This window comes from Paenibacillus sp. FSL L8-0708, from assembly GCF_038009325.1.
In the GTDB taxonomy this organism is placed as follows: Bacteria; Bacillota; Bacilli; order Paenibacillales; family Paenibacillaceae; genus Paenibacillus_AQ; species Paenibacillus_AQ odorifer.
On the sequence record NZ_JBBPBC010000001.1, the window covers coordinates 1,728,155 to 1,785,825 of the forward strand.

Genomic DNA, 57,671 nt, shown 5'->3' on the forward strand with positions numbered 1-57,671 from the left:
TACGATTTGGCGTGAATTTGTTCCATCATGCCCATGAAGCCCAGTACGGCTTTACGTTGAAGGCCTTCGACATGCTCCATAATCTGCGGCATTCCGACTCCGCCTTGAATCGTATCCAGCAGTGTCAGGCCGCCCAGCACCTTCATATAGGAGTCCTTTTCTTGCTCACTGAGCGTGAGCCAGGACATTTTATCATCGGATAATGGAATTTCATCGTCCGTCCAGAATTGCATAATGTTCTGATTCCAGAACATCAATGAGAAATCGTCGTCGGGACGGTTCCAGTTAACGGCTTGGATAGCGGTCATAATATTGCAATCTCCTTTTCTGCGGCTATAGCCTTCCTTTTAGATTGAGCAGGTGAGGCATTCCTCGACAGACAGCTTTTTGGTCCGGGTGTAATACAGCGACTTCAAGCCTTTATGCGCCGCATACAGGTAGGAGCGGGCCAGTTCTCTGGTGGAAACATCACTGTTAACATGCAGAACGGTCGAGATACCTTGGTCGATATGGGGCTGAATTTCCGCGATCAGATCGATTACCTTGAACTGGTCCATCTGGTAAGCCGATTTATAGAAAAACACATTGTCCGGCCGCAGGTACGGCATCGGATAATAAGTAGTTGAATTAGCATAAGTCCGAGTCTCAATCTGCTCAACAATCGGCATAACGCTTGAAGTGGCGTTTTGGATATAGGAAATGCTGGCCGTTGGCGCAATCGCCAAACGGTAAGCATGGTATAGGCCATTTGCTTTTACCGCATCCCGCAATTGTTCCCAGTCAGCTGGGGATGGGATATAAATATCTCCGAATAACTCTTGTACCCTTGGGGTAACCGGACGGTAATCGGTAGTCAGGTAACGCTCAAAATAAGCTCCCGTAGCATAATCAGAAGCCTCAAATCCATGGAAAGATCGGCCCGTCGCGGCAGCGATTTCCATGCTTTTCTCCAGCGAGTGGAAATTCATGGTCATAAAGAAGGTCCGGGCAAAATCGCGGGCCTGCTCGCTTTCATAAGCAATGTTGTTCTTAGCCAGATAGCCGTGCAGATTCATGACGCCAAGACCGACAGAGTGCATCTCCTTGTTTGCTTTGGCTACGCCTGGGGCATTGGAAATACTGGTCATATCGCTAACAGCGGTCAGGGCGATCATGCCCTCATGTACGGATTCACGGATTTTGCCATGTTCCATCACGTTAACAATGTTCAAGGAAGCCAGATTGCAGCTTACATCGCGGCGGATTGTACTCTCCTGTCCGTAGTCGGCAATCTCTGAGGTCTCCTGCAGCTGGAAGATTTCAGTACAAAGGTTGGACATTTTGATCTGTCCGACGTTTTTCAGAGCATGGGCCGCATTGGCATTGCTCTTGTTCATGATATATGGATAGCCAGATTCCAGCTGGATCATGGCAATTTTGGTCAGCATATCCCGTGCGCTCATAGCTTTCTTCTTTTTGACACGTGGATCGGCCAGCAGCTTATCATACATGTCATCCAGATCCATATCGTCGAGATGCGTTCCGTAGGCTTTGTACACACTGTAAGGAGCAAATACATGCAGTGCTTCATTGTCCTTCGCCAGCTTATAGAAGCGGTTCGGAATAATCAGGCCGATGGACAGGGTTTTGAGTCTTGTTTTTTCGTCGGCATTGATCTTCTTGCTGTCGAGGAATTCCAGAACGTCCCAGCCAAAAATGTTGTAATAGGCTGCTCCTGATCCTTTACGCTGACCCATCTGATCTGCATAGGAGAAGCCGTCTTCCATCAGCTTAAGTACAGGTATAATTCCCTTCGCAGCATCCTCAACACCCTTGATAGTTTCACCACGGGAGCGTAGCTTGGATAGGTTGACGGCCACACCGCCACCGATCTTCGACAACTGCATGCAGGTATTCAGCACATAGTTGATGGAATTGAGCGAGTCGTCCATTTCGATTAGGAAGCAGGAGACGAGCTCACCACGCCGGCTCTTACCGGCATTTAAGAAGGTTGGGGTCGCAGGTTGCAGGCGCTGTTCCATCATCGAACGGGCAAGTACCCCGGCAGTATCGGCGTTGCCGCGTCCCAGGTGAAGGGCGACTGCCGCCACACGGTCCGGGTAATGCTCCAGATATTGTTTGCGGTCATTGGTTTTTACAGCGTAATCCGTGTAGAATTTCGAAGCTGCCATATAAGATGGAAAACTGAAGTTGTAGGCGTGGGTAATCTGGTAGACTTCTTCAATCTCCGCCGTGCTGTACTGTTCGTAAAAATTCTCGTAGAAATCCTGTTCAATCATATAATCAACCTTGGCTTTTGTATTCGCAAAAACCAGACTCCGGCGCTCTACATCCCGCATAAATTCGGCTACTGCCTCAAGATCTTTGTCTAACTGAAAGAAGCCACTTTCGTCTCTCTTCATCAACATGTTGTTTAATTCAATATGCCGCAACCCGGCTCACCTCCTGTTTAATCCGTTCTACATCGCCAAATGTACCCGATAACTCAAATTTACCGATAACGGGCACGTTATACCGATCTGCAATCAAGTCCGCGCTGTGCGCGAACAGCTCGCCCCAGTTCTTATTGCCGCTGGCGGCGATGCCTTTCAGATTGGCATTATTGTTCTTCAAGAAAGTAGACACCTTTTCTGGAATCTGTCCAAAGCCGGTGGTATATGTAATAAGCACATAGGGCTCGTCAATCGTCATATGCTCCTCAATCTGCACAGCCGGCAACTTAAGTTTGCTGATGAAGCGTCTGACATTTCCTGTTTTTGAATCATACGCGACTAGCATGGTGTCTGTCCCCCTGTAAATATTAAAAACTATTGAAAATAGTATGAAAACTGAATGGATAAGCTTTAAATACTGAAAAATCGTATCTATACTATATTTAGTGTGCGTTGTTTATTTTAATTACTATATGTTGAAAAGTCAATATGGGAACAGCCGTCTTAATAGCTGGGAAAGTGTCTCGTAAGCGGTTTTTTGGTAGACTTTTAGGGCAGAAAGACCGGAGTATTAGCATTTTGCTAGTTTAAAAATAAAAATAAAAAAATTGCAGGAGAAAGGGTGATACTTAGGGTTGCTGTCTGAGGGTGATGGCAAGCCAATAAATCTGCAAGGAACAGAGCCTGCTCCTTGCAGATTTATTGGCTTTATTTTTGCGAAGTGGGGTTATTCTTAATAATCTCTTGATCTCAAGAACGGTTGTTTACTCCGAGGCTTCGGTCAGGCGGTGAATCTGCTTTAAGTTGCTGCATGTATTCTCTGGGGGAAATTCCGGTTACCTTTTTGAAGACCTTGCTGAAATAGAAGGCACTCTCATATCCCAGCTTCTGTGAGATTTCGTAGATGCGACCTTCCCCGCGTGCCATCATTTCTTTGGCTGTCGTGATTTTGATCTCCGTGATATATTCCACATAGTTGACCTTGGCAACCTTGGAGAAAAGGTGGCTCAGATAGTTGGGACTGAAATTGAAGACATCCGCCACTTGATTGAGCGAGAGCTTAGTTCCGAGATTTCGTTTAATATACTCTTGGACATTTTTGACGAGCTGCTCCTTGTAGCTTTGTCTGCGGGTAGAGAGGATGTCCGAGCAACCGTCCCTGAACTGGATCAGCCAGCCGGCGATCTCTTCAATCGTATGCATCTGGTAGATAGCCCGGTAGCCCTCCGGTTCATTTTCGAAAATTTGCTCCACAATATTCTCACCGTCTGCAAGTAGTGAAGTGGCCATATACAGAATGTTGCAGGCGGCATCAGTGGCGGGAACCAGCAGGTCGGCCCGGCCGTCGAAGATTTCGATCATTTTGGAGATAATGGCGTATAAAGCTTGGGTATCCATTTCTTCAAAAGCACGGCGGATCTCTGTACGCAATTCGGAGAAATCAAACAACAGATGATCCTGCTCCAGCGACTCTCCTTCGGCAAAAAACACAAACGACTGTGCTTTAACCGCAGCAGGAAGCGCTTTTCGCGCAGCGAGGTAGCTTTCCCGCAGCAAATAAGGATCCTCGACCGCAAAGCCGATCGCGCCGATGATCCTTACATTGAAGTAGTTATGGAGTATGGAGGCCATATGGGTCAATAGCATTTCAATCTCAGGCATCCATTGCCGTGAATCCGTCCCGTTGACGGGCAGGGTTACAGCAAAATTGCGCAAGTCCAGACTGGTCACATAACAAGGTCTTATGGAAGTAAGCGTATCTTTGGCCATTTGGACGGTACTTGAGCACAGAGCAACCATTTTATCGCCGCGGGGCGGGACACTGTCTGGTCCCAAAATACGGCAAGTGCAGACTAGATAAGCAGGTTCCTTGAGCTCAAGGTTTAAATCATCTCTCTGCAGAAGGTACTGGTTTTTATTTGCGAATAAGTTATTGAACAGGCGGATGAAAAATTTATCGCGTTGGGCTTGTAGATTGCCTCTATGAGCAAGCATGGGATAGCTGTCTAGGGTTTGAAAAGCCTCCAATTGGGAAATTGCTTTCCGAATGGAGGCATCAAGTGCCTCTGGTGTCAGTTCCAGCTTCACTAGATAATCTGTGGCTTGCACTTCAATCGCTCCACGTGCGTATTCGAATTCCTCGTAGCTTGTTAAGATGATAAACAGCGGAAGCCGGCCGTGTTTTTTGCGTACCGCATTGGCAACTTCTAAGCCGCTTTTAATTGGCATTTTTATATCGCTGATTACAATGTCAGGACGGAGGGTGTCAATCATTTCTTCCTCTTGAGCCCCGTTGTGTGCAATGCCGACAATTTCTATATTATATTGCTCCCACTTCAGCATGGACTGCAAGCCGATACAGACCAGCGCCTCGTCATCAGCGATTAACAACTTGATCAATTCCATCACATCCTTGCTTGGTATGCTACTCTATTCCTTTTGCAGGAACGGCAGAAGAATCTTCATCCGGGTATATTGGCCCGACTCACTCTCAATCGAAAGACCGTAATTATCCCCAAATGCCAGGCGCAAACGTTCATTTACGCTGCGGAGTCCAATATTCTCGGGCATTTCTTTGCTTCCGTCACCTGGATTCGACAGAATCGTGGAGATTTCTTCTTCCTTCATCCCTACACCGTTGTCTTCAATCGTAACTAGAATATCGGCGAATCCACTTTTGGCCACCTTAATGAGAATTTCTCCTCTGCCTTTGGGCTCAATGCCATGGAAGATGGCGTTCTCGACCAGGGGCTGGAGCGTGAATCGTGGAATTAGGCCGGTTAGCAGTTCCTCGTTGTCAATCTCCTTTACCATAGAGACCGTACTGCCATAGCGGTATTTCTGAATCAAAAAATAATCATCCAGCAGGCTCAGCTCATCCTTCAGCGGCATCAGTCTACGGTTGTCTTTGGCGATGCTGCGCAGCAGTCTAGATAGTGAAGTGGTCATTTCTGCGATGCCGGTAGCATTCTGAATTGTAGCCATCCATTTGATCGAATTCAGTGTGTTGTACAGGAAATGGGGATTGATCTGACTCTGCAGCATCCGGTATTCCAGCTCCTGTTTCTGTTTCTCGTCAGCGAGCCGGCTGTCCATAAGCGCTACGATATCTTGGGACAGGCGGTTAATACCCCGTCCGACATCGCCAAGCTCGCTGTTCCATTCGATATTGCGGTCCAGCAGGAAATTGCCCTGGGCGATCTTATCAATCCGCTTCTTCAGTTTTTCCACCGGAAGACTGATGGTACGGGTCAGATACAGCGTAATGATAGCGCTTAAGACAATAACCAGGAGACAGACGCCGAGCATAACCAGAATCCATATATTTGTCTTGGGAGCGAACAGGTCATTGGATAAAGTCTGTGACAGAATGACTCCGCTGCGTACGGGATAAGATACCACGATATGGCTCTCTTTCTCGTCCGCCAGCTTGACCATGGACAGCTCGGTTTGCGGACCGACAGGTTTATCATTGGTATAGGCCACCGGTTCATACGGCTCTGCAATGGCGATGACCTGATCGCCGATGAGCTGATAATGATGATTGCCGAGCGTCAGCAGCAGCCGGGAATTCTTCGGCAGGGAGTACCCTTTCAGCTTGTCGGTAATAACAGTTGTATTCGCTAACAGGTACACCGTTCCAACCCGGGAAGCTCCTTTGCCGTAAATAGGAAAAACAAAAGGAATTCCGTTCGTGTTGGAGAGCGGGTCCTTGATCACCCGGTCCCATTTCTCCTCGGCATCATTGCTAAGGCCGGTAATTTGACCGATATTGTGTATGGTAAGCGGAACAGAGGTGCCGGTTTTATCCACCTGCAGAAACTTGCCGTTGCTATCCGTAACAATCAGACGGCGGGCATAGCTGTTGGAGCGGTTGTTCAGGAAGTCCTGCTGCATCGAGTTGAATACATTAACTGCTTCCTTAGAGCTAGCCTTAGGTGAGCTGAAGTAGTCTGTGATCAGGGTATTAGTAGAAGAGTTAGTGCTGCAGGTCATCGCCAGGGATGACAGATCAATCAAATCCTGTTCAATAATATGAGATACCAGCTGCAGATTGAACTCGGTCGCCTGGATGGTTGTTTTACGCTGATAATAAGTAATTAATTCATAGCTGAAAAAAGAAAGCAGCGACGCTATCAGCAGTGCGAATACGGCCATGAGCAGAATAATGCGACTTTTAATGGTGGATTTTCTTACCGTATTTAACACTCCTCTACAAAATGTGAAAACATATAAAGCGTTTTCATATACCATAGCATATTCCTGCGTTCCGATACAGGGGGAGGTACATAAGCTGAATATTTTACATGTTTTAGATAGAAAATTACAGGTTTGAACCCGAGCAGGGAAGAAGAGCACAGAAAAGTGAATGAACTTTGTTTGATAATGCATGCCATTCTTGCGGAAAAAGCTATAAACTTTGAACTAAGCTCAGAAGAGCCGATCGTAGTTACACAATCAGAAGAAAAGGGGATATTTAAATGAAACTGAAAAGATTCTATGGCATAACCCTCGCCACAGTATTCTCCATGAGTCTGCTGGCTGGATGTTCTGGTAATAACAACAACGAAGGTGCTGCTGCAACGACAGCTCCAGCAACGGGGAATTCTGCAAACGCTTCCGCTGAACCGAGCCAGGAGCCTGTGACTTTGAAATGGGCCTTGTGGGATTGGGAAGCTACCGCTTACTACAAGCCACTGATCGATGCCTACAAAGCTGAGCATCCGAATGTAACGATCGAATATGTCGATCTGGGGTCGACGGACTATATGACCATGTTAAGCACACAACTGTCCGGTGGCGCAGATCTGGACGTACTTACAATTAAAGATATTCCGGGCTACTCGAACCTTGTGAAACAGAATCACCTGGAGCCGCTTAAAAGCTTTATGAGTGGCAACGCTATTGATCCTTCGGTATATGGAGGTACTGTAGAACAAATCGAAGTGAACGATGAGGTGTATGCGCTTCCTTTTCGCAGCGATTTCTGGATTCTCTACTACAATAAAGATTTGTTCGACAAAGCAGGAGTGGAATATCCAAGCAATGATATGACATTCGAGCAATATGATGAGTTGGCCAGAAAAATGACTTCTGGCAGCGGTTCTGAAAAAGTGTACGGAGCTCACTACCATACTTGGCGTAGTGCGGTTCAACTGTTCGGTATTCTGGACGGCAAGAACACTGTTGTTGACGGAAACTACGATTTCTTGAAGCCAACCTATGAGCGGATCCTGAAAGAACAGGAAGACGGCATCGTAATGGATTACGCCACACTGAAGACTTCAAGCACGCACTATTCTGGCGTATTCTACAATAATTCCGTTGCTACTATGAACATGGGCAGCTGGTTTATCGCTACACAGATTGAGAAAGTGAAGAGCGGCGAGTCCCAATCGGCTAACTGGGGCATTGCGAAATACCCTCATCCGGATGGTGTGGAAGCCGGTACAACCCTGGGCACAATTACTTCTCTGGCTGTAAATCAGAAATCCAAACATAAAGAAGCAGCACTTGATTTCATGAAATTCGTGACTGGTGAAGAAGGCGCTAAAGTTATTGCTTCCACCGGAACCATTCCAGCGATTAAGAATGATGAAGTTATCAATTCCATTACTTCCATCGAGGGCTTCCCTGCGGATGAGAACAGCAAAGCGGCACTGACTACTGTTAAGACTTATCTGGAAATGCCTATGCATGAAAAGAGCGCGGACATCGAAGTTATTTTGAATGAAGCGCATGACAATATTATGACTAAAAATGCTTCGATTGACGAAGGTTTGGATGATATGAATGCTCGCGTACAGCAGCTCTTGAATAATTAACCTTAAGAGAGCCGGTTCTAAGGGCGGGTGAAAGCCCGCCTTTTATATTAAAGCGTATAGATTTGTGGGGAAGTTTTAGAAGGTTTGGAGGAGAAAGAATGCAGAACGAAACCATATTGGGTACAAAAAAGATCCCTAAACGTCATTTGTCAAAAGGTGTCCGGGAAAACCTGGTAGCTTACAGCTTCATTGCGCCGAACTTTATCGGATTTGCCCTGTTTACACTGGTACCTATGTTCTTTGCCTTTATCCTTGCTTTTGTGAAATGGGACGGGGCCAATCCAATGAAGTTTATCGGGCTGGACAATTTCACCCGGTTGATCAGAGATACAACATTTCACAAAGCATTATGGAATACCATTGTTTACACTATTGGCGTAGTACCGTTTACCATGATTGTCGCGCTGGCGCTGGCGATCCTGCTTAATCAGAAGATAATGGCCCGCAATTTCATGAGAACCGTATTCTTTTTCCCTTATGTAGCATCCCTGGTAGCCGTTGCTGCCGTATGGAACTTTATCTTCAGTCCTACGATGGGTCCGATCAACAATATCCTGCATACCCTTACCGGTATCCCGCTGGAGGATCTTCCCCGCTGGGCGGCGGATAAACACTGGGCGATGTTCACAGTAATACTGTTCACAGTGTGGAAAAACATGGGTTATTACATGGTTATTTACTTGGCAGGTCTTCAGGGCATCAACCCTGAATTGTATGAGGCTGCTGAACTTGATGGTGCGGGCGCGTGGAGAAGATTCCGCAATGTGACGGTCCCTCAACTGGCGCCTACCTCTTTCTTTGTTCTGATGATTCTAGTCATCAATTCGTTCAAAGTCTACGATATCTTTATCAACCTATTTGCCGGCGCCGATAACCAGTTGAATGATTCTACAAGGGTTATGGTGTATCAAATCTACAATACGGCGTTCCGCTCGCTTGATTACGGATATGCCAGCGCCATGGCCATTGTATTGTTTCTGCTGGTACTTGGCATCACCATCGTCCAGTTCCGCGGCGAGAAGAAATACGGACAATAGGAGGATTCAAAAGATATGGTTGGTAAAAGTAAAGGACTTAGAATCAGCCTTATGGTTCTTGTGTATATTTTGTTGTTTGCGACAGTACTGGCGATGCTGGTTCCGTATATATGGATGTTGTCTTCTTCACTCAAGATGAACAAAGATGTGTTTTCCTTCCCAATGCAGTGGATTCCACAGAATCCGCGCTGGGAGAATTTCGCGGATATCTGGACACGCATTCCGCTGGGCCGTTTTATTTACAATACGGCGAAATTATCGATTATCGTAACGATTCTACAACTACTGACTTCCAGCTTTGCTGCGTATGCGTTTTCCAAACTGCATTTCCGGGGAAAAAACATTCTATTCCTTGGATATATTGCAACAATTGCGATCCCTTGGCAGGCTTACATGGTGCCGCAATTTATCCTGATGCGTTACATGGGGCTTAACAACACGCATTTGGCAATCATACTGCTGCAGGCATTCTCGGCATTTGGAGTATTTCTGATGCGCCAGTTCTATCAAGGTGTTCCGGATGAATTATGCGAGGCTGCCCGTATTGACGGCTTGAGCGAATATGGAATTTGGGCGCGAATCATGCTGCCGTTGTCCAAGCCAGCATTGTCTACATTGACGATCTTCACCTTTGTCGCTACCTGGAATGACTTCCTGGGGCCAATGATTTATCTGACAGATACGAAACTCAAGACCATCCAAATCGGACTAAGAATGTTCATCTCGCAATATTCCGCCGAGTATGGCCTGATTATGGCTGCAAGTGTGGTGTCCATTATTCCGGTTGTGATTGTTTTTCTGGCTCTGCAAAAGTACTTTGTACAAGGTGTTGCAGCATCGGGCATTAAGGGCTAGAACCGTATTTCACCTGGCAGTTGCATTTTTCATAGGCTGCCAGGTTTTTTTATAAGTCAAAGGGGTCTGTAAAAATCTAGTGATTATTCGTTTAACAACGAAATGAATACGCTTTCTTTTATTGATTTACAATCAAAGGAGGAGAAGAGAATGAACAGAATGCACTTTCGTAAAAGGTTTTTCTCAATAACGATGACTACTGCGCTCGTAGTTGGGATGTTTCCGGCATTCACTCTGTCTGCAGCCTCTGCTGCTACCGTAAATTCTATCTACGCTGCCGCCCATATGGGGGCGACAACAATTGCAGATACTACTCTGCCATCCAGCATTGATATCGGAGGCCAGAGCACAGCAGTGAACTGGAATATTGGTGCAGATACCTTTGCCGTGCCATACGATGCCGTGACCGTCAGCGGTACAGCGAACGGGGGGCCGGTCGTTGCCAGTGTGGAAGTTATTCCGCCCGCAAGTAATCCGTTGGTTTACTTTGTGGATAGCGGCAGAGGGGGCGATTCCGTAGGCAACGGGCCTACTTCCTCGCCGCTGTACGAAGCGGTTCGCACGCTGAGCGGCAGCGATTTGCTCAACCAGTCCCCCGACCAGAAGTATATCAGCGGTACGGCGGACTGGGGATTTGATGATTCCGTAAACAAGGTTAAGAATTCCAAAGACGGGGGACTTACCGATCCAGCTACTGATCCGTCCCTATGGACTGTCGGACTTCGTGCCGACCCTGCCAGCAATCATATCGTGTATAAATTAAAAGCGCTTGAAGCTGGAACCTATACGCTCAGCAGCGGTTTCCATGATTGGTATGGCAGCCGCTCCCGTGTAATACGTCCTCAGATCGAGTATAAGGATGCTAGCGGGGCAACCAAGACGATCTTGTTTGACCAGTTCAACACTAATGTGACTAAGCTAATTTCAGGCGAATTCACCATTCCTGGAGACATTGACGTTAGTAGTCCAATGACGTTGACTTACGCCTATGTTGCTGACGAAAAACCTATTTTGAGCTGGTTCGCCGTTGCCAAGGGCGGAATCAAGAAACAGATCGAAGAAGCTACACAGAGCGCAGCTTCTATGGTCAAGGTTCTGCTTGACGGCAACGATATCCAAGCTGACAATGTCAACGGCCTCACATTTAAGGGATTTGGCGTACTAAGCGCTAACAGCACCAGTGCGCTTTTGCTGGACTATAAGTCAGAGCATCCAGAGGCTTATGCAGAAATGCTACAGATCTTGTTCGGTGGAGAACATCCGCTCATGACGCATGTGAAAATCGAGATGGGCAATGACCGCAATAACTCCACGGGACCTGACCCGGCGACTATGCGTACGGCCGATGAAGAGGCAAATGTTACCCGGCATCCCGGCTTCCAGCTTGCCGCAGATGCCAAGGCAGTGAACCCTGATCTTAAAGTGAGCATCCTGCGATGGAGTGCTCCGGCCTGGGCAAATAACAACGACAAAATCTATACCTGGTACAAAAAAACCATTCTGGCCGCTTATCGTGAATACGGTTATATGGCCGATTACGTTAATCCTTATATCAACGAGCACGCTCCAGATTTGGCGTGGACCAAACAGTACGCTGAGAGAGTCAAGACTGACAGCGAAGGCTTCAACAGCGCCGAAGAGCGGGAACTGTACAACCGGATCAAGTCTGTGATTTCCGATGAAGTCGGGATTGGCAGCTTCGGTGCCAGTATGGTGAGTGATCCTTCTCTGCGGGAAGCTGTGCCGATTGCTGGATACCACTACAACACGGACGACGACAGCGCAGGCAATTTCAAAAAACTCGCAGAACAATATGATATTGAGGTCTGGAACAGTGAGGCGCAGTCTACCTTCAGTAATTCCTCTTTCCGTCCTAACAACAATATGAAAGATCCTACAGTGGCAGGAACCGGCATTGGTGGTGTCGGCAGTCCGCTGGAGATGAGTAACACGATTATTAAAGGATTCGTTAACTCCCGCCGGACGCACTTTATTTACCAGCCAGCCATTGGCTCCTTCTATGAAGGCGGACAATATTCCTTCAAGGAATTGGTCAGCATGCGCGATCCGTGGTCAGGCTGGATTCATTATGATGCGGGTCTTGTTACTCTGCAGCATTACAGCTGGTTTGCGAATGTAGGCTGGGAGAACGAGGATAATACTGCTGGGATCTGGCGAGCGGTTCCTCAAGCCAGCTCCACAGGTGCGGCAGGCACCAATCCGGTCAGCGGCCGCAACGGTTCCCCTAGCTATATAACCCTTGCAGCACCTGATAAAAAAGATTTCTCGACGGTTATCGTGAACGACAGCGAGTATTCCAAAATCTACAAGCTGCAGACAGTCAATATGGCTTATACGGGTAATCCATCCATGGAAGTATGGGAAACCCGTGCTGCTGATGCAGGAGAAGCGTTCAACAGCAATTATATGCAGTATCTCGGTGATATCAGTGCTGATGGCAGCGGGGTGTATACCGTTAAAGTTAAACCGTATTCGACCGTGACCGTGTCTACTTTGAAGAACAAGGACAAAGAAGAATATAAAACACCGCTGCCTGTAGAAGGCGAGCGTACCGTACTGGATACCGATACTACAGGAGCGGGACACAGTACTGGGGACAACATTCTGTACGCTGATGATTTTGACTATTCTAAGCAAACTGTCGTGAAGATTGGTGCAGGCGGCCAATATGAGGGTACCCAGAGCTATATTGAATCCCGCGGCGGTTCCCAAAGCGTTATCCCGCGTTATACCCATGACCGCAATGGGGCATTTGAGGCCTATCTTCCGGACGGGTCTGACAATTATGTCCTGCGGCAGCAGCTGGACACGGGAACCATGGGGCTTGGCGGCACATGGAACAGCGGAGATCCAGTAACGGCCATCGGCGACAACCGGTGGATGAACTACAAGGCCAGTGTTGATGTTTCGTTCGAAACAAACAATACTCAGGGCGGAGCCAATTATGCTGCGATAGGTGCCCGTTATCAAGGAGGTGGCAGTTCCCACTCCATAACCGGTACACCGTATGTGCTGAAATTCTGGTTCGACGGCGGCTGGCAGCTGCTGGTCAACAATAGCGCAGTTGCGACCGGAAATGCCGCGAACGGTTCCGGCGGCGTGAAGATCGACGGATTCGATACCGCATATGACGCATGGCATAATATTGCCGTTCAGGTTGCGGGCGATAAAGTGACCGCCTATCTGGATGGGGTGAAGCTGGCTTCCTATACCGATCCTACTCCTGAATTGTCCGGCCGGGTAGATCTGGCCAGCGGCTACTATCACGTCCGCTTCGATAATTTGAAGGTGGAGAAGGTTGAGGGCTACACGCCGTATTATTCAGAGCTTCTAGACAATCTTGAAATGTATGACCTGGCTGCTGCTCCGAACCCTAAATTGATATATACCGGGTCGTGGAGCCATATAAACGGAGCGGGCATGTACATTTACCAGCGTTCTCTTTCTACCAGCCAGGCTGTAGACGCTGCAATGGAATACACGTTTGAAGGTACCGGACTGGATATTCTAGGAGCGAATAACGGATCGGCGAAGCTTGAGGTAACGGTGGACGGAAAAGTTATTAATCTATCGGCTGATACATTAGCTTCCAAGGAGCTGTACCAGACGTACACACTCCGCGGGCTTAAATATGGCCAGCACCATGTGCAAATAAAGGTGGTAAGCGGCACCTTGGTTGTCGATGCGGTGGCGGTTGTTTCCGGGGAAGTAACCGGTACTGTAGATACTGCTGCTCTTCAGGCGGCGGTAAAAGCCGCGAAAGAAATGAACAAACAGGATGAATATTCGGACAGAGACTGGCAGCTCTTCGTAGATGCACAGAGCGCTGCACAGGAAGCGCTGGATAATCCTATTTTATACAAATTGGATCAGGAAGGAGTTACTCAGCTTGAAGCACGCCTGATCTCCGCCCAGAACCAGTTGACTACGGGAGATATACGGGAGCTTGTCGCTCCTCAGGATTTGGCTACTTATGCCGGAAAACTGCCGAATCTTCCAGACAAGGTGGAAGCCACTCGGGCAGACGGATCCAAATTGCTGGTATCAGTAAAGTGGAATGTAAATGCGGCCAGCTTCAATAATCCGTATGAACGGGTAGCTGTAACCGGCACTTATGGAAATCTGAAAACAACTTGTTATGTGGAAGTGGTGCCGGAGGGGCTCTTATACTTCCTCGATGCTGGTGTATCGGTGGACGGTATCACGCCGCCGTATACATTAATCAAGGATTTTGTAGGTGACAGCTTGCTTAATAACAAGGCGGATCAGCCTTCGACAGGCAATAGCGTATGGGGGCATACCAGTACTAAGTACCTCCTCAAGGGGCTTGGTGGCGCTGTAGTTCCTTCTGATAAAAGTCAGACAGGTGTTTATGGTTCGGATACAAAAAATAATCCACTTGTATACCTGCTCCCTTTGAACGCAGGCAAATATACGATTACGTCATTCCATCGGGACTGGTGGAACAACACCAACCGCACGATGGATATTACGCTCAGCTATATTGACGCTGAAGGGAAAGAAGTGACCAAACCGGTCCGAACCGGCCTCGTCGCAGGTCCTAATGGCGCTATGATTAACTATGACTTCACGCTTCCGTTGAGCGGTACTGTGAAATACTCAATAAACAATACGTATTCAGGCAATCAGGCTGCATTGATCAGCTATGTGGCTGTAGCTAGAGATAAAGCCAGTGTTGCTAATGAGCAGGCTGTAAATGAGGCTAAGAGTATCATAGAAGGTGCGGTATACAGCGTGCAGAAGGAAGCGGCAAACAGCGAAGAAGCTGTCCAGACTTGGCTGCTGCAGACGATACGCGCTCTGCCTTTTCTCAATGATACTGGAGTTGCGATCGGTGAGATTACCTTGTCTTCCTTCCAAGAAGCAACCGATGAGACTAACGGCAGCTTCAGCTTTACGGTATCACTGAGTAAGGGAGAGGCTACAGCGGACAGTTCAGCGAGCGGAACAATCAAGCTGCCGGAGCCGGATACTGTTCAGCCTTTGATTACTCTGTTAGGTGATGCGACAGTGAATTTGCACATCGGTTCTGAATATACAGATGCAGGAGCGACTGCTTATGATGACAAGGATGGTGATATTACAGACCGTATAACTACAACAGTTAGCAGTGAAGTATACGGCTTGACTGCTCTCGATACGGCGAAAGCTGATATTTATACCTTCCATTATAATGTCAGCGATACTGCAGGCAATGCGGCTGCGGAAGTGACAAGAAAAGTAGTCGTTGCACTTGATCCGGATGTAATGAAGCCGGTGATTACACTGCTTGGTGAACCATCCATTCAACTGGAAAATGGCGCAAGCTATACGGATGCCGGAGCCACAGCGGTAGATGACCGTGACGGCGACATTACGGAGCACATTGTAGCAACGATTACGAAGAATGAGGAGAATGTGCTGGCACTGGACACTAAGGCGGCAGGCATCTACACCTATCATTATAAAGTGAGTGATGCGGCGGGCAACGCGGCTATCGAAGTGACTAGAACCGTGACAGTGGGCGAAGCAGAGCAACCTCCGGTAGTGACACCAACACCAACACCAACACCAACGCCGGAACCGGCGCCAACAACAGCACCAACATCTACGCCGGCGCCAACGGAAGCACCAGTGTGGACGGCAGCACCAACGCCAGCAGTCACCCCGTCCCCGGCGCCAACACCGCTGCCGCAGGCCGAAAAGGTTCTTGATCGAAAGGATTTCACGGCACCGGTTGGAGGAGTAATAACGGTTCAGCTCACTGAAGCTACAGAATCCATACTGCTTCCAGCAGGACTATCAGGAATCATCGGAGAGAACACTCTACGTCTGGATTGGAGTAAGGTTGCTATCGATCTGACCCCAGAAGTGTTGAAGAGCATTCAAGAAAAAGCTACTGGAGGTCAAACGGAGGGGGCGCGAATTAAGCTCTCAGCAGTGAAGGTATCCAGAGATGCTGTGGAACAGTTAATCAATAATCGGGCTGTTAATGGTTCCGTACATTTATCTGCGGCAAGTGATGTGATCAACTTCAGCTTGGAGGTTGTTGCTGCGAACGGCACTGCTGTAACGGTAACTGCTTTTGATAAACCGTTGACACTTACGTTCAACGTAGATCCGGATGCCAATATAAGCTTGCTAGGCAGCTACTATATTTCTGCAAATGGTGCGCTTGATTTCATGGGCGGAACGTTGACTAATGGTAAGTGGACTGCTGAAATACGGCATTTCAGCCAGTATGCGGTCCTGGAATACGATAAGCTGTTCACGGATGTCAGCAGTGACAGCTGGGCCACTAATGTGATTAAGACCATGGCCGCGAAGCATATTATCGAAGGCATTTCCAGTACGGAATTTAATCCGCAAGGGGATGTAACTAGGGCACAATTCGCTGCTATGATTGCACGCGCGCTTGGGCTTAAGGCAGGAAGCCATGCAACATTTGGTGATGTGGATTCCAAGGCCTGGTATGCCGAAGCCGTTGCAGCTGTTAGCGGAGCTGGCATCGTGCTCGGACGAAGTGCAGATTCGTTCGCACCGGATCAGAGCATTACCCGCGAGGAAATGGCTGTGATGATCGTTCGTGCTTATGAATATTTGCAGGGAAGCGGGACCAATGAACCTGCTGTAGGATCGTTCAGTGATTATTCCCGGATTCATGACTGGGCGAAGAGCGCAGCAAATATCGCCGAGCAGGCGGGACTGATCAAGGGACGCGGCAATAAGCAATTCGCGCCACAAGAGACGATGACCCGTGCCGAAGGTGCGCAAGTTATCTCCAATCTGCTGGGATATTTGTAAGTAGCATTTCAAAGAACCTGGCAGGCTGCATTAAGCGGGCTGCCAGGTTCTTTATAGATTTGGAGAGGCAGGGAGTGCTCAGGAAAACAGCGGCCGGAAGTCCAACTATTCACCGCAGTTGCGAGTGCATCTTTTTTTGAAAAATCCTTGAATTTGAGTTTTATAGCTCAGCTCTTTTACCATATTTTCCGGGTGGAATGCCCGTGATGTTCTTGAAGGTACGGATGAAATTGGCATAATCGTTAAAGCCGGACAGATAGCAGGTATCGGATACGGAGTTCCCGGCGGACAAGAGCTGCTTGGATAACGCTATTTTTTTGAGCAAGACGTAACGGTAGATGGTTCCGCCTGTCTGCTGTTTGAACAGATGGCTGAGATAATATTTATCGACGTTCAGTTCTCCAGCGATTTGCTCCAGTGACAGATTTAGATGCAAGTGGTTGTCGATATAGCTCATGGCTGATTGAATATGTGAGGAAATAATGCTGGGCACGGTGGATCGGGTACGGCTGTACAGCTCATTGATGAGGACGAGGATTTGAACCAGGTAGGTCAGAGCCAGAACTTCGCTCCCGTACTGCTGATTCTCTAATGTCTCAATCAGGCGGGAAGCAAGGGTTGTATACTCTGCAATCAGCGGTTCATCCATTTGCGCGAGATTATGTTCTCCGGGCTGGCGGTTCTGGAAACAAGCGAGCAGATTTGTAGATGCGGTACAGAAGGGATAGACAAGTGGAGCTTTGAAATGGATTGTCAACCGTTCATAAGGCTCTGGAGATAAATTGATGATTTTATGAATCTCGTGATTGTTGAACAACAGAACATTGCCCCGCTGCAGGGGATAGCTGAACTGATCTACAAAACCGTTCACCTTGCCGCCCAAGAACAGGAAAATTTCATAGTGATCATGGATGTGAAAATCCCTGGTAGGTGAGATGGGCGAGTTTCCGATACCTGCCAGAATATCTCCATCGAACGGCTCATAATACTGGGCATGCTTCATTGGAATTGCCCCTTTCAGATTGATCACAATATACGCAATAAAACATCATTATTCGCAAAGACATTGCAATAATACAACACTAAACTATAGTAGAAGATTACGCAATATAACAAGATTCAGGCGGTAGGCAAGAGAAATAGCTGTAGCTGATTAGACGCAATTGGAAGGGTGGAATTGTGCATGAATGGGAAGGAACAGCGTAAATACTGGCTGGATACAATGCTGCTGATCGGGGGGCCTGTGCTGAATGCTTTGGCTGAGCGGAAATTAAAGGAACAGCTGCCTACAGAGTTTCATAGGGATCGGAGCCAGTTTGCCCATTTGGAGGCTTTTGCGAGATTGGCTTGCGGAATGGCCCCTTGGCTTGAACTAGAGGGACTTGAGGGTGCGGAAGAACAGCTTAGAGCACGTTATGCAGGGCTAATGCTGGAAGCCATTGATGCCGCTGTTGATCCGAATTCACCTGATTATATGGAATTCAAGACCGAAGGCCAACCGCTGGTTGATGCGGCATTCCTGGCACACGCGCTGGTTCGTGCGCCAAAGCAGCTTGCCGGCAAGCTGAGTGCGCGGGTCAAAGGGAACTCAATAACAGCGTTGAAGCAGACACGCCGGACAGCGCCAAGCGGAAGCAACTGGCTGCTGTTCAGTGCAATGGTGGAAGCCGCTTTGTATATACTCGGCGATCCTGAATATGACCGGATGCGCGTTGGTTATGCGGTCCATATGTTCATGGATTGGTATAAGGGCGACGGAGTTTACGGGGATGGCAAGGACTTTCACTGGGATTATTACAACAGCTTTGTTATTCAGCCGATGCTGGTGGATGTAGTAGCACTTTTTAAACAGGAGTCGGAGCAATATTCCGCATTGAAACCGCTGATTCAGCAACGGGCACAGCGATACGCTACTGTTCTCGAACGGAGCATTGCACCGGATGGAACCTATCCCTTTATCGGGCGTTCGATCGTTTACCGTTTTGGGGCGTTTCAACTGCTGTCGCAGGCGGCGCTGCAGCATTTTCTCGAGGAAGCATTGCCTCCTGCACAGGTACGCTGCGCTTTGACAGCTGTGATTACGCGAATTATGGAATATCCGGGTACGCTGGATGAGTCCGGATGGCTACGTCCGGGGGTATACGGTTATCAGCCGGAGCTTGCGGAGAGCTATATCAATACAGGCAGTCTTTATTTATGCGCCTCCGTATTTCTCCCGCTGGGGCTGCTCCCTTCTGATCCTTTCTGGTCAGGGGAAGAGATGAAATGGACTTCATTAAAAATTGCAGCCGGTGAGGATGTTATGAGAGATCATGCCTTGGAATAAAAAGTATTCAGCCATATTAGTGAAGAATAAGATGCTTCGCGGATCTGACTGATCTATAAGGAGGAAAAAAGGCATGAATAAACAGATGCTTTTGGAAATAGTGCATAAAATGAAGCCAGTCGATCTGAGCTTGTATTATCCAAAGGGGGATGCGGCTGCTTTTTGGAAACGGGCGTTATCATCGGGAGTACTACAGGCAGATATCAGCGAGATCCGCGCGGAGGCGGTAAGGCTGGACGGGCAGTCTATACCTGAACTGTCGTATACGTTATTTTCCATTTATTCGCGTACGGGTTCGAGGCTGGAATATGAACGGGTCTATTTTGAACGGAGAAGAAGGCTGAATACTTATGTATTTCTGGCTTTGCTGGAGCCGGAACATCCGGAAGTACTGGAGAAGCTGGAGGACATCCTCTGGGCTATATGCGATGAGTACACCTGGTGTCTTCCGGCCCATCTCCCAGCGGATCATAATGCAGCTGATATCAACCGGTATATTGATCTGTTTTCTTCCGAGACCGGATTTACTTTAAGTGAAGTTTTACTTTTGCTCGGGGAACGACTTTCGCAGCTTCTGAGATCCCGAATCCACCATGAAGTAGAGCGGAGACTGTTTCGTCCATTTCTAGAAAATGGCCCTTATGATTGGGAGACAGCGCGGCATAATTGGGCAGCGGTCTGTGCGGGATCAATCGGGGCTGCTGCCTTGCTGTCTGTGGAGGACCCGGCCATGCTTGCGGATATTCTGCTGAGGACAGAGCGCGCCATGTTGCATTACCTGGAAGGGTTCGGTGAGGATGGTGCCTGTCTGGAAGGCCTTGGGTACTGGAATTATGGGTTTGGTTATTTCACTTATTATAGCGATCTGCTCTGTTCCAGAAGCGCAGGCAGACTGGACTGGTTCAAGCAAAAGAAGGTAGCGCAAATCGCGCGCTTCCAACAAAAATGTTTCATTGACGGAAGTCATGTAGCCAATTTCTCTGATTCAGTGCCTCAGGTGCTAGTACATATGGGATTGTCCCATTATCTGGCGGAAGTCTGTACGGATGTCGAACACCCCCCATCCGCTTTGCGTGCTCCTTACACAGAAGATCATTGCAGCCGCTTTGCACCGGCATTCCGCAATCTGATCTGGACCAGGGCAGGCAAGGAGGACGAAGCTTGGCGAGCCGCCAGCTATTTTCTCCCTGATGCCGCTTGGCTTGTCTCGCGTCATGTGTCGGAGGCGGGTTCATTCGGATTCGCCGCCAAGGGCGGGCACAATGCTGAACCGCATAACCATAATGATCTGGGACATTTCATTCTGAGCGGCCGGGGAGAAATCTACGCATCCGATCTTGGGAGTGGAGAGTATACTGCTGATTATTTTGGGGCTGGCCGTTACCACTATGACTGCAATGGATCGCAGGGTCATTCGCTGCCGATCATTGATGGCCAGTATCAGCTGGCCGGTCGGGAGTTCAGCTCCACAGTGCTGCATGCATCGGCGGCGGAGGAGAATGATGAGCTGACACTGGATCTGACACAGGCTTATCAGGTAACAGGACTACAGTCCTTAATCCGTTCGTTCGTCTGGCATAAAGAGGAACGTCCTCGGCTGGAGCTGACAGATACCTACCGGTATGCGGGAATTCCGGCGAGCTGGACGGAGCGGTTTGTCACCTGGCGTGAGCCTGAGCTCCTTCACCCGGGAACCTTGCTGCTGCCGGGGACTATGACTCGCGGCGTTGAAGTAACTTACGATTCACTGAAAGTTGAGCCGGAGATTACTGTGCATGTGTACCGGGATCATTTTGGCATGGAGAAGCTCTGGTATAGTCTGGACTTCCATGTGCTTCAGCTTGGCGCGGTGGGCAACCTGGTATTCACTTTTCAATTTCTATAAAAGATGGGCCTGAGCTTATAAAAAGTCCTCTATCAGAGGGTAGAGGCTAATTCGAATAAAGGCGGGATTTAGATGAGTAGATTAGTAAAGCAAGCTTGGGTAGACGAGGCTTGGGGCAAAGCCTTGGAGAAGACTAGAACGAACAGCCGGAGAATCGGTGCAGAATTCCCCCATGCCAGTCAAGGCGGCAAATACGTGCTTGAAGCACCAAACTGGTGGACAGCCGGCTTTTGGCCGGGAATGCTCTGGCAGCTCTATGCTGAGAGTGGTGATGAGGATTTGAAAGCGGTTGCTGAGCGGTGTGAAGAACGGCTTGACGAGGTGCTGGATGGTTATGTGAAGCTGGACCATGACCTAGGCTTTATGTGGCTGTTGACCAGTGTTGCGAACTATAAGCTCACGGGCAGAGAAGCATCACGAGTCCGGGCGTTGAAGGCAGCCAACTATCTGGCGGCCCGCTTCAATCTGAAAGGACGCTACATCCGGGCCTGGAATCCATGGAGTGAAGGCGAGGATAACAGCGGGGTAGCCATTATCGATTGCTGCATGAATACCAGCCTGCTTTTCTGGGCTTCCGAAGTAACAGGGGATCCACGTTATCGACATATCGCTGAGGCGCATATGGATACGGTGCTGGAGCACTTCATCCGGCCGGATGGTTCGGTTTATCACATCGTCAACTTCAACCCGGAATCGGGCGAAGTGGTTGAAAAGCTTGGCGGGCAAGGTTTTGCGCCCGAGTCAGCTTGGTCGCGCGGGGCAGCCTGGGCGCTCTACGGACTGTCATTGGCCTATCATCATACGGGCAAGCAGAGTTATCTCAATACAGCCAAGCAGGTCGCGCATTTCTTCTTGACCCGTCTGCCCGAAGATCACGTTCCACATTGGGATTTCCGTGCTCCCGGTGAAGTTGGCGAGATTCGTGATAGCTCTGCTGGTGCCTGTGCAGCGAGTGGCTTGCTGTTGTTAGCTAGCCAGGTTGATGACTCGGAGGCTCATGTGTATTGGAACGGGGCTATAAGAATTACAGAATCCCTTTATAGGAATTATGGAACTTGGGACAATGCAGAAGAAGAAGAAGGATTGCTGCTTCATGGTACGAGTAACTATCCTGAGGATCGGAATATAGATGTTCCGCTTATCTATGGTGATTTCTTCTATGTCGAAGCGCTAGCCCGGCTAAAAGATGCCGGACCGTTCTACTGGGAATAGGGGGCATATAATGCAGACTGAGAAGACATTTACGACTATTGCTAAAAATCCGCTAAAGACCCGGGAGGATCTGATCTCTGCTCTTGAACAGCTTACAGATCCGCTTCGGCCGCTCTACAGCAGAGGCGGTGCACGGCTGGCAATCGGCGGAACAGGAGCGAGCTATCCGGCTGCAACTGCAGAAATGGAAGGTTTCTCCCGGGTATTGTGGGGCTTAGTGCCCCTGCTCATGGGAGGCGGTGAAAGCGGGCTTTGGGATACTGTGCTGGATGGCATACGCCACGGCACGGATCCTGCCCATGAAGAATACTGGGGTGTAGTTCAAGATTATGACCAGCGTCTGGTAGAGATGGCGGTCTTCGGTTTCGCCTTAGCCGCCATTCCTGAACAGATCTGGTCACCACTTACCCAGAAGGAACAGGAGCAATTGTACAGTTGGCTGAATCAGATTAATTCCCATCCTTGCTATGACTGCAACTGGCTGTTCTTCAACGTGCTGGTTAATGTCGGATTCCGCAGAGTCGGCTGTCCCTACGACGCGGAGCAGCTGGAGAACAATCTGAAGCGAATGGATGATTTTTATCTGGGTGATGGCTGGTACAGTGATGGAATTAACGGGCATAGCGATTATTATGTTCCTTTTGCCATCCATTATTATGCGCTACTGTACGCGAAGCTGATGGAACAGGAGGACCCGGAACGTTCACAGGTGTTCAAAGAACGGGCCCGGCTTTTTGCCACCGAATTCTTGGGCTGGTTCGCTCCGGACGGATCTGCCCTTCCTTATGGAAGGAGCTTAAGCTACCGTTTTGCCCAGTCTGCTTTCTGGGGTGCCCTCGTCTATGCAGGCGTTGAAGTATTCCCTGTAGGTGTGGTCAAAGGATTAGTACTGCGCAATTTGCGCTGGTGGTTCAGCCAGCCGATCTTTGATGCCGGAGGCGTTCTGACGATTGGTTATACCTACCCCAACTTGGTCATGGCGGAGAATTATAACGCTCCCGGTTCGCCCTATTGGGCGTTAAAGACATTCCTGCCATTGGCTCTCAGCGCGGAGCATCCATTCTGGAAGGAAGAAGAACTGCCGCTGCCGGATATTCCTGCAGTTATAGTCCAGAAGCCTGCGCATCTTGTCATTGTCCGCGAACCTGCTTCCGGCCATGTGGCTGCCTTCAACAGCGGTCATCTATATACGAATGAACATACCCACACGTCTGCCAAGTATGAGAAATTTGTATACTCAACAGGCTTCGGATTCAGTGTGCCCCGCTCCGAATGGGGATTGTCTCAAGGGGCATTTGATTCCATGCTCGCTCTGAGTGAGAGCGGGGACAACTTGTATCGGGTCAGACGGCGGAATATGGAGACAACAATTGTGGACAATGTGCTGCACTCCGTCTGGAAGCCATGGACTAATGTGGAGGTTCGGACCTGGATCGTTGCTGGGCTGCCCTGGCATATTCGGATACACCGGATCGAGACCGGACGACCGTTGGACGCCGCAGAGGGCGGCTTCGCGCTTGGTCAGGAAGCGGGGGTGGAACAGCAGATCGGCCTTACAACCGCCGCAGTATCTACAGCATGGGGAACAAGCGGAGTCAAGGGTTTGATCGGCTATGAAAAGGCGGAGCTAATTTGGCCTAATGCCAACACAAACCTGCTTCATCCCCGGACTGTTTTGCCTACACTGACGACTTTCCTTGAACCTGGAATCCACTGGCTGGCTTCGGCTGTGTACGGTGATCCGTCGGGAGATTCTTGCGGGGGTATTCTTGAACAATTACCAGAGTCTATTTTGAAGGTTACTTTTGATAAGGACATCATAAAGGTTTTTACGTCTAGTGAAGCGGAAGTTATTATCAAAAGAGAGTGAGAATTACCGCTAACAACATCGTGTTAAAAGACAAGTGAATGAGTAGAGTATGACTGATTTCTCGTATAAAAAATAAATTTCTGTGGTTGTACAATTTCCCCCGTACAGGCACTTCTAGGCGCACGCCCACATACAATAAGGATGACCATGAACCCGTAAGGCAAACAGATCGGTTTCATTGTACAAGTGCGGGAGGTGTCGCCAAGTTGCCTGGATTCTTAAGCACGATTGCGTTGCTGATCAAAGAACTGACGCTGCTGGTATCATACGTAAGGAATAATGCATTTCCACAACCGCTCTCGGAGCAGGAGGAAAGCCGATACTTAGGGATGATGGCTGAGGGAGATGCCAAGGCCCGCAATTTGTTGATTGAGCATAATTTGCGGCTCGTTGCCCATATAGTGAAGAAATTCGATAACACTGGGGAGGACATGGAGGATCTGATCTCCATCGGCACGATCGGCTTGATTAAAGCTATCGAGAGCTACCGCCCGAACAAAGGCACAAAGCTGGCCACTTTTGCTGCCCGTTGTATCGAAAACGAGATCCTAATGCACCTGCGTTCGCTCAAGAAAACGCGTAAAGACGTATCCCTGCATGATCCAATTGGGACGGACAAAGAAGGTAATGAAATTACACTTATCGATATCCTTGGCTCCGAAGCTGATGATGTTATTAAAGAAGTCGATCTTAAGATTGAGAAGAGTAAGATATATCGTAACCTAGATATTCTGGATGACCGGGAGAAAGAAGTTGTGGTGGGTAGGTTTGGGCTGGATACAGGTGGAGAAGAGAGGACACAGAGGGAGATTGCTAAGGAGTTGGGGATCTCGCGGAGTTATGTTTCGAGGATAGAGAAGAGGGCGCTCATGAAGCTATATCATGAGTTTTATAAGGCGAAGCGGTAAGACTGATGACAATTACACAGTAATAATCTATTAATAATAAAACTTAAAAAACGACTTGTCTACGGATGAGTCGTTTTTTGTGTGGATAGGGTTCGCCCTACTTATGATACGGTTCATCGCACCATCTGTAACGGCAAGTTATAAGGCCATCCCTTTCGGGATGGCCCTTCCTGTAAACATGGTTACTCAAGTACTCTGTCATTTATAATTGAACTTATTTTAATTATTAGTTTCTAGTAATCTGGATACAATAGTTGCAAACTCAGCTCTAGTAATATCTTTTTCAGGCTTAAATGTACTGTCTGCGTACCCTGTAATAATATTATTGGATGCGAGTGCGTCGATGGAATCATAATACCATGCATTTCTTGTAACATCTTTGAATGATGTGTTTCCAGTACCAGTTAGCTTAAAGGCTCGAGTGATTAGTGCCGCTAATTCACTACGGCTAATCTTCTCATCTGGACGGAAGCTTCCGTCGCTATATCCGTTCATCAAGCCTGATCCGGCTGCTGCACCGATAAACTTATTCGCCCAATGAGTTGAAGCTACATCTGTAAAGTTACTTTCATGTCCTTCAAGTCCCATGTGCGTTGCAATTACCTTGATGGCTTCGGCACGAGTCAAACCTGAATTTGGGCGGAATGTTCCATCGGAATACCCCGTCAATAATCCCTTAGCAATTAGTGCGTCAATGCTTGTTTTTGCCCAATGATTCATTGTATCTACAAAACTAACAACTTTCGGCTTATCTGCTGGTGTTATTGTTTCTGCAGGTGCCGGTGTTTCTATAGGCGTTGTTATTGCTGGAGGTGTCACTGTACCTCCTCCAGTATTTGGATGGGTTGGTCCATTATCTGTGTTTGGATCAGGATTAGTAGAGTTTGAAACGTATTGAAGTGCTGGAGCAAATGTTGTAAGTAGTCTAGCTTGACTTTGTTGCTCAAGAGCGTAGCTCATGCCTAAAACTTTTGCATCGTCCCATGCTCTACCAACCAGTTGCATAGAGATAGAATATCCGCTGTCATTCGTTCCTACAGGAACAACTACCGTAGGTAGACCCATAGTAGAGGTTAATACGCCTGTGTTACGGTCTGAACTTAATTGAGAAGCTGCTGCGTCATTGTTATATACGTCGCTAATAAAACCTGCATAAACAACAGCATCAACACCATTCGCGTCCATCCAGCCTTTGATAACTTCCTTATAGTCAGTTCTATACTTAATGTAATCTTGTACAGCCTGTTCAGTCATGCGAGTTGGGGTACTATATCCTCTTTGGTTATAGATAAGCACCTTATCTGAAGCTAGTACACTTGCTCCATCAATATAAGGGAAGTCCTTATGCAACTCAATATAACGTGCCCAACCTTCAGTAGATCCATTAATACCTGAAGGACGACTAGGGCCTGATGGTACAGCTGACATTTCAACCATAGTCGCACCCGCTGCTTGAAGCTCTGAGAACTTATCCATCACTGCCTGTCCAGTATCATCATCAGCATATGCAGATACAAAGGATGCAGGAATGTATCCAATTTTCTTTCCTTTCAATGCATTAGCATCCAGAGATTCCTTCCAATCCACTGGACGCTTATGATCTGCATCAGCAGTGACTGTGAAAATATCCTGTGGGTCCGTACCCGTTGTAGCATTCAATATAATGGCTAGGTCAGTTACTGTTTTGGCAATGGGACCTGCATAATCTTGTCCCCAAGTGAGTGGCAGTACACCTGTAGTACTTGCCATACCGTCTGTACCCCGGAAGCTTTTTAAGCTAGCGCCTGTAGTTGGTGCATATAGAGATACCCCTGTTTGCGATCCCATTGCTGCTGCTGCAAAATCAGCTGCAACAGATACTGCAGACCCGCCGCTTGAGCCAAAAGATGTTTTCGATGGATAGAGTGCATTCCATGTTTGCTGCCAGCCGCTTTCACTAAAGCTTCCGCTGTTAGCAAACTCAGAAGTGTTTACTTTACCAATAATTACAGCTCCAGCTTCCCGCAGTTTTTTCACTTGGAATGCATCAGAATCAGGCTGCCAGCCTTCAAGAGCTTTACTGCCACCGGTAGTAGGCATATCCTTTGTATCATAAATATCTTTTATCGCAATTGGAATACCCAATAAATCACCTTTTACACCTTGTGCACGGGCATCGTCAGCAGCTTTTGCTTGGTTAAGCGCAGTTTCAGATACATGCAGGAATGCATGGAATCCCAATTGTCCCTCATCGTATACCTTGATTCTATCTAAATAGGCTTGAGTAATTTGTACAGAAGTAGTTTTGCCATTAATCATATCCTGCTGCATTTCTGCAATGGATTTATTCTTAACATCATACGGCGATGAAGTTACTAATTCTTTAGGTGCAGGAGCATTTGGAATAACCAGATGATCTCCAGTATCAAGTCCCTCTATAGCAGATATATCCCAGTTGCTAATTGAACGAATTTGTGCGTTTGTTAATCCGGTTACGTCTAGCAGACTATTAAGTCCATCTAGACTAGCAACCAGATTTTTTAATCCTTCTTCACCAGCTTCTCCAACTTGTACATAATTTACTAGGGACTTCGACTCACCCGGCCTAATATTTAATGTGTTAATGAACCCATAGAAATTCGCTTCATTTCCATGCTCAGCTAAGGGTATTGTGAATGGATCCTGTTGCTGATTACCTAGACCGGTTAATCCATTATCAAACGGCTTTGGAGATCCCACTGCAACGCCTAGCGGCTTATTGTTTTTGGCGCTACTATCTACAACAATCCATGAATCATCTGTAGTTACCTTTAGATCGCCTGAATAGGTTGCCTTAACTACTGAAGCATTTGTTGTTGTACCATATCCTAAAGAGCCACCGAATGATACATCAACTTTTATTGCCACATCATTTATATTAGTGAAAGTATCAAAGAATCTCGTTCGATTATGAATAGTATCCACATACACCTCACGTGTTACAGTTACATTTCCTAGATTTACAGATTGAGCCGAAGTAAACTTATTAACGCCGTCATATTTCAAGTCAAACCCACGCATCATTTGACCATTCATCAGTGGAGCTGAAGGCGAGGACACTTTAACAAAGATATTGCCGAAACCTTGTACTTGTGTAGCACCAACTGTACGTAAACTTCCTGTGTCTAAGCTAGGAGCAAAGACATCGTGAATCTCCCATACTGTGCCACTTTCTGAAGTAACTCTAGTTAAAGCGTCAGCTGTTTGGAACGGAATTACACTCGTAGCAATAACAGATAACACAATTGAAGTAGCTATAAATTGCTTTTTACTCCAATTTTTTTTTGCTGGTGAATATTCAGATCGGGTGGAACCAGAATGCTCTCTTTTAGTTTCACGTAGACGTTTGAACTTATTCATGTGCGTAATCTCCTTTTCCTGTATGTATTTTATTATTTAATGTTAGGAAATATAACACTAGTATTTGTTTCAGTCAATGAATATTATGAATTTAATATATTTTAAGTTTGTAAAAAGAAAAAAACGGCTCTTTTAATTATTTAATGTAATGTATATGTAAACTATTGTGTTAAATATATTACATTTTATGATAGTTTTTGGAGAATCCATAGGATATTGAGTATCATCATCCGGCTGCATCACCAAAAACCTTGAATTTTACTTAACTTTATGTGAATTTGACGAAATGAAAAAGAAAGGAACAGCTAAAAATTAACGGAGAATATTATGTTTTTCATTTCATGAAAGTGGAAGATTCTATATCGGAGTATGGCATAAAGCAGAATCACTGATGATTCCAGATGCATAGCCGCAAGATCACTAATGGGCATCCTGAAAAGAGTGAAGTTTCTGCTGGGAAAGAAGCCATAAGAATAGCCAGATAGTGTATCTGGAATAAGTGGGATTTCATTGTGGAAACCATTTTAGCGGGTGGTAACGTTATAAGGCAGATGAGGATGCAAAGGAACAAGGCTTTGAAATTATTGTGTTTTATGTGGGACTAGCAGATGTTCGGCTAAATATTGAATGTATCGCTCTACGTGTGAAAAACGGTGGCTATCATATTGAAACCGAGGATATTGTTAGACGCAATTTAACAAGTATGAATAATCTGATATCTCACTCAGAGTTGATTGTTCAAGTAAAGTGTTATTTAAATGGATTACCAGGATGTACACAAGAAATCAATCGGAAACTACAAATTAAATATAATATGCAAAAGGAAACCAATTCGAATCAGAATCGATCGTAATTGGTTTATTTTTTGACATCACATCGTGTCCATAACCTCAAGAAATTCGCATAACACTGGGGAGGACATGGAGGATCTGATCTCCATTAGCACCATCGGCCTGATTAAAGCTTTTGAGAGCTATCGTCCAAACAAAGGAAGCAAACTAGCCACATTTGCAGCACGTTGTATTGAAAACGAAATCCTTATGCACCTGCGTTCGCTCAAGAAAACACGTAAAGACGTATCCCTGCATGATCCAATTGGGACGGACAAAGAAGGTAATGAAATTACACTTATCGATATCCTTGGCTCCGAAGCTGATGATGTCATTAAAGAAGTCGATCTGAAGATCGAAAAGAGTAAGATATATCGTAACCTTGATATTCTGGATGACCGGGAAAAAGAAGTTGTGGTTGGGCGGTTTGGATTGGATACAGGTGGAGAAGAGCGGACACAGCGGGAGATTGCCAAAGAGCTGGGGATCTCGCGGAGTTATGTTTCGAGGATAGAGAAGAGGGCGCTCATGAAGCTTTATCATGAGTTTTATAGGCTAAGCGGTAAACTCATAATCACAAGGTAGTATCCGTTAACCGGCATACATAGAAAGCTTCAAGGACCATATTAGAATTTTTTAGAGAAGATATAGTTCAGCGAATTTTTGTATTAAACCAACTCATAAAAATACATGAGAAAGGGAGAGGGCGAATTGTTAAGTGGTGCTTTGAAGAGTACATATATCCAGTCATCTTTTGCGATTATCCTGGGTATTGGGCATATTGCATTTTGGCTGTGAAGATATTTAGCTGTTGTTGCAATTAAAAAGAAAGGTACGGAAATCTTTAGTTAAATACAACACAAAAGCTTATTAAATATAACTAAATTTGAGTATCAAGCGAAATGAAAAACCACTTATGCTCGGAAATCCCAAGCTTGCTTAAGTGGTTAATCGTGCTTTTGAATCTTATAACAACCTTAAGTTGTCGGGTTCAGTGCCCCTTGATACTCATCCATTAAATTGTCGATAATCTGCTGTACGGACAAAATCTCTTTAATCTCATGAACTCTGGACCCAGCAAAAACCAATCCGTTCTTAACATCTCCTCTAAGGGAAGTGAGCAGGGATTCCATTGTACAGAAGCGATGTGAACAAACCTTTAGACAATTATAGCATTTGACTATCTTTAATTTGGCATCATTACTGATCCGGTCCGTAAATTCATTCCGAATCGCTCTACCTTCTAGACCCACAGTAGACTTGATTAGGACAGTATCTCCTTGCTGAGCATCTACGTACTTTTGCTTGAAGGCTAAGGGAGCATCACACTCAAGGCTAGCCACAAAACGGGTACCCATTTGAACACCAGATGCGCCGATCCGAAGGGCTTTTGCGATATCATCCCCTGTTAGAATTCCACCCGCAGCAATAACAGGAATCGAAACGGCCTCTAAGACTTCAGGAAGGATATCAAACATGGATCTGTCTGTACCTAAATGGCCTCCAGCTTCGAACCCTTCCACAACGACTGCGGAGGCACCAAGTCTTTCGGAAATTCGGGCTAATTTGGCGGATGAAACAATAGTTACGACAGGAGTACCATATTCTTTACCCCAAGCATAAATATCTCTAGAAATTCCGGCTCCGGAAATAATAAAGTCAACCTTTTCCTCCAAAGCAATCTTCATTTTTTCGGCAAAGTCCTTCACTGCGAATAGTACATTCACACCGATGTAGCCATTCCCTTTAGAGAGTTCTCTTGTTTTGCGAATATGCATTCTCAGCTCATCAGGAGTGATCCCTGTACCAGAGATGGTGCCGATCCCGCCTGCATTGGCTACAGCAGCGGCTAGTCCACTTAAGGATATGCCTACACCCATTCCACCTTGAATAACAGGAACTCTCGATTTAATATGTCCGAATTGGATTGTTGGAAGTTTCAATTACACACCTCTTTTGCAAGTTGTTGACATTATTAATACTCCTCTAGAGTAATAAGATATATCGTAACACAGCTAATTCTTTCCCGGATGTGACTGTAAACATGCTCAAACTATGTTAAATATCATGTCTTTCAACTGTTTTCTTTAAGTTGTTGATATCAAGTGAAAATTTAAGAAAACGAAGTGACTATTAAAAAAAGGACAATGAATAACAAAAAAAGAGCCATCCATCCGGTAAAACCTTCATACTTTTATCAACGCTTTTCTATCAAGAAAGAGGATTTTGACATCGTATCGTGTCCACAACCTCAAAAATTCGATAATGCCGGAGAAGACATGGAGGACTTAATCTCCATCGGAACCATTGGTTTGATTAAAGCCATCGAGAGCTATCGTCCGAACAAAGGAACCAAACTGGCCACATTTGCAGCACGTTGTATTGAAAACGAAATCCTAATGCACCTACGTTCGCTCAAGAAAACACGTAAAGACGCATCTCTACATGATCTAGTTGGGACGGACAAGGAAGGTAATGAAATTACACTTATCGATATCCTTGGCTCTGAAGCTGTATCATGAGTTTTATAAGGCGAAGCGGTGAGGATATTAGATAATAACTTAAGATTCACTATAGAGTGTTTTAAAAGCGACTTGCAAAAAGGGAGTTGCTTTTTTATGTGCGCCCAGCATTGGCGATCTATAGGGTTGAAGTTCCGCATACATCGTACAAAAATGGCGGACCTTGCGGCAAGCGATAGAAGAAAGAACCTATGAACCGAGCCCCTCCCCTACATAGAATTAGAAGGAATAACGGAATCGTGCAAAAAGTAACTTTCTTTGCTAAATAAAAATATCCATCATTCCTATATAATAAAGGTGACAAGGTATCATAACAAGGAGCTTGGATCAACATAAAATAACCTCCGCGAGTGAGAAGGATAGGATGGATGCATCATGAAAAGGTACGGGGCGGTCGTGATAGGCTGCTGTTATATGGGCTCTCTCCACTTGGACGCGATATCACGACAGGTGCGGGTCCGGTTGATCGGCGTGGCGGATTGGAACCGGGACAGGGCCTCCTTAGTGGCAAGCCAATACGGAGCTGAGTGTTGGAGCACGGATTACCGGGTCTTGATAGAGCGTGATGATGTGGATCTGGTCATTATCGCCACGTACCCGTCCTCCCATCTGGGGATCGCAAAAGATTGTCTCGCTGCAGGGAAGCATATCCTATGCGAGAAGCCGATGGCGGGCAATGCACGGGAAACACAGGAATTCATGAAGCTGGCCCGTGGAGCTAAAACCAAGGTGCTGATCGGTCACATCCTTCGCCATAACACTACGTACCAGGCGGTTATGAAGATGATCCGGGAGGGCGCCATCGGCTTCCCTTTGGTCATCCGGCTATCCCAATTGAAGCCCTCCAAAAATTGGGCTTCCCACTTATCCCTGCTCCGGGACGTCTCGCCGATCGTGGATTGCGGCGTCCATTATATCGATGTGATGCGTTGGGCTACAGGGGCGGACGTAGTAAGCGTCAATGGGATCGGGCAGCGTCTCTACGAAGAAGTCCCGCCGTATACTTACAATTACGGACTCATGACCCTCCGTCTGTCGGACGGCTCCATCGGCTACTTTGAGACAGGGTGGGGCAAGGGGCTTCCGACTGATAACCGGAAGGAATTTATCGGACCGGCAGGCCGGATTCGCATCATATACAAGAACGAACGACCGCGAGAGGATCAGCATCTGGGGAATCTGATCGAGGTCGAAGACTACCAGAAAGGAGCGGTCCGGCAGATCAATATGGACTTCTCCGTAAAGCCTACGGGTGCCCAGCTGGACTATTTCCTGTCCATGCTGGAGAACAACTTGCCCCCTATACCGGCAATGGAGGAAGCCTGCCGGGCGATGGAGATCGCTCTCTTAGCCGACCGGGCGATCCATGAAGGAATTACGTTACCTTGCGCGAAATAAGGGTTGACCAACATGGTGATGGTAACAGGGGATGAACCGGTGCATGGTGTACACCTGCTGAGGAATAAATTGTCCACACCCATGCAAAGTACGGCAGCCGACATCAGTCAGTCGAACTGAGGGATGTATACGGTGCCGTCGGGTACCACCCGCTGGATCATCAACGGATTGCAGGGCTAGTAAGCTCCGGAGCCATATTCCGGGAGGTTCCATTCGGCGAGGTGAAGGTAGATTTCGACGCCTATTTCGCCGCATTGCAGGAGAACGGATACGGGGGGATCTGACCATCGATCGGGAAGTGGGGGATGCGCCCGAGGGGATATAGAGTGTGCAGTTCCATCATCCGCCAATACAGGTAACGGCAGACGGCCGTGCGAGATTTCGGGGATCGAGACTGCGTATTGGAAAACCGGTAAGTCGCGGGTCTAAATAATCAAGTTAATTAATAGGGTTGTTTTGCTGTGTTAGCCTAGTGGGATTTCCAACCGAAGGGAATGAACCATGGAAAGAAAATTAGAAACCTTAGTGATTTCCCGCCTGATAAATCAGACGGATGTTTCAGTTACAGAAGATTTCCAGATCATTAAACAGTATCAATGGCTTAAAGGATATAACCCGGTCGTTACAGCAAGATTAAATTACAGTCAGGAGGATCTGAAGCTTCAGTTTAAGGTTTACGAACAGAATCCAATACGAACATATAGAAACATGAATGATCCTGTGTATAAGGATAGCTGCATCGAGTTCTTTTTTCAGCCTACTCCGGATTCGGACCAGCGCTATATGAATTTCGAATTTAATGCGAATGGCGCAATTCTCTTGCAGATAGGAGCGGATCGGTATGATCGCTTCCCAATCACTATCAATCCAGCACTTTTCCAAGTCCTATCCACCACGGATCAGATTAATGATAAAGGGGAAGCGTATTGGGAATTAAGCTTTTCGATCTCATGGGCATGGGTACAATCTTATTTTTCGGATTTTCGGGCAGTGCCGGGAAAAAGGATAAGAGGAAACTTTTACAAGTGCGGCGATGAAACGGTTTATCCGCACTTTGGAACATGGAGCAAAGTTCATTCGAACAAACCAGAATTTCATAGAAGCTGTGATTTTGGGATTCTGTACTTAGAGTAACTGCGAAATGCAGGTTAATGAATAACTTCCGAAGCCGCATATACGGGGTTGGAGGTTTTTTTGTCGTAGTAGACACATCGAACAAATGTCATATTGGCAGCGCAAGGATACTATTATTTTAAAAAATCACCTGTTTTTTAAACTTTTAGAAGGGAGTGTCGTTATACTGTTCGACAATCTACTCGTGCGCACGGTAGTTGGCCAAGTACGAATGGAGGCAGGTAATGATGCATGTAGTTATCCAGCAATTGTGCAAAAAATATGGCAGTAAACAAGTACTGAACGGAATTAACCTGACATTGGGTACGGGTATGTTCGGCTTACTCGGTCCCAATGGGGCGGGAAAATCAACATTGATGCAAATATTGGCAACAGTAATACCGAAAACATCAGGGGATGTACAAATTGGACATTGCAAGCTTGGGCGGGATGAACGTGAAATTCGTGGCTTGCTTGGCTACCTGCCACAAGAGTTTGGCGTATATCGCAAGTTGACAGGCGCAGAATATCTCGATTATGTCGCGTCCATGAAGGGCATTACAAATGGAAAAGCCCGGAGGAAAGCAGTAGCCGAAATGTTGCGCCGAGTCAATCTGGAGGAGAAGCGCCATGTGCGTATAGGCAAATATTCTGGCGGGATGCGGCAGCGCATCGGTATTGCCCAGGCGTTGCTAGGTGATCCGCAGTTCATTATTGTGGACGAGCCTACGGCAGGGCTTGATCCCGAAGAACGCATGCGATTTCGTGATATGCTGACTGAGCTGGGTAAAGATCGTACTGTGCTACTGTCTACACATGTCGTCGCCGATATTGATAATAACTGTAAGAGTATGGCGATTATGAGCGGAGGGCGCATCGTATTTCACGGTACGCAAGAACAATTGCTCCAGCGTGTGCAGGGACAAGTGTGGACGGTCCAAGTGGGTGATGAGAAGCTTGCAGAGCTCAAAGAAACTGCAGCCATCGTGACTGCAAAGCGTTCAGGAGCCGGCTATGAGGCGCGTGTTCTTGCCAGTTCTGTCCCATTACCTGGAGCAGTCCAGGCAAAGGCAGGACTTGAGGACGGATATATCGCGGTCATGAGAGCGGGGAATAGCCAATGAGCCTAGTTCGCTATTACAAAACAGAGTGCAAGCTACTGCTGCGTGGCCCAGGCTTGTATCTAATGCTGGCAACTGTGGTCGGCATCCTGTATTTGATGTTTCAGACCGCCGATGCCAAATTGGATCGTGCAGTATACGTGATGGATATTTCTGAGGTGTATTGCCTTGTAGCCCTCATTATTTTGCCTTTGCTGGCAACAGCGATAGCACGGCGGGATGAAGAATGGAAGACAGCAACCATGATGGCTACCTTTCCGTATCGAACATGGGAAATGGAGGCTGCACGCTTGCTCTGTGCTGTAACCCTTCCGTTAGCAGCTGCGCTCGTGCCGATGGGGGCTTATGTATGGTTGGTCGTAAATGATGGCATCTCATGGGGAATGCGTGAATGGTATACCTCTGCTGTATTGGCTTCCTTTGCCATCCCGATGTTATTTGCAACTGTAATTGCCTACTTAGTAGGTATCCTTATCCGCAAGCGATACAGTTACTTGATCAGCTTCGTCCTGTTGCTTAGCTTGGCAATTATTTTACCGGAATTTTTTAAGACCGATCGCCCTTCTTTTTCATTACCCCCTCATACGCAGATTTGGTTCGATTATTCACTAGTTAAATATATTGGTAAGTCTTACTCACGTATGTGGGGATTTATATATGATCCGGCATTTTGGCTGCATCGCGGCATCGTTGCAGCTTTAGCAGCAAGAATGGTCATGACTGTTCTACTTGTAGTATGTAGACGCAGGCGGGAACGGGTCAAGGCATGGCTGGTCTATCCCACGATGCTGATTCTAGGTGCAGCATTGTTATGGGCAGGTAGTGCGATGTACGGATACCTGCAGGAACGGGCAGATATTGCGGATGCCAATGAACGTTTCTATCGCGAACGTCTTACTTCAGCCAATGATATCACGCAACAGCGTGAATTGGAGCAACTGCTCGTTGCTGGAATTGCAGCGGGTAAATATTCGGAGGCGGATATTGAGGAAATGTCTCGGATCACCCTTAACACAAACGGGAATACCAGCAATCCGCTCTCGGTATCGCATATTAAAGATCTGCTTGTCGGAATGAAGTTCCAGGATCTACACATTAACAGCTACAAGCTGAAGTTGGAATTACTGCCGCGGCATGGGTTAGAAATACAGGCGACGATGCAAGCAAGCAATGGACAAGCGGCAACACTAGAGCGATTCCCAATCATGCTGCGACATATCTTTGATGTACAGGAACTGAAGGTGAACGGTGCTGCTGCTGCCTATAAGTGGGAAGAGGCTACAGATGTACTTTGGATCAAGCCTGCAACGGATGTTATGCCAGGGGAGCATCTGGAGATCGAGATGACATATAGAGGTACCCTAAATGATTGGCGGCATTATTATTCCGTCGCTCCTAGCAGGGATAGATGGGAGCAGATCGCTGTTGTCGACGATAACAGGATTTTCCTGCCAGCTTTCTATGGCTGGTACCCTGTTATCGGCAATAGCCGGCTATCGGAATTGCTTACCGATCACTACGAATGGGGGCGTCACGCTACAGATATTCTGGACACACAACTGCCGCGCCCTATGGCGGGCTTTGAAGTTTCTATCACAGGGCCAAGTGGCTTGAAACTGTTCTCCAACGCCTCTGTCATTACTAGTAAGATGGCTGGAGAGAAGGGAGCGACCATCACGCGCCTGGAGCTGGATGAAGCAAGCGGACTTACATTATTTGGGGGCGATCTGCAACTTGCAGAAGCGACGGCAGACGGCAAGACGTTGCGTCTGTTGGCATCTGGTCAATTGCCTACCCGTTCTGTCGAAGAAGCAGCAGAGTTCGCAGCCAGGCATTACGCCCAAGCAGCGCGTACTTTGAAAATGTTGGATGGAGAAGCTGCAACGAGCTTTCCCCAGACGGTTACTATGGCACTTGCCGATTATCCGTATTATAGTTTGAATATGGTGAGTATGAGTACCCTGGGCATGGTAGATGCAGCAGTTGGAGGTCCGGAAGCTCGCGATATCCACTTTTTGTCTAAGTTGTCTGAGTTAAGTTATTTTGGGACGGAAATTGAGCGAGGGAAGAATGGGAACATTCAACTGAGAACGGGGCAATACTGGCTTGATTACAGTGCCAAACGTAGAGAAATTAGAAATGCGAGAATGTTAAATTTAAACGCCCAATTTACACTGAACAACTTTTTTCAGGCTTATAACGAGCTCAAGCTGGTCGGAGAGGAACTGCCAGATCGACTGTTCGAACCTGTTAGCAGCTATTTTTTGAACGGTACACCGAATCAGGTTTATGACCTTATGAATACCATATACAGCCAGTACGGTATTGAAAGTGTCTACGATGTCATCAAGCTTGTCTATGACAGTATTGGCACAGAGCAGCTAATCGAGGACAGTGATGAACAAATGGAAGCGCTTCTGCGAGGCTATTTACAAAGGAAAATGGAGGGAGGACAATGAAGGTTGCCCTCATTCTTTTGTCCCGTACAAAATATGCTTGGCGCATCCTATGGGGCGGCTACTTGCTAGCTATAGCTATTATTGCGGCGCTGATAGCAGCTGGTTGCCTCATGCTGCCAATGATGATGCCCTCTCCTGGTTTTTATCATGTCAAAGTGGCTTTTATATTTGTGCTGCCTTTACTTGCGATTGCCTTGAGTGCTGCCTTGTTCGCCGATGATTTCAGTGAGGGTACTTTTGCCCATCATTTCAGCTATCCATATTCACAATTACTCGTGTGCGCCGAGCGAGGAGCGGTCGCTGCGCTATTGCTAGTTATCTATGAAGCAACGTTGCTCTGGGCAATTGACCGCTGGGCGATCGTTTTAAGTACGGCACAACTAGCTTACATAATTAAACATAGCCTCAGTGTGAATATGTTCCTTGGCGGTCTGGCGGCATTGGGCAGTCTGCTAGGGCGCAATATGGCTGTCGGGCTAGGAGTGGGGGCAACGGTGTGGCTGCTGGAGTATTTTATGTCCAGTATGCCGCTCAATCGGTACTATTTATTTCAAGCCGTCTGGCCGGTGAGCCGGTTCACAGATAAATCGCATAACGCTATCGCATTATTTGCAGCAGCTGGAATACTGCTTTTCTGCTGTATGCTTCTATTGGGGAAAGGCAGAGGTTGGCTCGTGTGCAGGCAATAGTGCTGAGCGAGAAAGGAGAGAGTCAAGTGAACAGCAGGGCTGTTGTTACGGATGAGCAACTGCTCGAGCAATACAAGCAAGGGAATACAGCCGTGCTGGAGTTGTTCGTCTATCGGTATCATCAGACCATCTATGCGTATTTATACCGACTGACCAGCAAGCGTCAGCTCGCAGAAGATTTGGTGCAAGAGTGTTTTGTCAGAGTATTCACGGCTTTGCAAGCTGGTCGGTTGCCTGAACGGTTTCGACCATGGATTTATCGAATTGCGACGAACCTGTGCCGTGATGTATGGAAGTCCGGAGCTTATCGTTATGAAGTAGCGGCTAAGGATACCGGAGTGTATGATGCGGCAGATGGCGGTAAGGATACGGTAGCGTCTTTTTTAGACAAGCAATATGAGCGTGAAGCAGTCATTGCTGCCCTTGGCGCTTTGCCTGAGGAGGAGCGGCAAATTGTTATTTTGCGTTTTTATGAGGAGCTCAAGCTGGATGAAATAGCCGAGTTGCTGGAACTGCCGCTTGGAACGGTCAAGTCCAAGCTGTATCGGGCGTTCAGGCGACTGGCCCATACATTGCAGAAAGGGGAGGATCAGGATGAGTTACATATCCGGAGCCGGTAGCGCCGATAAGGCTAGTCGCGACAGTCAACTGCACAGGGAATTGCAAGAGCAGCGGCAACTAGAGGAAAAGGGTGAAGCAGCAGCGGATCGATGGGAGCATGACCAGATCGGAGCCGTATTCAGCCAACTGGATCGCTATACCGTCGATGGTCCCAGCGGCCAGCAGACGGAATCTCTGCTGGCGCTTGCCGCCACATATGCCACACAGCCTGAGTGGGCGGTTGCTGTACCCTCTTCCAGGCGAGTGCCAAGACATGACAGGCCTGGGCGGCAAGCAACTGTCGCTATATCTTTACCAGTAAGGCTTATGCAACGCATGGCAGCTCAGGTAAGGACGATGCATTGGCTGTTTTGGCTTACATCAGCGCTTATGATTGGCATAGGAGCAGTCGTTGAGGGGCTGGTAGCAAGTGAATGGTTCAGTAGCTCTGCCAAGCCGGATGTATTTTTATTTACGATTCTGTTGCTTCCTGTAGCCAGTGTGGCCTATTCACTCCGATCCATGCATACGCCAATGAGTGAGCTTGAGGCGACCTTTCCTGTTACACCCGTACAGCTTATGGTAGCCAGAATAGGAACCATACTGCTATATGACCTCCTTCTAGCGCTGTTGTTTTATGGAATACTCGTTATGACGGGTACCAGCGGTGAATTCGGATCTAACACTACTTTACTGATCACAGATCTATTACTACCGATCTGCCTGAGCGCTTTTGCAGCGCTGGCTGCAATGCTTCGTTTCGGGACATGGCCTGGTACCGCGGTTGTCCTCGCAGTGGGCGTCATCCAGTTTTCCGCTGGCGAGAGGCTTGGCGTATTTCAATTGTTCAGCGAATACGGGTCCGAACACTGGCTTGCAAGCAAGCTTGTTGCTGTTAGTCTGGCAATAGCGCTTGGTGTTATAACAAGTATTTTGCTGCGCCATCGGCATTATTACAAGCAATATGGATAGGAGGGAAGAGTGGTGCGAGGAGCTGAACTAAAACTTACCGCGGTTGAACTTCTTGCAGATAATGGTCACCTGCTGCTAGGGGATGTGAATTTGGCATTGCCGCCAGGCTGGTATGGTCTGGAGGGCGCCAATGGCAGTGGAAAAACAGCATTGCTCAAAGCGATAGCTGGTCTATACCAGCCTGTACGCGGCCTGATTACCTATCAGCTTCATGGCGTGACGTTGTCAGGCAATGCTTTCAAGCCTTATCTGGGCTACAAGCCACAGCAGGCAGCGTACTATGACAATATGAATGTCGAGGCATACTTGCGTTATGTGGGTGAGATGAAGCTGATGCCACGGGCGACCATTGAAGAACGATCTCGTGAGCTATGTGAACGGCTCGGGCTTACTGCCGAGTGGAAGACGCCCATTCAGCGGTTGTCAGGCGGCAACAAGCAACGGCTTATGATTGCTCAGGCGATGCTTGCTGATCCATGGTTTCTGCTGCTGGATGAGCCTCTCTATGGCGTGGATATCGAGATTCGTTTCCTGCTGCTAGACACGTTGTACGAAATGACACCTGGCACAGTCGCAATCTTTTCAGGCGCTTTGGAGGGCCTACAGGGAGGTTGGTTGGATGCTGTGATCAAACTTGAAAATGGTACAGCGGCGCTGCACTGATGCAGCGCCGTTTTCTATATTAAATCATCCTGCTGCGGCTGCGAAACTTGCCTGGCGGATAGCCAGACATTTGTTTGAACCATTTGCTGAAGGGGTGGATAGAGTCGGCCTCTAGCTGGCTGGCAATGGAGACTCTTCTACTCTTATCATTGGCAAAGAACGGGGAGTTTTGAACACAAATAAAATAATGAGAAGTGACAGATTGCTTGGGTAGTGTTGGGATAATATCAATAATTGGCGAACCAGCCGATGGAATCAATGGCGTGATTTTCTCTTTGATTGGAGATTTTTTGGTACCTTATTGTCAGTACAATCATACAGAGCAAAAAAAGGAGGAGAACCCAGAATCATGCACACCAAGAATAAGGGGAAGTACAATGATTTTTCGAGTACCTGGATAGCTAATTGTTGCGGAAGAAGACGAAACACTTCCCTTGGCTCATCCTGATTTGATGTTGTTTTTGCTTAACACCACAAATGTAATTGATAGTGTTGATTATAGACTGTTCAAAATAAAGGAAACAGCTATCGTTCAATTTTTTGTAACGGACGCATTTAAACAACTAGTGGAACTCCATGACCTTAAGGGCTTAGATTTCTCAGAGGTATACGATTCAGCTTTTACTGCAGAAAAAGAAGAAGAGCAAGAACGTAATTACCAAGCTGCCCTTGATTTCATAGAGCGCAATAAAGGAATTGAAGTTTCATATGATGAGGCTCGTTTCCTTATGGAGCAGGAAAAAGTTGTTGCCAGCGGAAAGTGGAGAATGCAACTAGATGAGAATGGGGAGCTATGGCTTGCGAATTTGACACCTGATTTGATTTATTGCTGGGGCCAGCCAATTTATATTCCTCCTGTGTTAATGCTTTTTCAATGGCATGAAGTAGAGAAGTCTGAAATTAACTTATAGAACCCGGTGGAATGAAATATACTCTTATGAAGCTTTATCATGATTTTTAAAAGGCTAAGCGCTGAGCTTAAAGTCATAAGTTAGATCCGTTAACACTAAAGTTTTACAAAGGCGACTTATCTGCGGACGGGTTGCTTTTGTTTTTTCAGTTCCCATCAAAACAATATAGTCCTGACCGATCTGCTTATCCAAATCATTGAATACTATCAATAAAGATAACCGTCAAACAATAGAATATATGATATAATGACGTGGTTGTTGCAAGGTGCAATTTTAATATGAAAAATAGGATGGGCAATATGAAGGGTTATCTTTATAACGTTGATAAAAAACGATTGATTATTATGGTTATCGGCAATGTATTTCTGGGCATGGGAATCAGTATTTTTAAGCTGTCCGGCATGGGGAATGATCCCTTTAGCGGCATGGTAATGGCACTTGCAGAGTGCGTCGGTATAACATATGCAAATTTTCTGATCTTGCTGAACCTGGTATTGTTTGTAATCGAATTCATAACCGGACGAAGGTTTATTGGAGCCGGGACTTTTGTAAACGCAATCTTTTTGGGATATATCGCTACGTTCTTTCATAGTACTTGGCTATCTCTGTTGGGCGAACCTCAGCTGTTATGGCAGAGGGTGGTCGTCGTAGCGATTGGCGTGGTGGTATGCAGTTTTGGGGTATCCTTGTATCAGACATCGGCTGTGGGAGTAGCTCCTTACGACAGCCTGTCCCTGATTATGAGGGATAACTTCCCGAAAATATCTTATTTTTGGCACCGGATGTTTACGGATGCGCTTTGTGCTTTGATTTGCTTCCTGGCAGGAGGCGTTATAGGCTTAGGAACTCTAGTGTCCGCACTTGGTCTGGGACCCATTATTCATTTTTTTGATGTGAATTTTACGGAGAAGCTGCTGGCAAAAAAGCGTCCAAATTAAGAAAGGCGGGGCAGATCAATCTGCCCCGCCTTTACTGTAATTTGAAGGTTCATTTCTAATGAGTAAATGCACTCTTAATGTTATTTTTTTTATGAACATCTTCCGTGCCGCTATCCAAGGCGGTCTTGTAGTAGAAGCATTTATGTTCTATGACTTCCATCGTTTTTCTTAATTCTTCCATCTGTGCTTCTACGGAAGCTTTTCGCTCCAGGAACATGTCATATCTCTGCTGCAAGGTGGAGTCCCCCTCAGAGCACCACTCAATGAAATGTTTTATTTCCTTAATCGGCATCCCGGATGACTTCAGGCATTCAATTACTTTTAAAGCGTCCATATCCGTTTCTTTGAAAACGCGTTTCCCGCTGGGGGTTCTTTCTATAAAAGGCAAAAGCCCCTCCTTGTCATAGTAACGCAGGGTATGTGATGTCATATTAAAGTATTCTGCAACTTCACTTATGGAGTATGTCTTCATCATCTATCTCCAGTCTTAATTATATTTTGTGCTTGACTTAGAGTTAACTTTAAGTAATAACATAGGTTTTGTAAAGTCGGCATTACAGTTTTTTATATTAACTAGAAGAGAGGTTTCACTATGATAAAAGTTAATGCACGCGCTACATTCAGTCAGGAAGGCCCGTTCAAGCTAACTACAATCGAACGCCGGAATCTGCAGCCGCACGATGTTCTTATAGAGATTAAATACGCGGGCATTTGCCACTCGGATATTCATACAGCCCGCGGGGAGTGGGGACCGGTTAAGTATCCACTTGTTCCAGGGCATGAGATCGCCGGTATTGTCAGCCAGGTCGGTTCCGAAGTTACAAAGTACACAGTTGGCGATCGTGTAGGGGTAGGTTGTATGGTTGACTCCTGTGGAGAGTGCAGTAATTGCCAGAAAGGTGAGGAGCAGTATTGCCTGAGTGGAAATACGGGCACCTATGGAGCTATCGACCGGCACGGTCACTATACACAGGGCGGATATTCCACGCACATCGTTGTAACAGAAGACTTCGTGGTCCGGATTCCTGACGCTATTCCGCTTGACGCGGCTGCACCGCTTTTGTGTGCAGGAATCACCACCTATTCACCGCTGCGCCATTGGGGAGCCGCTCCCGGCAAAAAAGTAGCTGTAGTGGGTCTTGGCGGGCTTGGACACATGGCTGTGAAGATTGCTCATGCTATGGGAGCTGAGGTTACTGTGTTATCACAGTCACTGAAGAAGAAGGAAGACGGATTGCAATTAGGAGCGGATCATTATTATGCCACAAGCGATCCGGAGACATTTAAGCAGCTTGCCGGTTCATTCGATCTAATCGTGAATACAGTAAGCGCACAGATTGATATCGATGCCTATCTTTCACTTCTGGCGCTGGATGGTACATTAGTCAATGTCGGTGCGCCTGCTGATCCATTGGCAGTTAACGTATTCTCGCTGATCGGCCACCGCCGTTCGTTTGCCGGATCGATGATTGGCGGAATCCGTGAAACGCAGGAAATGCTTAATTTCTGCGCTGAACATAATATTGCATCTGAAATCGAGGTCATTTCTGCTGACCGGATAGATGAAGCCTGGGAGCGTGTGCTTGCTTCAGATGTCCGTTACCGGTTTGTCATCGACATCAGCACGATGGGGAACCAATAAGAGACGTCCTCTTTCTTGACATCGGTTCGTGTCCACAACCTCAAGAAATTCGATAACATAGCGGGAAATCGCAAGGAGCTGGAAATCTCACACAGTTGTGTTTCGAGAATAGAAAAACGGCGTTGCTTCATACAGCAGCGTAGTGTATAAATGCTAAATAGGCAGAGTAGTGCTTCTACCATTGGGGTAGGAGGGCGGCTCTGCTTATTGTCGTTACTGCAAGTGAATATTTTGGATCAGCTGATTCTGCTGTTTTATGAAAAAGATGATTCTTTAAAGGTTGGAATTTTTAAAAATCAGGTTGAAAAATGCTATTTTCCCTAATAGAAAATCATGACACAATAACAATAAAGCGCTTACTTCATTAAAACATCCCAAGTTCATGAAGACTCTATACCACTTTTTGAAAATATTTACGATATTAAAAGTCGTATCGGCTGGCCGAAATTTCGGATTCCAAGCAAAGGTTGGAATTATTAAAAAAAGTTGGTACTAAACGTTTAACTCAATAACTTAGGGGGTCAAACGGTTGGACATATCTATGTGATTATGAAGGGGGAGAGGGAAATGAAGGTAGGTAAAGCATTCGGGGTAGGTATTCTTTCAACTGCACTAGCATTAAGTGTCATTGGCTGCGCGAAAGATGAGACAAACACAGCAACCAAGGCAACTGATGGACCCAAAGCATCTGAGAACGCCACCTCCAAGCCTGAGGAGAAGGTCAAAATTATCTATTCGATGTGGGGAAGTGCGGAAGAGGGAAATGTAACCCAGGGAGTGGCGGATAAGTTTAATGCTTCTCAAGACAGAATTGAAGTAGAAGTACAAGCAATTCCTTGGGAAAACTACATGACCAAGCTGAATACAATGGCTACGGCAGAGCAATTACCTGATACAGGGATGCTCAGAGAAGATGGGGTCGTTCAGTGGTCTACCCAAGGCATGCTGAATGATGTAAATACAATGTACGAAGGAAGCGACAGCAAACCACTGGATAGCTTAGCCTACAAATATCAAGGGAAAACCGTAGCCTACGCGGCTGCCAATGAAATCTTACTCCTCTATTACAACAAAGATATGTTCGACAAAGCCAATGTACCCTATCCCCCAGCCGCTCTGGATAAAGCGTGGACATGGGAGGAATTTGTAACAACAGCAAAGAAGCTGACCCTTGATAAAAATGGTAAACATCCTGATGAGAGTGGCTTTAATGAGCAGAGTATCGTTCAGTTTGGCGCATCCGTTGAAAACTTACCATGGCAGCTTGAGACCTGGGCGCTTGGTAATGGTGGGGGGTTCTATTCGGGTGATGGGACTGAGGTGAGAATTGGAGAAGACGCCAGTATAGAGGGAATTCAGAAGGTTGCAGATCTTTACTTGAAGGATCATGTTGCTCCGTTGTCTGTCGGACAGACTGATGATGGCATTCAACGAACCATTATCGCAGGGACTGTTGCCATGGCTACTAACGGTGCGTGGAACGTGGGAACTAGTCTCAATACGGCTAAGAATGAAGGCCTGAACTATGGCGTTGCAGTATTGCCTTACATGAAGGATAAGGTTACCCTCAACACGGGTGGCGCCAATGTCGTGTTCTCCCAGACTAAGCATCCAAAAGAAGCGATGGAATGGCTGAAATGGTACAACTCAGAAGAAAATAACTGGGGCCTCATTAGCTCGGGAATCTGGATGCCGACACTGGAGAAGTGGTACACGGATGAGACCCTTACCCGTAAATGGGTCGAAAATCCTAACTTCCCTGTTTATGACGAATATAAATCTGCAGTAGTCGATTATGCGCAATCACCTGCTGTGAAGCCCGCAGCGTGGTTCTATACGAATCATACGACGGAGTTTAACACCTTACTCGGGTCGGTTCTAGGGGATGTATGGACGGGAAAGACGACCGCTAAGGATGCTATTTCTAAAAATCTCGATGCGTTGAAAGCAGCCCATTTAGGCAATTAGTAAAATCCGCAAAGAATGGCCGTTGCCAAGCTCACACCCGCGGCGGCCATATTATGATCTTCAGGTGGGGAGATAGAGATGGAAATGATTAATAAATCTCCGAAACGTCGTTCACGTATCCATGCAGGTGAGGCACGAGCCGCGTATATATTATTGATCCCTGCCTTCATTGGCCTGATCTTTCTAACGTATCTACCTCTTATTGGGGTGCTCGGGATCAGCTTAACGAATTGGACGGGACTTTCAGACCCCAAATTTGTTGGCTTCGAGAATTATATTAATCTATTTACCACTGATCCTTATATTAAAGATTCTATTATAGCTACGGTCTACTTTGCCGTCTTATCGGTAGTTGGAGGTATGATTTATTCACTTTTTATTGCGATGCTATTGAATCGTAAAATTCCGGCAAGAGGGTTTTTCCGAGCTGTTTTCTATGTACCGTACGTTTTGCCGGCAGCCGCAATATATGTAGGATGGTCTTGGTTATACGAAGCTAATTTTGGATTTTTTAACTTTATTCTCTCTGAGATTGGTTTGAACAAAGTTTCTTTTATCGCGGATTCCAGCTATGTCATTCCATCTCTATCCTTGATCTCGGTTTGGCTGTCAGGTAACTTAATTGTTATTTTCTTAGCTGGGCTGCAGAATGTTCCGGTCGTCTACCATGAAGCGGCTGAAATGGATGGTGCGAATGGATGGAAACGATTCTTGCATATCACTTTACCGTGCATGTCGCCCATTATCTTTTATAATTTGCTAATGAGCTTGATTGCCAATCTCCAAATTGTTACGCCGGCTCTTTCATTAACGAATGGCGGTCCGGGTAATTCTTCACGATTTTTAACTTATCTGATGTATGATCAAGCTTTTGTAAATTATAAATTGGGGTATGCTTGTGCGACAACGGCCGTTATTTTTGTTATTCTTGCAGGCTTTACTGGTGTATTATTCAAAACCTCCAATCTATGGATCTTTAATGAAGGAGGCGATGACAAATGAGTGTAGCCACATACGGAAGATTAAAGAGCAAAAAACGTAATAATCAATGGATGAACCTGATCTCGTTTGTCGTTGTCATTTTTTTTACTATACTCGTGCTCTTTCCAATCTGGTGGATATTTCGCACGTCGCTCATGTCGAATGCCGAGATATACCAATATCCGCCTTCACTGCTGCCAGGAAATTGGTTGTTTTCAAACTATGCAGAAACGCTAGAGATATTTAAGTTTTGGAAATATTTATGGAACACCATGATTATTATTGTACCCGCTTGTTTGGCAGGAACCTTTACAGCGACCTTATGCGGTTATGCCTTTGCAAGACTGCGTTTTCGGGGCAAAAAATTGATTTGGGCGCTTTGTGTCGGTTCGATGCTTCTACCTGCCATGGTTACTCTTATTCCACTATATATTGGGTGGACGAGAGGCTTAGGAATCCATGACAGCTATCTGCCGTTGATTTTGCCTTATTTCTGTGGTGGTGGCGCATTTAATATCTTTTTGATTAGGCAGTTTATCATGTCTATTCCGAGAGAGCTTGATCAAGCAGCAACGATCGATGGTGCTGGATATTACCGCATTTTGTTCAGCATTATTATGCCGGCCATTAAATCTGCAATGATCGTTGTGGCATTATTTATCTTTATCGGTTTATGGAATGATCTACTTCAACAGATGATTTACATAAACTCAAGCGATAAGTACACGATAGCCTTGGGACTAACCGCTTTTAGAGGCCAACTAAAGCAGGACTGGTCGCTGACGATGGCGGCTACGTGTATGTCCTTTGCGCCGGGCGTCATTTTTTATCTGATTGGTCAAAAATATTTCGTAGAAGGAATCACGTTGACAGGACTGAAAAATTAGCTCCAATGGCTAAAGATAGCGCACTGTAATCTGCTCTGAAGTGTTAATGGGGGCACCTTTCTGCTAAGGCTTAAGTTCCGAGCCTGGCGGTATAAGGTGCCCTTTATTTGTGCTGTGAAAATATAAATTTAAAGATAAAATCCTTTATGAGATAGAAACAATCCCTTTTGCGGTAGTTGCTAGCCATCCTGTCTTATAGACTTGTTAATGTAAGGAGTCCCGTAAATCTTTGAACGAGGACTTCGCATATTCAGTCAAAAGAAGGAGAGAAAATCCACATTATGAACACTGTAACACAGATAAACAACAGCAAAGACAAGCAGACGCATTTTATTCTCAACGGTAATCTATGGAATATTATGGTCCAGTTATCATGGCCCGCTATCATCGCAATGGTTCTCTATGGCTTAAATGCGGTTATTGCCGCTGTATTTGTGGGAAGGTTTGTCGGAGAGGAAGCACTGGCTGGGGTTTCGGTAGCTTATCCTTTAACCCAGATCAGCTTGGGACTGGGCTCCTTGATCGGGGTGGGTGCCGGTTCTGCTTTAAGTTTAGCCCTCGGCAGGCAGGACAAAGAAATGCAGAAACGTTTGATGGGGAATGTTAATTATCTGTCCATCCTTGTAACGCTTGTCTATATGGTGTTAGGTTTACTTTTCTCCACACAGCTGGTGCGAATTATGGGAGGAGAAGGGGAAACTCTGGCTCTTGGAGACAGCTATTTTAGAATTACGGTGATCGGTTCATTTTTCTGGATTTATGGACTGGCTGCCAATATGATTGTGCGTGCCGAAGGGAAAATGAAATCGGCAGCCGTGGTAATGGGCATTGGACTGGCAGTTGATGTATTGTCCAATTATATTCTGGTAGCCTGGCTGGATTTTGGAGTAGAGGGTGCTGCCTGGGCTACAAATATCGGGATGCTGGTCTACACCTTGCTGGGATGGATTTATTTTGGCAAAGGATTTGCCTCATTCCGAACGAATGTCTTCGCAATTTATCGGGATGCTGCCACAATCAAATCCATAGTTGGACTGGGAATGTCCTCTTTCATTATGAACTTTATGAATCTGGTACAGGCTGTTGTAGTATTTAATGCACTGTCGAGATACGGGACTACAGCAGATATTGCATTTTATGGTGTGGTTTTCCGTGTATTCACCTTCCTGTTGACGCCGATATTCGGATTAATGCGCGCCTTGCAGCCAGTCATCGGCATTAATTTTGGAGCAGAACAGTATGAGCGCGCCATCAAAGCCTATAAAATATTCACACTCGTCTCCATGCTGCTGACTTTGCCTTTCTGGATAATTTCCATGATCTCTCCGGCTTCCATTCTGGGACTAATGCTGCCGGATCAAATCTTTAAGAGCAGCGAAATGTTATATTTCCGGTTGAACATGGCGGTTCTGCCGTTATTGTCGCTCATTTTTATGGCCATGACCTTTTTCCCTGCGATTAATAAAGGGAAGCCGGCGGCCGTTATCGGCATCACCAGACAACTTGTTTTTTATGTGCCAGTGATGCTTGTTTTGCCAAGATGGTTAGGCGTCTCCGGAGTATATTGGGGTTCGCTTGTGATTGATTCTGTGGTTGTAGTGTGGACGGTAATCCTGGTAACTAAGGAATTCACCCGGCTCAGAGCTAAGTCCAAGCTAGCCAGGACTTACAATATGTGAAGGTAAGATGCTGGAACTTCTGCTTTGCCTGGATGGACAATTTAATAGATATACCCCAAAAGAGCCTTGGAACTATAAAGGCTCTTTTTTGTGCTACTGGTTGACATTATAAACAAAAAGAAAGTATGATATTTTAAATCGTAATAATTACGAATAAATACACTGTGGAAGATGAATTGATTTGTGGATAATGAATGCTCACAAGCCGGCTCTATCGTTCCTCACGAGGACTTCGAACGGCAATTAGCGCAGGTTGAACTGGATTCAGAAAGGATCTTTTGGATTTCTTGAAAATAACCATTTTAAAGGAGCTTTAATAAATAATGAACAAAAGCAGCAACAATCAACGTCTACCCAGAGCAAAAGGGATTGATATGGGTACCTATTATACACCCAAAGAATGTGCCAAAAAGGTTAGACATCTCGTCCTACCCGATATGAATCGAAAGATTGTCGAAGAATTCATTACGATCTTAGGTATGAGGGGAAGCTTTGAAGAACATCAAGTTCCCATTCCCAATAAAGTGGTTATGTATGGTCCACCGGGCACAGGGAAAACACTTACGGCATTTTATATGGCGCAAATGCTGGAGCTTCCACTTATCCTGGTCAGACTTGATGCAATTATTCACAGCCATTTGGGTGAGACTGGAAGTAATATCCGGAAAATATTTGAGTATGCCAAAGCATCTCCTTGTGTTCTTTTCCTGGATGAGTTTGATGCCATTGCAAGAACACGGGAGAGTAATGACGAGGTTAAAGAAATGGCCCGTGCGGTGAATACACTGCTGCAATGTCTCGATGATTTTGGTGACAATAGCATTTTTGTAGCAGCGACGAACCTAGAAAATGAACTGGATAGAGCTATTTGGCGAAGGTTTGATACAAAAATGATTTATTCCAACCCGGATGAATCAAGTAGGCGTCAATATGTTGAACTGTTAATTAATGACTTTGAAAGTGAAGCTGGGTTGATGGAGGAGGCATGCGAACGTCTTTCCGGTTGCAGTTTTGCTGATATTGAACAAATTGTCCTGAAAGCGAAACGTAAGGCGATCATAGAGCATTGTCTGCTAAAACGAGAGCATATTGTTCTATCCTATGAAGAATACAATCCTTCCATAAACTAATTGTGGGCGATTATATATACAGGATATTGTAATTGGAACAATTCAACGAAAAAAAAGAACCCCAGCGACGGAATTATTAATCGCTTGGGTTCTTTTTAAATTCATCAACTGATATTAGGTGTAGAGTCTCTTATGATGAGTTTGGTATAAATATGAGAAACCTGATAGGGTTGCTTCGGATCATGAATTCGGGAAAGTAGCATTTCGGCTGCTTTGACACCCATCTGATTACTATAAATATGAACAGTAGTGAGATGGGGTTCAACAATGTTTGATTCAGGACCATTATCAAAACCACAAATGACGATGTCATTAGGAATGGAAAGCATGTTTTTGAGTGACTTCATAAAGGTAACCGCAATATAATCGTTAGCACACACGAAAGCAGAAGGAAGCTCATTGATTTGACTCAGCCTAGTATCTGCCCACTCCGGATTCGAAAAAAATAGTCGATCGTCATCGAGAATACATTGTGAGAGATCAAGCTGGATGCCAGATTCTATCAATGCGCGATTAAAGCCCACCCATCTTTCATTAAAGCTCCTACAGTGATTATAGTCCCCGATGAACCCCAGTGATGTGTAACCGCCATCAATTAACTTTTTTGTAAGTTGATATGTGCTATGTTCGTTTTCCATGAGAAGTACATCTGCTTGGAATTCAGGGTAGCAGATATCTGCAGAACAGTCGATGAAAATAGTTGGAATGCCTAGACTTGTAATTAGCTTACTATATTCCGAATTGAACAACTCAATACAAATAATTCCGTCTACATTGGCGACATCAAAATTATTTGGAAGAGACAGGGACTCCTGATCAATGTCTCTTATAATGTGCATGGATAAATTATATCCTTCTGCACTGATTCGTTTCTCCATGCCACTGATCAGTTTCGATCCAAAGTGGGAAGTGTTAGGTAAGTTTTCTGTTAATAAAGCGATATTTCCAGAGTTTCTTGGTTGAACACTCTCGGTGTCCATAAAAGCAAATTGTTTATATTTTAACTCTATCGCTTTCTTTATAACCTTGTTTCTAGTTTCATCAGGTATACCATTCGTTCCATTTAAGGCTTTGGAAGCTGTATTTCTGGAGATTCCTAAAGCATCCGCGATGTCTTGTATGGTTACTTTTTCCCTGGCCATCTATGTAATTCACCTCTATATTCTTGTTCTTAACCTTCGCCACAAATAGTGTACTATTTGGCATGATTCCAACTCTCTTTAATGTATATTAGTTTACTCAAAATAGCAATATGATATTTACAAATACGCAATTTAGTTTACGTTTTATCGGCGGATAAGTGTGCAAAAAAGGTATTATTCTTTTCATCTTCATGAGAATATGTTGACTTTAAAGTATATAATCCTATTTAAATTGGCTGTATTTGTAATTATGTAAAATTATATGCATCATTTATGAACATAATACTTTGTCATATGCACATAAATATTTTTACAAAATGTATTGACGAACGATTAAGTGTTTGGTAAATTGTAAAAGCAGCAGGACATAAGCCAATTGAAAGCCCTTACTGCATCAAGATATAAACATTGATAAGAACGGAGGTAAAGGCATTGCAAAACCTAATAGAAGCTGAACACAGAACAATGGTGACCAAACATAAGAGCTCCTTACTAGACTATCTAAAGAAGTACTACTTTCTTTATATTTTGCTCGCACCAGCTGTGATCCTGACCCTGATTTTTAAATACGGTCCTATGTATGGTGCGATTATCGCCTTTAAAGATTTCAGCCCAATCAAAGGGATTATGGGAAGTGAATGGGTAGGCTTTTACAACTTCGAGAAATTCCTGTCATCCCCCAACTTCGAAGTTATCTTTATGAATACGCTTAAATTAAGTTTCTTCGGATTAATTCTGAGTTTTCCAATTCCTATCCTGCTTGCGTTGATGTTAAATCAAATTCGCCGTGCAGGCGTCAAAAAGAACATTCAATTGTTCTTGTATGCACCTAACTTTATTTCTGTTGTCGTTGTGGTCGGGATGTTGTTTATCTTCTTGTCCCCAACGGGACCGATTAACCAGTTTTTTACCTGGCTTACAGGTGAACCAATCATGTTTATGTCTCGTCCGGAGTACTTCCGTTCGATCTACATTCTGTCCGATATTTGGACCGGAGCCGGTTGGGCATCCATTATTTATGTAGCAGCGCTTGCTAATGTCGATCCTGAGTTACATAATGCAGCCAATCTTGACGGCGCTAATCTTCTACAAAGAATACGCCATATCGATTTGCCAACCATTCGTCCAATTATGGCTATTGTATTTATCCTTGCAGCTGGTGGGATTATGTCCATTGGCTTCGAAAAAGCCTATCTCATGCAAACGGCGATGAACTTGCCAACCTCAGAAATCATTCCGACTTACGTTTATAAAATTGGTTTGCAGTCGGGCGATTATGCCTATTCAGCCGCAGTAGGATTGTTTAACTCTATCATCAACATCGTCCTGCTCATCACCGTTAACTTCACCGTGAAGAAACTGAATGAGGGCGAAGGTCTTTACTAAGAAAGGAGCAACAAGCTATGCCCATTAAACATTCCGGATTAGATCGCTTTATCGTCGTGCTTAACGCGATCTTCCTGACGCTGGCCGTACTTATCATTGTACTTCCTTTGATTTATGTAGTGATTGCATCTTTTATGGATCCATCAGTTCTGCTCAGTAAAGGATTATCATTCAACCTTTCGGATTGGTCATTAGAAGGGTATATAAAAATTCTTTCTAATCCGGCCATGATCCGAGGTTTTGGAAACTCTGTTTTATACTCTGTTTCATTTGCTATGCTTACCGTTCTCGTCTCTATCTGTGCAGGGTACGCACTGTCTGATGACAGGCTCAAAGGAAAAGGATTCTTCATGACCTTGTTTATTATCACCATGTTCTTTGGGGGTGGGCTTATACCAACCTATCTGCTCGTTAAGAATCTTGGTCTGCTTGATACAGTCTGGGCGGTGATTATTCCAGGGGCAGTTAATGTATGGAACATCATTCTCTCTAGAACTTTCTTCAAAGGAGTACCGAATGAAATGAAGGAAGCCGCTAATGTAGACGGAGCTTCGGAGATGCGGATCTTCTTCAGTGTCGTATTACCGCTCTCCAAACCGATTGTTTTCGTGCTCGCTCTTTATGCCTTTGTGGGCCAATGGAATTCCTATTTTGACGCGATGATCTATTTAGATAATCCGAATCTTCATCCACTGCAGCTCGTGTTGCGTTCCATCTTGATCCAGAATCAGGTAGATCCGGGCATGATCAGCGATCAACTCGCCATGGCGGAAATGAAACGATTGTCTGAAATCATCAAGTACGCTGCCATCGTTGTTTCCAGTTTGCCACTTATTGTTATGTATCCGTTCTTCCAGAAGTACTTTGAAAAAGGTGTTATGGTCGGTTCCCTTAAGTAGGAAACAGGCTGCACATAGATAAAGATTAATTCATTCATATCTAATTTGGAGGTCATACCCTATGAAAAGAATTAAGAAATCAAGAGTATCAACGAAAGTAGCTTCTGCATCTGTACTTGCTTCGTTTATGTTCCTTACTGCATGCGGTGGCGGAGGAGGAGGGGGAAGTGCGGCTAGTAAAGAACAGGACGCCAGCGGTAAAGTAACTTTGAACTTTATTACGCAAAGCTCTCCACTTGCACCAGTTGATCCAAATGAAAAACTGATTAATAAGCGTCTTGAAGAAAAGACGAATGTTCATATTAATTGGAAGAATTTCACGAAAGACGTATTTGTTGAAAAAAGAAACTTGGCTGTGGCAAGCGGTGATCTTCCTGATGCGATTTTTAATGCGGACTATAGCGACTATGAGCTGCTCAAGCTTGCTAAAGACGGTGCCATTATTCCGCTGAATGATCTCATCGAGAACAATATGCCCAACTTCAAAAAGGTGCTGGAAGAAGCACCGGAATACAAGAGTATGATTACGGCACCAGACGGTAATATTTATGCCTTTCCGTGGATCGAAGAGCTGGGCAATGGCAAAGAAAGAATCCAGGCGGTAGACAGTATGCCTTGGATCAATGTGGAATGGCTTGAGAAGCTGGGCCTTGATATGCCTACGACAACAGAAGAATTAAAAGAAGTATTAATTGCATTCAAGACAAAAGATCCAAATGGCAACGGTAAGGCTGACGAAATTCCTCTGTCCTTTATTAACAAGCCTGGAGCAGAAGATCTGGTTTTCCTATTTGCTTCGTTCGGATTGGGTGAGAACCCTGACCATGCGGTTGTGAGCAATGATGGAAAGGTAATATTTACGGCGTCACAAGATGACTACAAAGAAGCCGTTTCTTTTATTAACGAGCTGTATAAAGAAGGACTCATTGATATTGAAGCCTATACACAGGACTGGAGTACTTACCTTGCAAAAGGAAAGGATCAGAGATACGGACTTTACTTCTCATGGGATAAAGCCAACATCACTGGAGCAAATGACACTTACGAGGTTATGCCTCCGCTTGCTGGACCAGATGGTGAAGTTAACGTAACAAGAACGAACGCGCTTGGTTTGGGCAGAGGTAAGATGGTTGTTACTAGCGCCAATAAGAACTTAGAAACGACAGCGAAATGGGTTGATCAACTCTACGATCCGATTCAATCTGTACAGAACAACTGGGGAACGTATGGAGACGATAAACAGCAAAATATCTTCGAATTTGATAAAGAAAAAGAAATGCTGAAGCATTTGCCGCTGGAGGGTGCAGCTCCTGTAGAACTACGTGAGAAAACAAGTGTCGGTGGACCATTAGCTATCCTTGATTCCTATTATGGCAAATTCACAACCATGCCGGATGATGCTAAAGGCAGAATGGATATTATCAAGAACATCATGGCGCCAAAAATGAAAGCAGAAAACGTAATGCCGAGTGTATTCCACTCCATTCAAGAGCTTGATCGCCTAACGACAATTGAGACGGATCTTTTTGCCTACGTGCTTAGAATGCGTACTGAATGGTACCAAAATGGTAAAGTTGAAGCGCAGTGGGATGAATACCTGAAAGAATTGGACCGTCTGGGCTTGCAAGAATGGCTTGAAATTAAACAAGGCGGCTATGACAGAGCAAGCAAATAATAAACTATAAATAATATACGGTAAAGACCGTGTTCGGGAGTAAAGGAGAAAACAATAATGTCTACGATTGCGAAACAAAATTACCGCGGAGTGTATCATTTTTCCCCTAAGGAAAAGTGGATGAATGATCCAAACGGAATGGTTTATTTTGAGGATGAATATCATTTGTTTTTTCAGCACCATCCAGGTGGAATGACTATGGGCGCTATGCACTGGGGCCATGCGGTCAGTAAGGATCTTGTTACATGGGAGGAGCTGCCTATCGCTCTTGCTCCAGATGAATTAGGTATGATTTTTTCCGGCAGTGCCGTAGTCGACTGGAACAATACGACTGGATTTTTTGAAGATAAACCAGGTCTAGTAGCAATTTTTACACACCATTTGGATATGCCGGAAGGCAAGCCAGCCATTCAGCGTCAAAGCTTGGCCTATAGTAAAGATAACGGAAGAACCTGGACGAAATATGATGGGAATCCGGTACTTGAACATGATACATTCATTGATTTCCGTGACCCGAAAGTATTTTGGAATAAAGATACTAATAAATGGGTGATGATTGTAGCTTGTGGTCAAACGGTGTGTCTATATCATTCTCCTGATCTGATGAACTGGACATTTGCCAGTGAATTCGGAGAAGGAATCGGTTCTCATGACGGGGTATGGGAATGCCCGGACTTGTTCCCGCTGGCCATTGATGGCGATCCTTCGAACACGAAATGGGTGATGCTAGTGAGCATCGGTGCGGATCCCGCTTTTGTGGAAGGATCAAGAACACAGTATTTTACAGGGGATTTTGATGGAGAAGTGTTCACGCCAGATGAAGATTCGATTAAAATTCGCTGGCTTGATTATGGAAGAGATAACTATGCAGGTGTAAGCTGGTCCGATATACCGGCTGAGGATGGAAGAAGACTATTTATCGGCTGGATGAGCAACTGGATGTATGCTAACAAGACGCCAGCAGAAGAATTCCGTGGTGCGATGACAATTGCAAGAGAACTTCAGCTCGAATCAAGACAAGGGGGAACTTTTCTTGTGCAGAAGCCGGTACAAGAGTTGGAATCAGCTCGTGTACAAGTCCTTTCTATAAAAAATGCAACGGTGCAAGAAATCAATACTCTTCTTAAAGAGATTCGCTTGGAATCTTATGAGATTATAGCTGAGTTCACTCGGGGTAAATCTGTAGGTTTCAAAGTAAGAATTGGTGCGGATGAACAAACAGTGATCGGTATCAACGGTGACACAGAGGAACTTTATGTAGACCGGAAGGCTTCGGGCCAGCATGATTTCCATGAACATTTCGTAGGACATCATTCAGCCAAACTCGCAGCGCTTGATGAGTCAAATGATCTCCGTATTTATGTGGATTGCTCTTCCGTTGAGGTGTTTAGTAATGGAGGTCAGGCAGTAATTACGGATCTTATATTCCCTGGACTAGAATCTAAAGGTATTGCTGTGTTTGCAGAAAATGAGAATGACTTGCTGATTTCCCTGGATATCTATGAGCTTACTC

Annotated in this window: 41 protein-coding genes and 2 pseudogenes (2 of these 43 running past the window's edge); 32 read left to right on the plus strand and 11 right to left on the minus strand. The window is 45.9% G+C overall.

Annotated features, from left to right (window positions below):
• The 5 genes from nrdF to NYE58_RS08040 all read right to left on the minus strand — a co-directional run.
• A protein-coding gene (gene nrdF, locus NYE58_RS08020; RefSeq protein ID WP_036675865.1) for a class 1b ribonucleoside-diphosphate reductase subunit beta crosses the window boundary here: on the minus strand, positions 1-308 show its start. It extends 652 nt beyond the left edge of the window; the window shows 308 of its 960 coding nt (coding positions 1-308); the start codon lies at positions 306-308; its stop codon lies beyond the left edge, outside the window.
• A 39-nt stretch (positions 309-347) separates the two neighbouring features.
• Positions 348-2,432, minus strand: coding sequence for a class 1b ribonucleoside-diphosphate reductase subunit alpha (nrdE, locus tag NYE58_RS08025; RefSeq protein ID WP_036675863.1), 2,085 nt, complete (start codon positions 2,430-2,432; stop codon positions 348-350).
• Positions 2,419-2,778, minus strand: coding sequence for a class Ib ribonucleoside-diphosphate reductase assembly flavoprotein NrdI (nrdI, locus tag NYE58_RS08030; RefSeq protein ID WP_036675861.1), 360 nt, complete (start codon positions 2,776-2,778; stop codon positions 2,419-2,421). The genes nrdE and nrdI overlap by 14 nt, the downstream gene beginning before the upstream one ends.
• A 404-nt stretch (positions 2,779-3,182) precedes the next feature.
• Entirely contained in the window at positions 3,183-4,832 is a 1,650-nt protein-coding gene (locus tag NYE58_RS08035; protein ID WP_052096847.1) for a helix-turn-helix domain-containing protein, read from the minus strand.
• Positions 4,833-4,862: 30 nt separating this feature from the next.
• Positions 4,863-6,590 carry a sensor histidine kinase gene (locus NYE58_RS08040; RefSeq protein ID WP_244886431.1) on the minus strand — a complete coding sequence of 576 codons (1,728 nt, stop codon included), beginning with the start codon at positions 6,588-6,590 and terminating at the stop codon, positions 4,863-4,865.
• Positions 6,591-6,913: 323 nt separating this feature from the next.
• Here NYE58_RS08040 and NYE58_RS08045 point away from each other — a divergent pair, with 323 nt between their 5' ends.
• The 4 genes from NYE58_RS08045 to NYE58_RS08060 all read left to right on the plus strand — a co-directional run bounded on the left by NYE58_RS08045 (position 6,914) and on the right by NYE58_RS08060 (position 16,974).
• Positions 6,914-8,257, plus strand: a complete 1,344-nt coding sequence (locus tag NYE58_RS08045) for an ABC transporter substrate-binding protein (protein WP_038569278.1) — start codon at positions 6,914-6,916, stop codon at positions 8,255-8,257.
• Positions 8,258-8,355: 98 nt separating this feature from the next.
• Positions 8,356-9,294: a carbohydrate ABC transporter permease gene (locus NYE58_RS08050; protein WP_036675858.1), complete on the plus strand. Its 939-nt coding sequence runs from the start codon at positions 8,356-8,358 to the stop codon at positions 9,292-9,294.
• A gap of 15 nt (positions 9,295-9,309) precedes the next feature.
• Positions 9,310-10,149 carry a carbohydrate ABC transporter permease gene (locus NYE58_RS08055; RefSeq protein WP_080742424.1) on the plus strand — a complete coding sequence of 280 codons (840 nt, stop codon included), beginning with the start codon at positions 9,310-9,312 and terminating at the stop codon, positions 10,147-10,149.
• Between the two features lie 150 nt (positions 10,150-10,299).
• Complete coding sequence (locus NYE58_RS08060; protein ID WP_341001539.1) at positions 10,300-16,974, plus strand: S-layer homology domain-containing protein; 6,675 nt, start codon at positions 10,300-10,302, stop codon at positions 16,972-16,974.
• Between the two features lie 160 nt (positions 16,975-17,134).
• On the opposite strand, the gene NYE58_RS08065 is transcribed toward NYE58_RS08060, so the two are convergent.
• Complete coding sequence (locus NYE58_RS08065) at positions 17,135-17,977, minus strand: helix-turn-helix domain-containing protein (protein ID WP_038569280.1); 843 nt, start codon at positions 17,975-17,977, stop codon at positions 17,135-17,137.
• A gap of 180 nt (positions 17,978-18,157) precedes the next feature.
• Between NYE58_RS08065 and NYE58_RS08070 the strand changes: the two genes are divergently transcribed.
• The 5 genes from NYE58_RS08070 (at position 18,158) to sigK (NYE58_RS08090) (ending at position 25,175) form a co-directional block, all read left to right on the plus strand.
• Positions 18,158-19,300 carry a DUF2264 domain-containing protein gene (locus NYE58_RS08070; protein WP_340889177.1) on the plus strand — a complete coding sequence of 381 codons (1,143 nt, stop codon included), beginning with the start codon at positions 18,158-18,160 and terminating at the stop codon, positions 19,298-19,300.
• 73 nt (positions 19,301-19,373) lie between these two features.
• Positions 19,374-21,185 carry a heparinase II/III family protein gene (locus tag NYE58_RS08075; RefSeq protein WP_341001540.1) on the plus strand — a complete coding sequence of 604 codons (1,812 nt, stop codon included), beginning with the start codon at positions 19,374-19,376 and terminating at the stop codon, positions 21,183-21,185.
• Between the two features lie 72 nt (positions 21,186-21,257).
• A complete protein-coding gene (locus tag NYE58_RS08080; protein WP_341001541.1) occupies positions 21,258-22,397 on the plus strand; it encodes a glycoside hydrolase family 88 protein in 1,140 nt (379 codons plus the stop codon).
• Positions 22,398-22,407: 10 nt separating this feature from the next.
• Positions 22,408-24,267: a DUF2264 domain-containing protein gene (locus NYE58_RS08085; protein WP_036675851.1), complete on the plus strand. Its 1,860-nt coding sequence runs from the start codon at positions 22,408-22,410 to the stop codon at positions 24,265-24,267.
• A 206-nt stretch (positions 24,268-24,473) separates the two neighbouring features.
• Positions 24,474-25,175 (plus strand): RNA polymerase sporulation sigma factor SigK, encoded by a 702-nt coding sequence (gene sigK, locus NYE58_RS08090; RefSeq protein WP_036675850.1) that lies wholly within the window; start codon positions 24,474-24,476, stop codon positions 25,173-25,175.
• Between the two features lie 219 nt (positions 25,176-25,394).
• On the opposite strand, the gene NYE58_RS08095 is transcribed toward sigK (NYE58_RS08090), so the two are convergent.
• On the minus strand, positions 25,395-28,553 hold the full coding sequence (locus NYE58_RS08095) for an amidase family protein (protein WP_341001543.1): 3,159 nt from the start codon (positions 28,551-28,553) through the stop codon (positions 25,395-25,397).
• A 905-nt stretch (positions 28,554-29,458) separates the two neighbouring features.
• Here NYE58_RS08095 and sigK (NYE58_RS08100) point away from each other — a divergent pair.
• A pseudogene (gene sigK / locus NYE58_RS08100) lies at positions 29,459-29,968 on the plus strand (RNA polymerase sporulation sigma factor SigK); the annotation flags it as partial.
• A gap of 392 nt (positions 29,969-30,360) precedes the next feature.
• Here the strand turns inward: sigK (NYE58_RS08100) and NYE58_RS08105 are convergent.
• Positions 30,361-31,326, minus strand: coding sequence for an NAD(P)H-dependent flavin oxidoreductase (locus NYE58_RS08105; RefSeq protein ID WP_076098918.1), 966 nt, complete (start codon positions 31,324-31,326; stop codon positions 30,361-30,363).
• Positions 31,327-31,635: 309 nt separating this feature from the next.
• Between NYE58_RS08105 and NYE58_RS08110 the strand changes: the two are divergent.
• The 10 genes and pseudogenes from NYE58_RS08110 to NYE58_RS08155 form a co-directional block, all read left to right on the plus strand.
• Positions 31,636-31,896, plus strand: a pseudogene (locus NYE58_RS08110) (sigma factor); the annotation flags it as partial.
• 377 nt (positions 31,897-32,273) lie between these two features.
• Positions 32,274-32,432, plus strand: coding sequence for a hypothetical protein (locus NYE58_RS08115; RefSeq protein WP_340893339.1), 159 nt, complete (start codon positions 32,274-32,276; stop codon positions 32,430-32,432).
• Entirely contained in the window at positions 32,356-33,303 is a 948-nt protein-coding gene (locus tag NYE58_RS37455; RefSeq protein ID WP_256719255.1) for a Gfo/Idh/MocA family protein, read from the plus strand. The genes NYE58_RS08115 and NYE58_RS37455 overlap by 77 nt, the downstream gene beginning before the upstream one ends.
• Before the next feature lie 501 nt (positions 33,304-33,804).
• Complete coding sequence (locus NYE58_RS08125; protein WP_076098916.1) at positions 33,805-34,437, plus strand: carbohydrate-binding family 9-like protein; 633 nt, start codon at positions 33,805-33,807, stop codon at positions 34,435-34,437.
• Between the two features lie 224 nt (positions 34,438-34,661).
• Positions 34,662-35,540: an ABC transporter ATP-binding protein gene (locus NYE58_RS08130; RefSeq protein ID WP_249267678.1), complete on the plus strand. Its 879-nt coding sequence runs from the start codon at positions 34,662-34,664 to the stop codon at positions 35,538-35,540.
• Positions 35,537-37,996, plus strand: a complete 2,460-nt coding sequence (locus tag NYE58_RS08135; RefSeq protein ID WP_341001544.1) for a hypothetical protein — start codon at positions 35,537-35,539, stop codon at positions 37,994-37,996. The genes NYE58_RS08130 and NYE58_RS08135 overlap by 4 nt, the downstream gene beginning before the upstream one ends.
• Complete coding sequence (locus NYE58_RS08140) at positions 37,993-38,685, plus strand: hypothetical protein (RefSeq protein WP_340889194.1); 693 nt, start codon at positions 37,993-37,995, stop codon at positions 38,683-38,685. The genes NYE58_RS08135 and NYE58_RS08140 overlap by 4 nt, the downstream gene beginning before the upstream one ends.
• A 26-nt stretch (positions 38,686-38,711) precedes the next feature.
• A complete protein-coding gene (locus tag NYE58_RS08145; protein WP_076125358.1) occupies positions 38,712-39,305 on the plus strand; it encodes an RNA polymerase sigma factor in 594 nt (197 codons plus the stop codon).
• Entirely contained in the window at positions 39,280-40,257 is a 978-nt protein-coding gene (locus tag NYE58_RS08150; RefSeq protein ID WP_076141166.1) for a hypothetical protein, read from the plus strand. The genes NYE58_RS08145 and NYE58_RS08150 overlap by 26 nt, the downstream gene beginning before the upstream one ends.
• Positions 40,258-40,269: 12 nt before the next feature.
• Positions 40,270-40,920, plus strand: a complete 651-nt coding sequence (locus tag NYE58_RS08155; RefSeq protein ID WP_076141167.1) for an ATP-binding cassette domain-containing protein — start codon at positions 40,270-40,272, stop codon at positions 40,918-40,920.
• 19 nt (positions 40,921-40,939) lie between these two features.
• On the opposite strand, the gene NYE58_RS08160 is transcribed toward NYE58_RS08155, so the two are convergent.
• The gene (locus NYE58_RS08160; RefSeq protein WP_139330140.1) at positions 40,940-41,179 is read right to left on the minus strand and encodes a hypothetical protein; all 240 of its coding nucleotides are present in this window, start codon (positions 41,177-41,179) and stop codon (positions 40,940-40,942) included.
• Positions 41,180-41,354: 175 nt separating this feature from the next.
• On the opposite strand from NYE58_RS08160, the gene NYE58_RS08165 reads away from it, so the two are divergent.
• Together NYE58_RS08165 and NYE58_RS08170 are read left to right on the plus strand one after the other, a co-directional pair.
• Complete coding sequence (locus NYE58_RS08165; RefSeq protein ID WP_076141168.1) at positions 41,355-41,831, plus strand: hypothetical protein; 477 nt, start codon at positions 41,355-41,357, stop codon at positions 41,829-41,831.
• 278 nt (positions 41,832-42,109) lie between these two features.
• A complete protein-coding gene (locus tag NYE58_RS08170) occupies positions 42,110-42,769 on the plus strand; it encodes a YczE/YyaS/YitT family protein (RefSeq protein ID WP_235219370.1) in 660 nt (219 codons plus the stop codon).
• A 55-nt stretch (positions 42,770-42,824) separates the two neighbouring features.
• On the opposite strand, the gene NYE58_RS08175 is transcribed toward NYE58_RS08170, so the two are convergent.
• The gene (locus tag NYE58_RS08175) at positions 42,825-43,241 is read right to left on the minus strand and encodes a MerR family transcriptional regulator (protein ID WP_036675831.1); all 417 of its coding nucleotides are present in this window, start codon (positions 43,239-43,241) and stop codon (positions 42,825-42,827) included.
• 120 nt (positions 43,242-43,361) lie between these two features.
• Between NYE58_RS08175 and NYE58_RS08180 the strand changes: the two genes are divergently transcribed.
• The 6 genes from NYE58_RS08180 to NYE58_RS08205 all read left to right on the plus strand — a co-directional run bounded on the left by NYE58_RS08180 (position 43,362) and on the right by NYE58_RS08205 (position 51,056).
• Entirely contained in the window at positions 43,362-44,411 is a 1,050-nt protein-coding gene (locus NYE58_RS08180; RefSeq protein ID WP_076141170.1) for an NAD(P)-dependent alcohol dehydrogenase, read from the plus strand.
• 567 nt (positions 44,412-44,978) lie between these two features.
• Entirely contained in the window at positions 44,979-46,379 is a 1,401-nt protein-coding gene (locus tag NYE58_RS08185) for an ABC transporter substrate-binding protein (RefSeq protein WP_076098906.1), read from the plus strand.
• Between the two features lie 78 nt (positions 46,380-46,457).
• Positions 46,458-47,381 carry a carbohydrate ABC transporter permease gene (locus tag NYE58_RS08190; RefSeq protein ID WP_038569373.1) on the plus strand — a complete coding sequence of 308 codons (924 nt, stop codon included), beginning with the start codon at positions 46,458-46,460 and terminating at the stop codon, positions 47,379-47,381.
• Positions 47,378-48,247, plus strand: coding sequence for a carbohydrate ABC transporter permease (locus NYE58_RS08195; RefSeq protein WP_326047433.1), 870 nt, complete (start codon positions 47,378-47,380; stop codon positions 48,245-48,247). The genes NYE58_RS08190 and NYE58_RS08195 overlap by 4 nt, the downstream gene beginning before the upstream one ends.
• A 281-nt stretch (positions 48,248-48,528) precedes the next feature.
• A complete protein-coding gene (locus NYE58_RS08200; RefSeq protein WP_326047434.1) occupies positions 48,529-49,926 on the plus strand; it encodes an MATE family efflux transporter in 1,398 nt (465 codons plus the stop codon).
• A gap of 323 nt (positions 49,927-50,249) precedes the next feature.
• The gene (locus NYE58_RS08205; protein ID WP_179087386.1) at positions 50,250-51,056 is read left to right on the plus strand and encodes an AAA family ATPase; all 807 of its coding nucleotides are present in this window, start codon (positions 50,250-50,252) and stop codon (positions 51,054-51,056) included.
• Positions 51,057-51,160: 104 nt separating this feature from the next.
• Here the strand turns inward: NYE58_RS08205 and NYE58_RS08210 are convergent, their stop codons facing one another.
• The gene (locus NYE58_RS08210) at positions 51,161-52,198 is read right to left on the minus strand and encodes a LacI family DNA-binding transcriptional regulator (protein WP_076098905.1); all 1,038 of its coding nucleotides are present in this window, start codon (positions 52,196-52,198) and stop codon (positions 51,161-51,163) included.
• Between the two features lie 465 nt (positions 52,199-52,663).
• Between NYE58_RS08210 and NYE58_RS08215 the strand changes: the two genes are divergently transcribed.
• The 4 genes from NYE58_RS08215 to NYE58_RS08230 form a co-directional block, all read left to right on the plus strand.
• Complete coding sequence (locus NYE58_RS08215; protein WP_076098922.1) at positions 52,664-53,584, plus strand: ABC transporter permease; 921 nt, start codon at positions 52,664-52,666, stop codon at positions 53,582-53,584.
• A 17-nt stretch (positions 53,585-53,601) separates the two neighbouring features.
• Positions 53,602-54,483, plus strand: a complete 882-nt coding sequence (locus NYE58_RS08220) for a carbohydrate ABC transporter permease (RefSeq protein ID WP_036675818.1) — start codon at positions 53,602-53,604, stop codon at positions 54,481-54,483.
• A gap of 61 nt (positions 54,484-54,544) precedes the next feature.
• Positions 54,545-56,158: an ABC transporter substrate-binding protein gene (locus NYE58_RS08225; protein WP_051490876.1), complete on the plus strand. Its 1,614-nt coding sequence runs from the start codon at positions 54,545-54,547 to the stop codon at positions 56,156-56,158.
• A 57-nt stretch (positions 56,159-56,215) separates the two neighbouring features.
• Positions 56,216-57,671, plus strand: the 5' portion of a protein-coding gene (locus NYE58_RS08230; protein ID WP_076141172.1) for a glycoside hydrolase family 32 protein. The gene runs 26 nt beyond the window's last position; the window shows 1,456 of its 1,482 coding nt (coding positions 1-1,456); the start codon lies at positions 56,216-56,218; its stop codon lies off the right edge, out of view.

Bases quoted from the DNA above. Each gene is read 5' to 3' on its own strand.
- NYE58_RS08070 (WP_340889177.1), top strand. From the start codon at position 18,158: ATGAATGGGAAGGAACAGCGTAAATACTGGCTGGATACAATGCTGCTG.
- NYE58_RS08125 (WP_076098916.1), top strand. From the start codon at position 33,805: ATGGAAAGAAAATTAGAAACCTTAGTGATTTCCCGCCTGATAAATCAG.
- NYE58_RS08180 (WP_076141170.1), top strand. From the start codon at position 43,362: ATGATAAAAGTTAATGCACGCGCTACATTCAGTCAGGAAGGCCCGTTC.
- NYE58_RS08095 (WP_341001543.1), bottom strand. From the start codon at position 28,553: ATGAATAAGTTCAAACGTCTACGTGAAACTAAAAGAGAGCATTCTGGT.
- NYE58_RS08080 (WP_341001541.1), top strand. From the start codon at position 21,258: ATGAGTAGATTAGTAAAGCAAGCTTGGGTAGACGAGGCTTGGGGCAAA.
- NYE58_RS08085 (WP_036675851.1), top strand. From the start codon at position 22,408: ATGCAGACTGAGAAGACATTTACGACTATTGCTAAAAATCCGCTAAAG.
- NYE58_RS08190 (WP_038569373.1), top strand. From the start codon at position 46,458: ATGGAAATGATTAATAAATCTCCGAAACGTCGTTCACGTATCCATGCA.
- NYE58_RS08140 (WP_340889194.1), top strand. From the start codon at position 37,993: ATGAAGGTTGCCCTCATTCTTTTGTCCCGTACAAAATATGCTTGGCGC.
- NYE58_RS08050 (WP_036675858.1), top strand. From the start codon at position 8,356: ATGCAGAACGAAACCATATTGGGTACAAAAAAGATCCCTAAACGTCAT.
- NYE58_RS08215 (WP_076098922.1), top strand. From the start codon at position 52,664: ATGGTGACCAAACATAAGAGCTCCTTACTAGACTATCTAAAGAAGTAC.
- NYE58_RS08040 (WP_244886431.1), bottom strand. From the start codon at position 6,590: ATGGCCGTATTCGCACTGCTGATAGCGTCGCTGCTTTCTTTTTTCAGC.
- NYE58_RS08045 (WP_038569278.1), top strand. From the start codon at position 6,914: ATGAAACTGAAAAGATTCTATGGCATAACCCTCGCCACAGTATTCTCC.
- NYE58_RS08170 (WP_235219370.1), top strand. From the start codon at position 42,110: ATGAAAAATAGGATGGGCAATATGAAGGGTTATCTTTATAACGTTGAT.
- NYE58_RS08060 (WP_341001539.1), top strand. From the start codon at position 10,300: ATGAACAGAATGCACTTTCGTAAAAGGTTTTTCTCAATAACGATGACT.
- NYE58_RS08150 (WP_076141166.1), top strand. From the start codon at position 39,280: ATGAGTTACATATCCGGAGCCGGTAGCGCCGATAAGGCTAGTCGCGAC.
- NYE58_RS08195 (WP_326047433.1), top strand. From the start codon at position 47,378: ATGAGTGTAGCCACATACGGAAGATTAAAGAGCAAAAAACGTAATAAT.
- NYE58_RS08200 (WP_326047434.1), top strand. From the start codon at position 48,529: ATGAACACTGTAACACAGATAAACAACAGCAAAGACAAGCAGACGCAT.
- NYE58_RS08065 (WP_038569280.1), bottom strand. From the start codon at position 17,977: ATGAAGCATGCCCAGTATTATGAGCCGTTCGATGGAGATATTCTGGCA.
- NYE58_RS08225 (WP_051490876.1), top strand. From the start codon at position 54,545: ATGAAAAGAATTAAGAAATCAAGAGTATCAACGAAAGTAGCTTCTGCA.
- nrdI (WP_036675861.1), bottom strand. From the start codon at position 2,778: ATGCTAGTCGCGTATGATTCAAAAACAGGAAATGTCAGACGCTTCATC.
- NYE58_RS08210 (WP_076098905.1), bottom strand. From the start codon at position 52,198: ATGGCCAGGGAAAAAGTAACCATACAAGACATCGCGGATGCTTTAGGA.
- NYE58_RS08115 (WP_340893339.1), top strand. From the start codon at position 32,274: ATGCATCATGAAAAGGTACGGGGCGGTCGTGATAGGCTGCTGTTATAT.
- NYE58_RS08075 (WP_341001540.1), top strand. From the start codon at position 19,374: ATGAATAAACAGATGCTTTTGGAAATAGTGCATAAAATGAAGCCAGTC.
- NYE58_RS08175 (WP_036675831.1), bottom strand. From the start codon at position 43,241: ATGAAGACATACTCCATAAGTGAAGTTGCAGAATACTTTAATATGACA.
- NYE58_RS08205 (WP_179087386.1), top strand. From the start codon at position 50,250: ATGAACAAAAGCAGCAACAATCAACGTCTACCCAGAGCAAAAGGGATT.
- NYE58_RS08220 (WP_036675818.1), top strand. From the start codon at position 53,602: ATGCCCATTAAACATTCCGGATTAGATCGCTTTATCGTCGTGCTTAAC.
- NYE58_RS08130 (WP_249267678.1), top strand. From the start codon at position 34,662: ATGATGCATGTAGTTATCCAGCAATTGTGCAAAAAATATGGCAGTAAA.
- NYE58_RS08055 (WP_080742424.1), top strand. From the start codon at position 9,310: ATGGTTGGTAAAAGTAAAGGACTTAGAATCAGCCTTATGGTTCTTGTG.
- NYE58_RS08185 (WP_076098906.1), top strand. From the start codon at position 44,979: ATGAAGGTAGGTAAAGCATTCGGGGTAGGTATTCTTTCAACTGCACTA.
- NYE58_RS08135 (WP_341001544.1), top strand. From the start codon at position 35,537: ATGAGCCTAGTTCGCTATTACAAAACAGAGTGCAAGCTACTGCTGCGT.